At 40.4% G+C, this 57,671-nt stretch carries 43 protein-coding genes and 1 tRNA gene (2 of these 44 cut by a window edge); 21 read left to right on the top strand and 23 right to left on the bottom strand.

The window, feature by feature from the left end; translation table 11 throughout:
- Positions 1-1,069 carry the 3' portion of an RNA polymerase sigma factor SigC gene (gene sigC, locus CAL6303_RS17035; protein ID WP_015199056.1) on the top strand. 260 nt of this gene lie to the left of the window's left edge, so 1,069 of the gene's 1,329 nt are visible here — the last part of the coding sequence; its start codon lies beyond the left edge, outside the window; its stop codon occupies positions 1,067-1,069.
- A 212-nt stretch (positions 1,070-1,281) separates the two neighbouring features.
- Here sigC and CAL6303_RS17030 read toward each other — a convergent pair whose 3' ends face one another.
- Entirely contained in the window at positions 1,282-2,763 is a 1,482-nt protein-coding gene (locus CAL6303_RS17030) for a site-2 protease family protein (protein ID WP_015199055.1), read from the bottom strand.
- A 390-nt stretch (positions 2,764-3,153) separates the two neighbouring features.
- Here CAL6303_RS17030 and CAL6303_RS17025 point away from each other — a divergent pair, with 390 nt between their 5' ends.
- The 6 genes from CAL6303_RS17025 (at position 3,154) to CAL6303_RS17000 (ending at position 8,368) form a co-directional block, all read left to right on the top strand.
- Positions 3,154-3,933: a photosystem II S4 domain protein gene (locus CAL6303_RS17025; protein WP_015199054.1), complete on the top strand. Its 780-nt coding sequence runs from the start codon at positions 3,154-3,156 to the stop codon at positions 3,931-3,933.
- A gap of 148 nt (positions 3,934-4,081) precedes the next feature.
- On the top strand, positions 4,082-5,308 hold the full coding sequence (locus CAL6303_RS17020) for an LL-diaminopimelate aminotransferase (RefSeq protein WP_015199053.1): 1,227 nt from the start codon (positions 4,082-4,084) through the stop codon (positions 5,306-5,308).
- 206 nt (positions 5,309-5,514) lie between these two features.
- Entirely contained in the window at positions 5,515-6,240 is a 726-nt protein-coding gene (pgl, locus tag CAL6303_RS17015; protein ID WP_015199052.1) for a 6-phosphogluconolactonase, read from the top strand.
- A gap of 237 nt (positions 6,241-6,477) precedes the next feature.
- Complete coding sequence (locus CAL6303_RS17010) at positions 6,478-7,467, top strand: FHA domain-containing protein (RefSeq protein ID WP_015199051.1); 990 nt, start codon at positions 6,478-6,480, stop codon at positions 7,465-7,467.
- A gap of 95 nt (positions 7,468-7,562) precedes the next feature.
- Complete coding sequence (locus tag CAL6303_RS17005; protein ID WP_015199050.1) at positions 7,563-8,024, top strand: VOC family protein; 462 nt, start codon at positions 7,563-7,565, stop codon at positions 8,022-8,024.
- A 56-nt stretch (positions 8,025-8,080) separates the two neighbouring features.
- Positions 8,081-8,368, top strand: coding sequence for a hypothetical protein (locus CAL6303_RS17000; RefSeq protein ID WP_015199049.1), 288 nt, complete (start codon positions 8,081-8,083; stop codon positions 8,366-8,368).
- A 127-nt stretch (positions 8,369-8,495) separates the two neighbouring features.
- Here CAL6303_RS17000 and CAL6303_RS16995 read toward each other — a convergent pair whose 3' ends face one another.
- Positions 8,496-8,777 carry an antibiotic biosynthesis monooxygenase gene (locus CAL6303_RS16995; RefSeq protein WP_015199048.1) on the bottom strand — a complete coding sequence of 94 codons (282 nt, stop codon included), beginning with the start codon at positions 8,775-8,777 and terminating at the stop codon, positions 8,496-8,498.
- Between the two features lie 138 nt (positions 8,778-8,915).
- A complete protein-coding gene (locus CAL6303_RS16990; protein WP_015199047.1) occupies positions 8,916-9,668 on the bottom strand; it encodes a DUF1995 family protein in 753 nt (250 codons plus the stop codon).
- A gap of 99 nt (positions 9,669-9,767) precedes the next feature.
- Between CAL6303_RS16990 and CAL6303_RS16985 the strand changes: the two genes are divergently transcribed.
- Complete coding sequence (locus CAL6303_RS16985) at positions 9,768-10,268, top strand: molybdenum cofactor biosynthesis protein MoaE (protein WP_015199046.1); 501 nt, start codon at positions 9,768-9,770, stop codon at positions 10,266-10,268.
- A gap of 17 nt (positions 10,269-10,285) precedes the next feature.
- Here CAL6303_RS16985 and CAL6303_RS16980 read toward each other — a convergent pair whose 3' ends face one another.
- Complete coding sequence (locus CAL6303_RS16980; RefSeq protein ID WP_015199045.1) at positions 10,286-11,503, bottom strand: potassium/proton antiporter; 1,218 nt, start codon at positions 11,501-11,503, stop codon at positions 10,286-10,288.
- Between the two features lie 152 nt (positions 11,504-11,655).
- Positions 11,656-12,183 carry a DUF3124 domain-containing protein gene (locus tag CAL6303_RS16975; RefSeq protein WP_015199044.1) on the bottom strand — a complete coding sequence of 176 codons (528 nt, stop codon included), beginning with the start codon at positions 12,181-12,183 and terminating at the stop codon, positions 11,656-11,658.
- Positions 12,184-12,552: 369 nt separating this feature from the next.
- On the opposite strand from CAL6303_RS16975, the gene CAL6303_RS16970 reads away from it, so the two are divergent.
- The gene (locus CAL6303_RS16970; RefSeq protein WP_015199043.1) at positions 12,553-13,275 is read left to right on the top strand and encodes an energy-coupling factor ABC transporter ATP-binding protein; all 723 of its coding nucleotides are present in this window, start codon (positions 12,553-12,555) and stop codon (positions 13,273-13,275) included.
- A 275-nt stretch (positions 13,276-13,550) separates the two neighbouring features.
- Here the strand turns inward: CAL6303_RS16970 and CAL6303_RS30810 are convergent, their stop codons facing one another.
- From CAL6303_RS30810 to CAL6303_RS16950, 4 genes are all read right to left on the bottom strand, one after another.
- Positions 13,551-13,688 carry a hypothetical protein gene (locus CAL6303_RS30810; protein WP_041740722.1) on the bottom strand — a complete coding sequence of 46 codons (138 nt, stop codon included), beginning with the start codon at positions 13,686-13,688 and terminating at the stop codon, positions 13,551-13,553.
- 228 nt (positions 13,689-13,916) lie between these two features.
- Entirely contained in the window at positions 13,917-14,342 is a 426-nt protein-coding gene (locus CAL6303_RS16960; RefSeq protein WP_015199041.1) for a cobalamin biosynthesis protein, read from the bottom strand.
- Positions 14,343-14,353: 11 nt separating this feature from the next.
- Positions 14,354-15,325: an AEC family transporter gene (locus CAL6303_RS16955; protein WP_015199040.1), complete on the bottom strand. Its 972-nt coding sequence runs from the start codon at positions 15,323-15,325 to the stop codon at positions 14,354-14,356.
- Positions 15,326-15,539: 214 nt separating this feature from the next.
- Positions 15,540-17,753, bottom strand: a complete 2,214-nt coding sequence (locus tag CAL6303_RS16950; RefSeq protein ID WP_015199039.1) for an IMS domain-containing protein — start codon at positions 17,751-17,753, stop codon at positions 15,540-15,542.
- A 668-nt stretch (positions 17,754-18,421) separates the two neighbouring features.
- Here CAL6303_RS16950 and CAL6303_RS16945 point away from each other — a divergent pair.
- The gene (locus CAL6303_RS16945) at positions 18,422-19,264 is read left to right on the top strand and encodes a YaaW family protein (RefSeq protein ID WP_041740721.1); all 843 of its coding nucleotides are present in this window, start codon (positions 18,422-18,424) and stop codon (positions 19,262-19,264) included.
- Between the two features lie 330 nt (positions 19,265-19,594).
- Positions 19,595-20,926 (top strand): O-antigen ligase family protein, encoded by a 1,332-nt coding sequence (locus CAL6303_RS16940; RefSeq protein WP_015199037.1) that lies wholly within the window; start codon positions 19,595-19,597, stop codon positions 20,924-20,926.
- Between the two features lie 342 nt (positions 20,927-21,268).
- On the opposite strand, the gene CAL6303_RS16935 is transcribed toward CAL6303_RS16940, so the two are convergent.
- The gene (locus tag CAL6303_RS16935; protein ID WP_015199036.1) at positions 21,269-22,930 is read right to left on the bottom strand and encodes an alpha/beta hydrolase; all 1,662 of its coding nucleotides are present in this window, start codon (positions 22,928-22,930) and stop codon (positions 21,269-21,271) included.
- A 1,204-nt stretch (positions 22,931-24,134) separates the two neighbouring features.
- Between CAL6303_RS16935 and CAL6303_RS16930 the strand changes: the two genes are divergently transcribed.
- Positions 24,135-24,944 (top strand): SDR family NAD(P)-dependent oxidoreductase, encoded by an 810-nt coding sequence (locus tag CAL6303_RS16930; protein WP_015199035.1) that lies wholly within the window; start codon positions 24,135-24,137, stop codon positions 24,942-24,944.
- A gap of 93 nt (positions 24,945-25,037) precedes the next feature.
- On the opposite strand, the gene CAL6303_RS16925 is transcribed toward CAL6303_RS16930, so the two are convergent.
- The gene (locus CAL6303_RS16925; protein WP_015199034.1) at positions 25,038-25,832 is read right to left on the bottom strand and encodes a hypothetical protein; all 795 of its coding nucleotides are present in this window, start codon (positions 25,830-25,832) and stop codon (positions 25,038-25,040) included.
- A 378-nt stretch (positions 25,833-26,210) separates the two neighbouring features.
- Between CAL6303_RS16925 and CAL6303_RS16920 the strand changes: the two genes are divergently transcribed.
- Entirely contained in the window at positions 26,211-27,500 is a 1,290-nt protein-coding gene (locus tag CAL6303_RS16920) for a dicarboxylate/amino acid:cation symporter (protein ID WP_015199033.1), read from the top strand.
- 107 nt (positions 27,501-27,607) lie between these two features.
- Here CAL6303_RS16920 and CAL6303_RS28580 read toward each other — a convergent pair whose 3' ends face one another.
- The 3 genes from CAL6303_RS28580 to mnmG all read right to left on the bottom strand — a co-directional run bounded on the left by CAL6303_RS28580 (position 27,608) and on the right by mnmG (position 31,825).
- Positions 27,608-27,781, bottom strand: a complete 174-nt coding sequence (locus tag CAL6303_RS28580) for a hypothetical protein (protein ID WP_015199032.1) — start codon at positions 27,779-27,781, stop codon at positions 27,608-27,610.
- Positions 27,782-28,311: 530 nt separating this feature from the next.
- Complete coding sequence (locus CAL6303_RS16915) at positions 28,312-29,658, bottom strand: type II secretion system protein N (RefSeq protein WP_015199031.1); 1,347 nt, start codon at positions 29,656-29,658, stop codon at positions 28,312-28,314.
- A gap of 244 nt (positions 29,659-29,902) precedes the next feature.
- A complete protein-coding gene (gene mnmG / locus CAL6303_RS16910; RefSeq protein WP_015199030.1) occupies positions 29,903-31,825 on the bottom strand; it encodes a tRNA uridine-5-carboxymethylaminomethyl(34) synthesis enzyme MnmG in 1,923 nt (640 codons plus the stop codon).
- Between the two features lie 280 nt (positions 31,826-32,105).
- Between mnmG and CAL6303_RS16905 the strand changes: the two genes are divergently transcribed.
- Positions 32,106-32,990 (top strand): D-alanyl-D-alanine carboxypeptidase family protein, encoded by an 885-nt coding sequence (locus CAL6303_RS16905; RefSeq protein ID WP_015199029.1) that lies wholly within the window; start codon positions 32,106-32,108, stop codon positions 32,988-32,990.
- 73 nt (positions 32,991-33,063) lie between these two features.
- Here the strand turns inward: CAL6303_RS16905 and CAL6303_RS16900 are convergent, their stop codons facing one another.
- The gene (locus CAL6303_RS16900) at positions 33,064-33,813 is read right to left on the bottom strand and encodes a hypothetical protein (RefSeq protein ID WP_015199028.1); all 750 of its coding nucleotides are present in this window, start codon (positions 33,811-33,813) and stop codon (positions 33,064-33,066) included.
- A 230-nt stretch (positions 33,814-34,043) separates the two neighbouring features.
- Between CAL6303_RS16900 and CAL6303_RS16895 the strand changes: the two genes are divergently transcribed.
- Complete coding sequence (locus CAL6303_RS16895) at positions 34,044-34,664, top strand: cadmium resistance transporter (RefSeq protein WP_015199027.1); 621 nt, start codon at positions 34,044-34,046, stop codon at positions 34,662-34,664.
- Positions 34,665-34,904: 240 nt separating this feature from the next.
- Here the strand turns inward: CAL6303_RS16895 and CAL6303_RS16890 are convergent, their stop codons facing one another.
- A complete protein-coding gene (locus CAL6303_RS16890) occupies positions 34,905-36,581 on the bottom strand; it encodes a DUF3352 domain-containing protein (RefSeq protein ID WP_015199026.1) in 1,677 nt (558 codons plus the stop codon).
- Positions 36,582-36,889: 308 nt separating this feature from the next.
- On the opposite strand from CAL6303_RS16890, the gene CAL6303_RS16885 reads away from it, so the two are divergent.
- The gene (locus CAL6303_RS16885; RefSeq protein ID WP_015199025.1) at positions 36,890-39,445 is read left to right on the top strand and encodes a M1 family metallopeptidase; all 2,556 of its coding nucleotides are present in this window, start codon (positions 36,890-36,892) and stop codon (positions 39,443-39,445) included.
- 776 nt (positions 39,446-40,221) lie between these two features.
- Positions 40,222-41,256, top strand: a complete 1,035-nt coding sequence (gene pdhA / locus CAL6303_RS16880) for a pyruvate dehydrogenase (acetyl-transferring) E1 component subunit alpha (RefSeq protein ID WP_015199024.1) — start codon at positions 40,222-40,224, stop codon at positions 41,254-41,256.
- A 223-nt stretch (positions 41,257-41,479) separates the two neighbouring features.
- Here the strand turns inward: pdhA and CAL6303_RS16870 are convergent, their stop codons facing one another.
- On the bottom strand, positions 41,480-41,695 hold the full coding sequence (locus CAL6303_RS16870) for a hypothetical protein (protein WP_144051060.1): 216 nt from the start codon (positions 41,693-41,695) through the stop codon (positions 41,480-41,482).
- Between CAL6303_RS16870 and CAL6303_RS16865 the strand changes: the two genes are divergently transcribed.
- The 3 genes from CAL6303_RS16865 (at position 41,672) to fba (ending at position 44,045) form a co-directional block, all read left to right on the top strand.
- On the top strand, positions 41,672-42,541 hold the full coding sequence (locus CAL6303_RS16865) for an aldose 1-epimerase (protein WP_015199023.1): 870 nt from the start codon (positions 41,672-41,674) through the stop codon (positions 42,539-42,541). The genes CAL6303_RS16870 and CAL6303_RS16865 overlap by 24 nt on opposite strands.
- A gap of 68 nt (positions 42,542-42,609) precedes the next feature.
- Positions 42,610-42,681 (top strand) — tRNA-Lys (locus tag CAL6303_RS16860).
- A gap of 284 nt (positions 42,682-42,965) precedes the next feature.
- Positions 42,966-44,045, top strand: a complete 1,080-nt coding sequence (gene fba / locus CAL6303_RS16855; RefSeq protein ID WP_015199022.1) for a class II fructose-bisphosphate aldolase — start codon at positions 42,966-42,968, stop codon at positions 44,043-44,045.
- Between the two features lie 202 nt (positions 44,046-44,247).
- Here the strand turns inward: fba and CAL6303_RS16850 are convergent, their stop codons facing one another.
- The 5 genes from CAL6303_RS16850 to CAL6303_RS16830 form a co-directional block, all read right to left on the bottom strand.
- Positions 44,248-49,866, bottom strand: coding sequence for a response regulator (locus CAL6303_RS16850; RefSeq protein ID WP_015199021.1), 5,619 nt, complete (start codon positions 49,864-49,866; stop codon positions 44,248-44,250).
- Between the two features lie 92 nt (positions 49,867-49,958).
- On the bottom strand, positions 49,959-52,880 hold the full coding sequence (locus tag CAL6303_RS16845) for a methyl-accepting chemotaxis protein (protein ID WP_015199020.1): 2,922 nt from the start codon (positions 52,878-52,880) through the stop codon (positions 49,959-49,961).
- Positions 52,881-52,896: 16 nt separating this feature from the next.
- Positions 52,897-53,427 (bottom strand): chemotaxis protein CheW, encoded by a 531-nt coding sequence (locus CAL6303_RS16840; RefSeq protein ID WP_015199019.1) that lies wholly within the window; start codon positions 53,425-53,427, stop codon positions 52,897-52,899.
- An 8-nt stretch (positions 53,428-53,435) separates the two neighbouring features.
- Positions 53,436-53,801, bottom strand: coding sequence for a response regulator transcription factor (locus CAL6303_RS16835; protein WP_015199018.1), 366 nt, complete (start codon positions 53,799-53,801; stop codon positions 53,436-53,438).
- Between the two features lie 237 nt (positions 53,802-54,038).
- On the bottom strand, positions 54,039-55,265 hold the full coding sequence (locus tag CAL6303_RS16830) for a response regulator (RefSeq protein ID WP_015199017.1): 1,227 nt from the start codon (positions 55,263-55,265) through the stop codon (positions 54,039-54,041).
- Positions 55,266-55,844: 579 nt separating this feature from the next.
- Here CAL6303_RS16830 and hmpF point away from each other — a divergent pair.
- On the top strand, positions 55,845-57,578 hold the full coding sequence (gene hmpF, locus CAL6303_RS16825) for a pilus motility taxis protein HmpF (protein WP_015199016.1): 1,734 nt from the start codon (positions 55,845-55,847) through the stop codon (positions 57,576-57,578).
- On the opposite strand, the gene tilS is transcribed toward hmpF, so the two are convergent.
- Positions 57,575-57,671, bottom strand: partial view of a tRNA lysidine(34) synthetase TilS gene (gene tilS / locus CAL6303_RS16820; RefSeq protein ID WP_041740716.1) — the 3' portion only. Its footprint extends 935 nt past the window's final position; 97 of the gene's 1,032 nt are visible here — the last part of the coding sequence; its start codon lies beyond the right edge, outside the window — the gene reads right to left on this strand; it ends in the stop codon at positions 57,575-57,577. The genes hmpF and tilS overlap by 4 nt on opposite strands.

Genomic DNA, 57,671 nt, shown 5'->3' with positions numbered 1-57,671 from the left:
GGTACGTTTGTATCTTCAAGAAATTGGTCGAGTTCGATTATTAGGTCGAGATGAAGAGGTTTCTGAAGCTCAAAAAGTTCAGCGCTACCTACGGTTACGGGTTGTTTTAGCAAATGCAGCCAAGCAGGGTGATGAAATTATTGCTCCCTACCTGCGAATTATTGAGGCTCAAGAACGTTTGGCATCTGAGTTAGGGCACCGTCCTTCTATGGAGCGATGGGCAAGTACTGCTGGTGTAGATGTATTTGAACTCAAGCAAATCTTGGCTAAGGGTAAACGTCGCTGGGCAGAAGTTGCTAAGTTGACGGTGGAAGAATTGGAGCAAATGCAAAGTAGCGGACTCCAATCCAAGGAACATATGATCAAGGCAAACTTGCGCTTGGTTGTATCTGTTGCCAAGAAATATCAAAATCGTGGCTTAGAACTTTTGGACTTGGTTCAAGAGGGTACATTAGGTTTAGAGCGGGCTGTAGAGAAGTTTGACCCCACCAAAGGTTATCGCTTTAGTACCTATGCTTATTGGTGGATTCGCCAAGGGATCACTCGTGCGATCGCAACCAGCAGCCGTACCATTCGCCTCCCTGTCCACATTACCGAAAAACTGAACAAAATCAAAAAAGCACAGCGGAAAATCGCCCAAGAAAAGGGACGCACCCCAACTTTGGAAGATTTGGCAGTGGAATTGGAAATGACTCCCACTGCTGTGCGTGAGGTTTTGTTACGTGTACCTCGCTCAGTTTCATTAGAAACCAAGGTTGGTAAAGATAAAGATACCGAACTTGGGGAATTATTGGAAACTGATAGTGTCACCCCAGAAGAAATGTTGATGCGCGAATCACTCCAACGAGATTTACATCACCTATTGTCTGATTTGACTACCCGTGAACGGGATGTGATTTTGATGCGTTTTGGCTTGGCTGATGGACATCCCTATTCATTAGCAGAAATTGGACGCGCTTTAGACTTATCAAGAGAACGTGTCCGCCAAATTGAATCCAAGGCATTACAAAAATTACGTCAACCCAAACGCCGTAACTTGATTCGTGATTACCTAGAATCCCTCACCTAAAATATTTTGATTATTGCTGAAGTCTCAAAAATGAGGTAGTTGGAGTCTAGCCATAAATTAGATTCCAACTACATCAGCGTAATTTGAAGAATTTGAATCAGTGGCGTAGAATAATTTATCCTAATACAGCACCGCGTAAATAAGACCATTATTTAATCCTGAAAAGCCCAGTAATAATAGGCTTTTCCCCATTACCTTGAGCTACTAGTCCCCTACCCTATGCCTAATCTCCCAGCTAAAGCTGGAGTTAGAGGTAAAAGCGTCGCAATCATCAAAAATAAGACTAACAAGCCCAATGCAGCCCTAGCGTCATCAGGTTCAGTAATTTCATTCAAGCTAGGACGTTCCAAATCTCGCTGCAAAAACACAATCACAATTGCCCAATACATCGCTAATGGATTTCCCAAAGCAACTAAAACCAAGACAGCGATGGTTGCTAAAGTTGCCCGACTAGCAATTTTGCGCCCATATATTGCCTGGACAATTCGACCACCATCTAATTGACCCGCTGGCATCAAATTTAATGCCGTAATTACCAAACCTACCCAGCCGACAATTACCAATGGGTTGACATTGACAATTCCGGCTTGCAAAGTTGAACCCAGTATTACCTTAGCCAAGCTTCCCACCAAAATTGAACCTTGGAAAAATTCGCTGGGTAATTGAAACAAACTGGTTGGGTTTGATAGTAGTAAACCCAATACCAAAATCAATATAGATACAATTCCACCCGCCGCAGGACCTGCCAAAGCAATATCAAATAATACTTTCCGGCTAGGTAAGAGTGACTCAAAGCGAGTAATTGCCCCAAAGGAACCAATTTGGATTGCTGGCAGGAAAAATGGTAAACCCAACCGCACTTGATAACGGCGGGCAATGACCCAGTGACCAATTTCATGGATAATCAAAATCACAAAGATACCTAAGCCAATAGGTAACACTTCCAAATAACGCTGGGGTTGGGAAAAGAAATCAAAATTTAGCAGTAAACCCGCAGCCTCAAAGCTAGTAGCAATTGTTGCTATTAGTAGTATTCCAGCAAATACATTTTGGGCTATAGTTGCTGGCTGTGGGTCATTTAGGCTAGGTAAAATCACGACCACTGGCTTATTGTCAGTGTTTTCGACTAGGAAAAGCCGATATTTATTACCTAATTTATCCTGTAAGTTGCTGCTTAAACGGTTGTAAGTGATTTCTGCTTCACCTCGTAAATTTCCCTTGAATATTGCTCCATTTTGGTAGGGGATTGTTTCTGTGGCAAAAAAAGTATCGATTCCAAAAACACCTTTGATGCTGGTTAAATCTTCTTCGGGAATAGGTATAATTTCAGATGTACTAACAGCAGTAGCTAAGTTTTCCTCTTGGGGATCTGTTTGTGACTGTGATGCGAGTCTTTCCGCTGCCTTTTTCTGAATCAGTGCATCTTGTCCTGCCGCTCGTAATTGTTTGCCGATATAGACATACAAAGCAGTAAAAATCAGTAGCAAAAATAAGATACCAACAATATTGATATAGATTCCAGCGGCAAATAACCCAAAAAATATTAGCCAGGGAGTCATAAGTACGACAGACTGTAACCAGGCAAGGATTCCTAGCTTACCAAAAGGTCTGGCGCGATAAAAGCCCCAACCTAAAATACCAAAAGCGACAAGCACGATTGCCGCTACCAAAGGAGTCTCTGAAGCTATAGACATCTCCAAACCTTTTGTTCTTAACAACTAAACTGGAATTCTACTTTGATGTTAAAGGCAAAATTTATAATTTCATGCGAAAAACATGGATAAATCCCGAAAACCGAAGCCTGTGAGTGTTCTGAGAAAATTGGCGCAGGTATTGTCAGGATTATCAGCCTTGAATATTGTAGTCTTTATAGGGTTGAAATTTCCATATAGCCTCTTGCTGAAACACTGCAAGGTGATATATCTGCTACATCTCCAAGAACAAAGCTTTAAAATCTAAGATATACTTCGAGCGGTTAGCGATTAGCTAAAACCTGACTAATCAAAGGTAATAGCGATTTTAAAAGTCCACTTTATAACCGTTTTCAGTATATAAGAACTAAGATCTCCAAATACCAAAACAAAATGCTGCCAAGGGAAGAATTATTAAAGGGTGTTGAGAATCGGGATAGTGTTGCCCGTGTTATAGATCATGCAGAACAAGCCATCAAGACATGGGAAATTGTGTTTACAGATTTTTTGTCTCCGCCGGAGTTAGCAGAAGCGCAGAGGGCATTTAATCGGTTAACAGAGGTACATTTGGTAGCTTGGGGTGGATATCCCCAAGCCGAACGCCAACGGATTGCGATCGCACGTTCAGATTTACCCTTGGAACAGGCTCAAGTTGAGATTGCTGTTTTGGATGTTGCGGGGAATTTTTTGTTTGATACTGCTACCCATCGGGATTTTTTAGGTTCGATGTTGGGAACCGGTATTGTGCGGGAAAAAACTGGTGACATTATTGTATTGGGAGAACGGGGGGCACAGGTAATTGTTGTCCCAGAATTGGTAGAATTTTTGGAAATGAGCCTTCAACAGGTGCGTTCGGTACCAGTGAAAACTCGGCGGATAGACATTAGCGAACTGAAAATCCGTGAACCCAAGAAAAAAGAAATGACAACGGTAGAAGCGTCTTTGCGGTTGGATGCGATCGCGTCTGCTGGTTTTGGTATGTCCCGCAGTAAAATGGTAGACCTAATTGATGGTGGTGATGTGCGGGTTAACTGGAAAGATACCAGTCAAGCTAGTTTCCAACTCAAAACTGGCGACTTAGTTGCTGTGAGGGGAAAAGGACGTTTGGAAGTGGGAGAAATTGCCGTGACGAAAAAGGATCGCTATCGTGTGCAATTAACTAGATATATGTAGGCAGATATAAAACTTCTGGGTGATTATGAAATTAGCTTTATTTGAGGAAGCCTCACAAGTTCTCCAATTAGCAGTATTTGTCAGAATAAACCGGATTTACTGCAAAGCGCGGTAAACTTTATTTCTGAAGCATTTTAATAATCCCAACATGGCAACTATTAACGATAATTATCTCAAACTCAAAGCTGGATATCTGTTCCCAGAAATCGCCAGACGGGTAAATACATTTGCCGATGTAAACCCTGATGCAAAGGTGATTCGCTTGGGAATTGGGGATGTCACCGAACCTTTGCCGGAAGCTTGCCGTACTGCCATGATTAAAGCAGTGGAAGAAATGGGGACTAGGGACGGTTTTAAAGGATATGGTCCCGAACAGGGATATGCTTGGTTACGAGAAGCGATCGCTAAACACGACTTCCAAGCCCGTGGATGTGATGTGGATGCTAGCGAAATTTTTATTTCTGATGGTTCTAAGTGCGATAATGGGAATATTCTGGATATCTTCGGCAATAATAACAAAATTGCCGTGACTGACCCTGTTTACCCCGTGTATGTAGACACAAATGTGATGGCAGGGCATACAGGTGATGCCAATGAAGCTGGGGAATATGGGGGTTTAGTATATCTCCCCGTTACAGCGGAAAATAATTTTACTGCACAGATACCAACTGAAAAAGTAGATTTAATCTACCTATGCTTCCCCAATAACCCCACAGGTGCAACCGCAACCAAAGAACACCTCCAAGCTTGGGTTGATTATGCTAGAGCTAACGGTGCAATTATTTTCTTTGATGCAGCTTACGAAGCCTTTATTACCGATCCTAGTTTACCTCACTCAATTTACGAAATTCCTGGAGCCAGGGAATGTGCAATTGAGTTTCGTTCCTTCTCCAAAAATGCAGGGTTTACAGGGACTCGTTGCGCTTTGACAGTAGTCCCCAAAACCCTCACAGCAAAAGCTGCTGATGGTTCTGATGTGGAGTTATGGAAATTGTGGAATCGTCGTCAATCCACTAAATTTAACGGAGTTTCCTACGTAATTCAACGGGGTGCAGAAGCAGTTTACTCTGCTGAAGGAAAGGCACAAACACAAGCCTTGGTGAATTTTTATATGGAAAATGCCAAAATTATCCGCGAACGCCTCACAGCATCCGGTATTCAGGTATATGGTGGTGAAAATGCGCCCTATGTATGGGTTAAAACCCCCAATGGACTTTCTAGTTGGGAGTTTTTCGATAAATTACTACATTCGGTGAATGTAGTAGGGACACCAGGTTCTGGTTTTGGTGCTGCGGGTGAAGGTTATTTCCGCATTTCTGCATTTAACAGTCGGGAAAATGTAGAGGAAGCGATGAGAAGAATTGCAAACAGTTAAAAGTTAATAGGGAATGTGGTTGCAGCTTTGGGAGATTGGATGTCTCCGAATCCAGGCAGTGACGGTAAAGAAAAATACTGCTGCCTATTCCCCATTCCCTGTTCCCTTTTTTCTTTAAATTCATTAAATGTTTTACAAACTAACTAAAGACGGGTGAGAATTTCGTTATTGTATTGCTGGAAGCGAGTAATACGATCAAGAAGGCAATGACAAAAAAGCTAGAAGTTTTACCCAATCAGGCAGATTTGATCACGCGATCGCTTGAACTGATTCTTGCTAAATTAGATGAGGCGATTCAGCAACGGGGGCGGTTTACAATTGCCCTAGCTGGAGGCGGTACACCTAAACCGTTATATCAAGCGATCGCATCCCAAAATTTACCTTGGGACAAAATTCACGTTTTTTGGGGTGATGAGCGCTATGTTTCCCCACAACATGCCGATAGCAACGAAAAAATGGCACGGGAAGCCTGGTTAAACCAAGTACCTATTCCCCCCCAAAACATCCATGCGACACCCACCTTGGATGGTAATCCAGAGGTATCTGCTGCTAAATATCAACAAGATATACAACAGTTTTTTCAGTCCCAATCAGGGGATTTTCCGGCGCTAGATGTAATTTTACTAGGCATGGGTGATGATGCTCACACAGCCTCACTATTTCCCCACACCAAAGCTTTAAAAGTCACCGACAAACTAATTACAGTCGGGAATAAAGACGAAAATTCCCGCATTACCTTCACCTACCCATTTATTAACGCGGCACACTGCGTTATGTTTATAGTGGCGGGTGCAAACAAAAGACCAGCTTTAGCCCAAGTCTTTGCGCCGGAAGCCGATAACTTCGCTTATCCATCGCGGCTCATTCAACCTCAAGGAGAACTTTGGTGGCTCCTAGATGCAGCAGCAGGTGGCGAATTGCAACCGGGCTAAAATATCAAATTTTGTAAACATTCAAGTTTTGTCAAGCTTGAAAACAAACACAAATTGGGCGAGTATGTGCCACCAGAAAACACAGTCACTCCCCTAAAACATGACATCGACACTTAATCTACCCACCCACTCACCCCAAAAGGTGTGGCGGGAATTTCAATTGTTAAAATCGATAGCTAGAGTCTATCCTCTAATTTGTTCTATATTCCACGATGACCGAAAAAAAGGTTTAACTTCATGATCGTCTGCCCTAACTGCAATCACCCCAACCCAGACGGTGCCGTTCAGTGTGAAGCTTGCTATACCCCCTTACCAGCTACAGTTAATTGTCCAAGCTGTGGGGCAACTGTACAGGCAGATGCTTCGTTTTGTGGTCAGTGTGGTTTTAATTTACGAGCTGCGGCAGCCACCGCAGTTGTTGCCCCACCCCCAACTGAAATCCCTCTGGAAGTACCACCACTAGCTGGATTTGACCCGCTCATTCCACCTCAACCTGTGGTGGTGACAGCTCCAATTATCCCCCCTGAGTCTTCGACATTGCCGCCGACGGTTGTAACTCCACAAGTACAGCCAATAGGGTCGGAAACTGTTGCATCACTGCCTGTTGTAGAACCTCCTCCAACTGTTGCACCCGAACCAGTGGCAGCACCTGTTGCACCCGAACCAGTGGCAGCACCCGTTGCACCCGAACCAGTGGCGGCACCCGTTGCACCCGAACCAGTGGCGGCAGAACCTGAAATCACTATTGCACCTGACCCCGAACCAGTGGCGGCAATATCAGAACCTGAAATCACTATTGCACCCGATCCGGAACCAGTAGCTGAGGTGGAAGCACCTGCAATGCCTGCTGCCGAAGCGGAAATAACATCTTTACCTGTGACTCCGACACAGTTACAACAAATAACAGCACTGTTGATTCACATCCAAAGTGATCGGCAGATTGAATTACCACAGAATCTTTCAGTAATTCACATTGGCAAAACAAACGACCGCATTCCTCCTGATATAGATATCTCAGGTTTCCCCAATTCGGAAGTCGTCTCTAGAATTCATGCGGATATTCGGATCGAAGGTGATGCCTACTACATTGAAGATGCAGGTAGTTCTAATGGAACTTACGTGAATAATCTACCCCTATTACCTGGAAATAGGCACCGTTTGCGACCTGGCGATCGCGTTGGTTTAGGTAAGGGAGATTTGGTGACATTCTTGTTTCAACTCAGCTAACTGTTGTTGAATGTTGAAATAATTTATGTGGGGACATGGAATTAAATCCTCTTGGGTTCCTGTCCCCTCAATAGTTTCAAAATATTTTTGACATCATGCTATCTCAAACCGAATCAGTTAAGACTTTTTTAACAGCAGGTGAATTACGACGGGTGCATCACATCGCTTTGAATGTGAAAAACATGTCAGCATCGAAGTATTTCTATGGGAAAATTCTAGGTTTACAGGAACTAATTGGAGATGAAATTCCCGAAACCCTCTTAGAATTAGTTGCACAGGGAAAAGTTGCTAACTTCATCACTCCTGACGGGACGATTTTGGATTTATTTGGAGAACCAGAGCTATTACCACCAGATCCCAATCCGGAACATAAGTTTACCCGTGCTTACCATTTAGCTTTTGATATTGCACCTGAATTATTTAATAAAGCCTTACAGGTACTGGAAGATCATCAAATAGCGATCGCATATGGTCCAATCACCCGTCCCACTGGTAAAGGTGTATATTTTTACGATCCAGATGGCTTGATGATTGAGATTCGTTGCGATCCAGTGTAAAAATATTAAATTGATGAAGTTTGATTCATTTTTACACTTAACTATTCTCTGGAAAAATGTCCCAATTTAAAGAACTATATCCAGTCATTGAAGATGCATTCAACAGACCATTGATTCCCCACGAGCCAGCCAAGCAATCATTAAAACAGTGGTCTATGTTTGTGCTACGCGACAAAGGCTTTAAAGTTATATATGCTCAAAATGCTGACTTTGCCATCGAACGCGGTGGTGAAAAGTTATATTTTAAAGTGGCAAATATTGACCAAGAATTAGATGATAATTTCAGTTGGATTATCTGGGATAATAGCAGTAAAAATATCAGCATTGTTTTAGCAAAAAGCTAGTACGTCAAGGCAGTAGTGAGTAGGCAGTGGGGGAAAGCCCTTTATTACTATGCCTTTCATGGTCAAATAATGGTCTAGTTATTTACGCCATGCTGTACTAGTGGACAAAAATCCAATACTAAAACCATCATAAAACCCCTGACTCTAATTCCTCTAAATATATAAATTCCGGAGCCTTAACACCTGCTTCTTTCCTAATTTTTACCAATTCAGGTGACTCAAAAAATGCCTTTGCATCCGTGATAGATGTCCACACCGAGAAATGAACAATTTTATTCGGCTCATTCTCATACTTTAAAACTTGATAGGAAATTTCACCAGCTTTTTTTCTGATATCAGTAGCACGATCAAACACTTTTTTCCAGATTTGATAATCCTCAACTTCATGAATAATTAATACATGCTGCATAGTTGTTATTTTATCATTTATCAAAAGCTATAGCCTTTCCCATTCTGGTGAGGTCCAAAATGTCCCCTCCCCAACCCTCCCCGCTTTTGCTTGGGAAACGCTATAACGGAGTAAATCCCCAATTTATATCTGACAATACTACCGACTTAAGGCTTTAATAAAGCGCTGCAAGCCCCGAAAAACACTGGGCTTTTTCCCAGCTACAGTTGTAAGTGTTTTTCCATCCTCAGTAGTAGTAGTTTGTCCCTTTGCCAAAATCAAATCTAGCTCATCGCCTGAAGGTTTATTTGCTAACTCAGCAATTCTTTTATATTCTCCATCTTTGTCTACCCAAACTTCCCACATTCCTGGATAGCAGCGGAAAAGTGCTGTTTCATCATCAACTGGACGTAAGTAATAACATGATTCAATCGTGCTAATAAAGCGCATCCTGATATTACGTGCAGCATACCCAATACCCACCGTTCCCGAATCTTCTAACTTGGGATTTAACATTACGAATGGACGTTGTTCACCAATTTCCCCACACAACCTTTCCAACTCTGCAACTTCCACCGAAGTTGGGGCAATAAACAAAAACATCTCATCTTCTGCTTGAATTTTTGGCTGTGCAGCTGATGCTCTACCTGTCCCAACATCCCAGATTTTAAATGGTACATCTTTCCAGTCTCGACGAGCAAGGGCAGCAGCACCAGCATCGGCAAAAAATACCTTTAATTTGTCACCATAAGATGCAAAAGTGGGAATAAATTCTTCAGCAACTGGCATGGGCTTTAATTCAGGAAATAATAACTCAACCTGTAGCCTAGTACACCCATCAGCAATAGCAGCTAAAGTTGCCTCACGGGCTTGGAAAATTGCATCTTCTAAGGAATTAGGGAGTTGAGGCATGGGGAAAAATTGTGAATTTTATATTGAAGATATTTTTGACACTTGTTTGCTTAAATCATCTGAAAGCTAAAATTAGTTGTAAATAATATCAGCAATCAAATGAATTCAGGTATTGTATCTAACCTCACCACTCCAGCCAAACCTTACTCAAAAGATAGTTTTGCAATTCATTTTGCACCACTATCCATGAATGAAATTTACAACAAAGCTGATGATGCGGCAAATGGAGCAGTGGTAGTGATGAGTGGAACAGTTCGTAATCAAACTGATGGTAAACCAGTTGTGACTTTAGAGTATCAAGCTTACGAACCCATGGCACTCCAAGTATTTTATCAAATAGCTGCCAATATTCGACAACAGTGGGCAGATGTGAATCGTGTAGTTATTTACCACCGCGTTGGTAGGTTACAAATTGGCGAAATTAGCGTTTTGGTTGCTATTGGATGTCCCCATCGTTCAGAGGCATTTGAAGCTTGCCGCTATGCTATTGATACACTTAAGCATAATGCCCCAATTTGGAAAAAGGAGCATTTTCATGATGGTTCTAGTAATTGGGTAAGCATTGGTGCTTGTGAGCAATTAGAGGGAAATGCTTGTTAATGTTGGAAAAATTAGTTTCATGGATTATTAATTAGTCCTAACCAACGGGCAACGGGAGTCAGGGATAAGCCTTGAGATAATACTGAAATTAGGACAACGAAAAAAACTACATTAAATAATTGAGAAGCATCAGAAATTCTCGCTGCCAAGGGGAAAGTAGCCAAGACAATTGGTACAGCCCCTCGTAATCCTCCCCAAGAAAGAAAAATCTTCTCGCGTACATTGAGCCGAAACGGTAAAAGGCACAAAAACACACTGATGGGGCGGGCAACAAAAATCAAAAATAGGGCTATTGTTAACCCAATCCAAGCAATAGGTAACAACTGTGATGGAAAAACCAGTAGCCCTAAAACCAGAAACATGATAATTTGCATTAACCAACTCAAGCCATCATGAAAACTGATAATTGTTTCTTGACAGGTAAATTTGTAATTACCCATTACAATCCCAGCAATATACACGGCTAGAAATCCATTGCCACCCACCACAGTTGTGACTCCAGATGTTAATAGCACCAAAGCAAGGGTTGCTACAGGGTATAAACCTTGACTACTGAGGCGAAGATTATTTAAAACCCAAACTATTCCTCGACCTGCACCATACCCTAAAATCATTCCTACAACTAGCTGTTGCATCAAGGATAATCCAAAGGTGATGGGTGAGGTATTGGATGTAATGATAATTTTAACTAACTCCACTGTTAGTAATACTGCCATTGGGTCATTACTACAGGATTCCAGTTCCAATAAGGGTTGTAAATTTCCCTTGAGGTTTAAATTGCTAGCGCGGAGAATAGAAAACACAGCTGCCGCATCAGTAGATGAAACAATTGCACCCAATAGAAGCCCCTGTTGCCAAGTAATCCCTTGTAGTCCAACATTGAAGGATGAAAAAGAACCTAGTATAAACCAGGCAAATAGCCCAACTATTATTGCTGTGATGATGACTCCAACAGTAGCTAAAATTAGACCTTTAGCAAAAACGGGGCGAATTCGCTGCCATTCTGTATCTAAGCCAGCTGCAAATAAAATTAGTGTTAGTGCTAGAGTACCAATTAATTGGGTTAACCGAGGATCATCAAAATAAATACCACCAATTCCTTCTGATCCTGCCAACATTCCGATTCCCAAAAACAAAAGGAGTGCCGGAATTCCAAATTTAATTGCCGCTTTACTGGCAAAAATGCTTGCTAGTAGAAGAACTCCAGCGATGATAAATAGCTGTTCTGACAACATCAAGTTTGTTCTATTCCGCTCGACTTATATCCAAAAGATAGCACTCATAACATTTTCACGTTGACTGTGATCTTTCGAGACTGTGAAAAATCCGAGAGGGAATGGAAAATCGAAAAGAAGAAAAACTCCTTCTTTGAAAAATGATTTTGCTACTATGGTTTGATATTTTGAATCACATGACCAAGAGTAACAAATGAGATTCCTTGCTGTAATCTGGTACTAATCATAACTGCTTCAATTATTGGCTCGGTGACAGTCTTTTTCTCTGAGACCCACTCTACAATGAAATTTGCTCCCGAACCTCCACTAGAGTCCTGTTGCGGAATAAAAAATTCTGTAGTTGCTAAGGCAGGGAGTTGCAAATTTCCCTCGGTATGCTCTTTGACTAATTTTCCTCCGGAGTTATAGTAACGTACAGAACGAATCACAATTGTCTCAGTTAAGCTAGTATTACGAATACTCAAAGTTACAGTTAGGGGAAATTGTTCTTGTTTGTCTCCATGATAAATATGGGAGTATACGGGAACATAAACAATTTGTCCCTTACTGATTACAATTTGCTCAGGTTTAACTGAAATAGCTGTCCCAGGTTGAGTAATTCGCGTTAAAGGTTCAACCTGAGGAGAGGAAGTTGGAGATGGAATATTATTTTTTGGAGCATCACATGCAGTTAATAACATGATGCATATCACGCTTATGATCGCAACTTGGTGTATCATTACAGCTTTAATTTTCTTTAAAATCAATTAAAATTCCCCCATATTAACTACTTTAATAACGGCGTTGCTGATTTGATGTATGAAAACGATTTTGCGTAATGAAAGAAATCTTTGGAAGACGCAATGTATTGCGTCTCTACATTTTAAATTCATACCGTAATTCAGCAACGCCTGAATAACAATCTCCCCACTGAATTCTTAGCTAGAGACTTGCCAGCCGCTCTTAACACGGGTTTACTGCCCACATCTGGGGTGATATGGCTAGGTTAGCCGTAGTCAAAACTCAATATTTATCTACACGTCCCTTATTTTGTTGTTTTTTCCTAAACAATGTCAAAAACAAGCATATTGATTGAAAATTTAGTATTTGCGTACAACAACCAAGAACCAGTATTGCGAGGAATTTCCCTATCAATTAGTGCAGGCGATCGCGTAGCATTAATAGGTACTACTGGTTCGGGAAAAAGTACTCTCTTAGAAAATTTAATTGGCTTGAAGCAGCCAAAATCTGGAACAATTACTATCAATAATATTACCGTTGAAGCCAAGAATCTACCCGAAATACGTCGCTATGTCGGATTTGGTTTCCAAGATCCTAATGACCAGCTATTTATGCCTACTATCCTCGAAGATATAACCTTCGGACCTCTAAATTATGGTATCCCATCTGCAATAGCTACAGAAAAAGCCCTACAATTACTAAGGGATTTCGGTTTACAAGACTATGCAAAGCGTTCTGCACATGAACTTTCAGGTGGGCAACGTCGTCTTGCAGCACTTGCGGCAATTTTGGCACTCGAACCAGAAATTTTGGTTTTAGATGAACCGACTAACGGACTTGATCCATCATGGCGACGACAATTAGCTCAAATTTTGCAAAAAATACCAGTGCAAATTACATTAATAGCTTCCCATGATTTGCGCTGGTTGGGTAGAGTCGCACAACGTGCGCTCGTATTATCTGAAGGTCAAATTACTATTGATGGTAGGATTTCTACTCTGCTAGAAGATACGCAGACTATGGAAAAGCTTGATTTACCAGTTGATTGGTAGAAAATTATTCATGAGGATGCAGAGATATTTATGCCAGTTTTTGGCAACTTTTCGGTATTGTAGCGCTTGAAATTGGGAAAATAGACTTATCACGCTCCGAAGAGGAGCAGTTAAAAAACCATGCCTCTGTTATTGACAGTTACGCTTTTGTGAGTTTCGGCGTGAACTTTACCAAACGTTACAGCCTCACTTGCTGAATATATAGTTATGTTTCTTGCTCGGTTTATGGAGATGGGAAACGAAAACAGGATTTGCAGATCCTTAGTGGATCGATTTTAGCGATCGCTTGTTTTCTCAATCGATTCAATTACTGCCAAACCAATTCCTGAAGCTGCCATCAATACTGCAACAGAACCTAAGAAGGCATTCACTAACATGTGCAGGGCATCGTCAAAGAAAATGTAGTTGTCCATGATTAACTCTCCAAGGGATATAACACTAGTCATGTATATTGCTCCACACCCTGATTGTCAAATTTCGTTAAAAACGTTCAATAAATTTATCTTAACAAAACTTTAGAAAAATGTGGCAATATTTCAAATATCTATTCCTTATGGTTAGATGACAGATTGAATTATATTTGTTAGTCAATATACCTAAGAGATAATTAGGGCAACAATTTCGATGTTATGCTTCAATTCTCAAGTCTGGTGAATTTGCACAACTGCGATTGTAACTGTTGAATAAATTTGTTTGGGCACTAAAATACTGTGGTTGGCTATTCCGGTTAATGAATAAGCTGCAAGAATAGCGGCAGCTTCGGCAACGCTATGACTTCCTACTGTTTTTTTGGTGGTTTGGGAGGGGTTGGGTACATAAACGCTGTTGAGAAGTTCGGCTGTAAAGGTTTTTAGCGGTAACTTGTACTTGTGACAAAATTCTGTTAAAGCGACTTCATCAGCTTTTTTGTCTATGGAAGCAACACATACAATTAGTTGATTAATTGCTTTTAGGGGTTCAGTGACACTACTATCTAATAGATGGAAATCTTGAAATACTTGCTCAATAGCTGCTTCTATAGTTGTTTGTGTGGTTCCTTTTCTGAAGCCAATTCCAACTGTAAACATTTAGTTACAAATTAGTTAAAAATTACAACCCACAGCGGTAAAACAAGTAATAAAATAATGATGGATAGTAGAATACTACTAGCGATTAAATCCCGGTCGAGGTTGTATTCTTCTGCTAAAATGAGTCCAGCAAAAGCTGAAGGCATCCCAGACATTAATACTATTGGCAAGCAATAGTAGCTAGGTATGGTTAATGTTTTTAAGGTCAACGTCAAAATTACACCGACCACAAAGGGTGTAATACAAACTCTTGATATTGCTGGTAAAAAAGCGGCTTTGAGACTTTTCCAACTGGAAAGTTGAGCTAGTCTAATGCCTGTGAGTAGAAACGCACAGGCAATTACAACCCCAACTGATTGTTGTAAGCTAGATTCTACTATTTCTGGTAATTTGAAATTTTGGATTAAATTGCCGATGATGAATCCCCATAATGGGGGAGCGGTGATGATGTCACGTAATTGAATCCACCAGCGGTTAGATTGATCGGAATGACTAAAGTAACTGGCAATTAATACTCCTAAACCGTAGGGTCCGACAACATTGTGAGTGACACTAAATAATACAGCCCAGTTCAGTGATTCAGGGTTAACCAGGGATGGTGCGATCGCTAATCCGATGAAACCCGTATTTCCCAACACCGCAGATAAGAAAAATCCGGCTTTGCTACCGGGATTGCGAAAAAATTCTTGGGAATCTGGAGATATTTTCTGCCATCCCCACAATGCTAAGGATGCGATCGCTAAACTCAATAATATAGCTAAAACTGTAATTATTGGTACTAGAAATGGTGAATTAACAATATTTTCAGGGTTGCTATTGGTAGATTGCCTAGCCAATGCGATTAGTTCTAAGGGAACTCCAACCCAGTATAAAGCGCGACCTAAAAATCGTGGAAACCATTGAGGCAAAATTCTGACTATCAAAAACCCCATTCCCGTCCACAGAATTAGGGGTAAATAAGCTTGAAATAAATTTTCGGTCATGAATTAAACTACAGATATCTGCCTCCTGTATTTTGCCCACTGTATTCTAACTCCTGTCCCGGATTCTACTTCTGTTGTGTCGGGGCGGCACGTTTGCGGAGTCGGATGACCCCGCAAAGCTGCCTTGTCAAATCCACGTTACAAAACATACTCAGTTACTCATTACTCATTACTCATTACTCATTACTCATTACTCATTACTCATTACTTATTTTTAACCTCTCCCCAAATTAACTGTATTCAAAACACTCATATTGCGAATTCGCCATGCATTATCAACACGGGTAAAAACGTAGCGAACTCGAACTTTTTCCCGACTAGTATTTTTCACCTGTTCATTTTCGTAGTAGGTTGTGGTTTCATTTACCACAGCTTCAACTGAGACATTATTTTGATCAGGTGAGTTATCTTCTACAGATACGGTGGAAATACTGTGATCGTATTGGCGATAATTAAAAGTTGATTTGACTTGTAATGCGATCGCTCGCCACTGGGAAAGTGCAGGTTCCGTTAAAATTGTATTTAAACTCTCGATTTCATGATTTGTTCCTAAAGCCGCACCTTTAGTGGATAACCAATTTTGAATTATTTCTTTTGCCGCATCCTTGGTTAGTGAACCTTCCGCAGATTTGGGTGGACTGTTGGGATCAGGTATTGGAATTACTGGTTCATTTAGGGAAATTGTTAACTGTTCACCTGACAGTTTTGCTTCGGGTGAAAACAGGTTTTTGAGGAATCCAAATGTTGTACTCAGTACTAACCAAAATATGAATAATCCTGCCGCTGATGCCAAGATAGCGAAGAGTAGGCGGATATTTTTGTTACTGCGACTGCGGGGTGCTTGTCGTCTTCTTGGTACTCTGCGAGATACCGTATTAGTTGGATTTGGACTATTAGTTGAGGGGGAAGTGCGTCTTGTTTTTCCTGGTGTTGGGGTGGTATCTAGATTTATTCTTTGGGGATTTCTAACGGGATTAGGTTCGTTTACTGGAGTATAATTATTAACTGCCTCTTGGGACGAGCTATAGCTAGTTGGGCGGGAATTTATTTGAGAGTTACTGTAACGAGAACTTCCAGGTTGGTTGGTTGTGAAAGGTTGACGGGTTCTCGGTTCTGGTATTGCTTGCGCGTCAGTAGGTAAACCTTCCAAATAACTTTGGACTTGCTCATCAGCAAAGTAGTTTTTCAGTAAAGCTGTTTGATTTACCAAATCTCGGTAGTGCGGAAATACCTCATTTTGTAACCACCGTTCACCGTATAAACACAGTCCCGGCAATAAATCCGGTGAGTCTTGGGAGTGTTCGCGGATGAATGCGATCGCTTCATACTCTTGGCTCAATTCTAAAGCGCGGGTTGCTTCTTCAGTTTGTCCTAATAGTAAGGCACAGAGGGATTGCTCTAAATGCACATCTTGGCGCTTGCCTAAACGTGTCAACATTTGCTTTGCCTGACGAATCAAGGCTGGTTGACGTTGGGTAAAACCCCTAGCAATTAAAGCATAAACAGCTAAATAGGTGGCAACCGCAGAGGGGCGTTTACTTTCAGCTTCAAATAGTTTGTGTTGCTCGGCTACAGTCAGATTATGCCGTAGTTGTTGGATAAAGCGTAAAAAATCATCAACACTTAGTCCAGAACTGTCATTTCCGGAACCATCTATTCCACCTCGTTCATCAAGGATTTCCTGTAATAATTCTAAACCTTGTTGATGTTCAGCTTGATTTGCTTCTGGCAATGCCAGTAATTCTAGAATACGATATGGTCGCAATCGATACAAATCAGCCTGAATTTCTGCCTGGACACTTTCAAATAAGCCTTCACGTACCAGGAATTCTGCACCAGTCTCTAAAGATACAGCCGCATTTTCGTAAAATCCTTGCTGCCATTGCTCTCTACCCAATTCCAAACAAGCTAGGGCAATTGTGAGAACAACATCGGGACGTTCTGAAGGTGCTGTTTCAAGTTCGCGTTCAAATCCGGTTTGTGTGGAGTTATTGCCACCCGAACCACTCTTATTCACCAGATAAGGACGACCTAACTTTAATACTTGCTCGTATTCTCCCAATTCTTGTAATAACAATAAAGCCCCAACTAATTCATCCTGATTGATATCAATACTGAGAACTTGATTATCGGGAATTTTACCATTACTTTCATTTAAGCGTTCTTCAACAGCAATAGCCACATCTTGATCGCCATCAGGGGCATAAGCATGTGACAAATATAATTGATCGTAAATTTTCCGTTCTTGCGGATCTGATAAAATCACGTAAGCTTCTTCAATAAGTTGTTTCCGAGATGTAATTGCTGCATGAGAATATTCGCGTCGCGGTAATTGCTGTCGGCGATCGCCATATGCCTGTCGCAGTTGTTCTTCACTAGCTGCCAACGGCAATCCTAAAATTCGATAGTAATCTAGCGGGATTCGCACAGCCTACTTCCCCTGTAAGCGATGAAGATTTCTGATGTGAAACCCTCTGGGCATGTGTCTTAAACCGTGCCATAATGTTAAGTTACTAATTTTATGCTCTAGGCAGTTAGAACAATAACATAAAAAGTCGTACAAGTATTTATACAGGTATTTATACATCACTGGTTTTAAAACAGACATTTGTCTTATTCCTGTTCTCAACAAATTAGTAATCAAACAGGTGATCAACCAGCTTGCGGTAAAAATTAAAATATTTACCGATGCCAGATTCAGTAAATTACAGTAAGCTGATTCACAGAGCGCAGGTGAGATAGGAGCTTGGGGAGTATTACTTAAGCATTCCTGCTGTGTTTAAGAGAAACTTTCCCAGTTGGCGATTGATTATACACCGTAACATCTGTTGAATGTTACTTGGTGCGAGTCGAATTATATCACGATGCTCATATCGTTACAATTACCTAAAAATGTATAGGGCTTTTTGCTGCATGGGCTTGGGATTGTAGCTGTAATTGCCTAACTTATACCGATTCCAAAAATGTTTAAAGGCAGATTACCTGACCTCCCCCTGCACCTCTTCAACCCCTTTTGTCTCCTTTGTTCCCGTGTTAATCAAAAGCTAATAGTACAATAAGGTACAGGAAAGTGTTGCGGTAGTGGAGGAAGGTAAATTGGATGAACTAAGGACAGCGCTGGAGTTGGCAACGGAAGAAGAATTGCAGGATTTAACGGCAATTTTGTTTAGTCGTAAGTTCAATCCCCTCGATTATGTTCAGACACCTGAACCCATCGAAGTGCAAAGCCAAAGCCGTGAAGCTTGGTTAGATAATCTTGAACAACGTTTTCGTTTTTTAGCTGCTGATGGTGTAACTGTGTTGCGAGGACGCACCAGTCAAGTGACATACCGTCAAGCTTTAATTCAGGTTTGCCAGTACCTAAAAATACCTTATTCAGCTGAGTTAGCAACTGTTGATTTAGAAGCAGAGGTATTTTTACATTTACTTGGAAGAGTGTGGAAAAAGCTTCCAGCTTCTGAAAAACAAAAGTTAACTGAACGTGTACAAGCACATTTGGCGAAAAATAGCAATTCTCAACCTTTACCCCTGGCATTACAAAAAGATCCCTTGGGTTTAATACTTAAAGGTAGCAGTGCTTTGGCTGTCACCTCAGTTCTCAAACCACTGGTACTTAAACAAATTACCCGTCAGTTTGCGACTCACCTGGCAACATATCAAATTGCCCGACAAACTGCTGTCCAAGGTGGCAAAGCTGTAGCTGGGCAGTTCCAAGGGTATGTGACAATGCAGGTGGCAAAGCAAGGGATGGCAACAAGTGCAGCCCGTTATGGCGCTGTTCGTAGCGTTTTTGCGGTTTTAGGTCCTGTGATGTGGGCTTGGTTTTTTGCTGATTTGGGCTGGCGTGCGATCGCTACTAACTATGGTCGCATTATTCCCACTGTTTTCACCCTCGCCCAAATTCGTCTCACCCGCACCGAATGTTGGGAAATGGCTTAATTCAGTTATCAGGAAACAATTATCATTTGGATTTTCACACAATCCCTTAGAGACGTGGCGATGCTGCGTCTCTCTACGTTTTATGTTCATATTCATGATAAGTAGGTCGGTATTGAAAATTGTAATTAGGGCAAGGCAGTAGGGGGAAGCGCAAACATTTGGGGTGCCTACTGTTGGGGTTTGTAAGAAGGGTTTAAAGCCAATTTATATTCTGTAACATAGTTCTGTTTATTTCTGCCGACTTACTTATTCAATTCATATTTACTAAAAAAAGGTTATAGTTCTGCTGGCAAAGCTTAATAAATATTCGCTAATTCTCCACCTGAATTGATGAGCAAAGTAACAATTCCTGGTTTTTATCATCCAGAGTCAAAATTACAGTTTCCTTGGGTTTTAGCCCAATTTGGAACCCTGATTTTACCTTTTTTCCCGGCGGTGGGAGCAGTTATTTTGGGTTTATCTTTGTTAGTGACATGGGCTTTTAAGTATCAAACAATTATTCAACGTCGCTTTAACTGGGGATTTGCTATTCTCAGTATTTTATTAATCATTAGCACCGTCTTTGCATACGATAAAAATGCGGCTGTGCTGGGAATATGTAATTTTTTACCTTTTTTCCTTCTTTTAACGGCTTTTGGAGTTTTGATTCAAACACCTGTACAACTACGTCTCCTATCTTGGATCATAGTAGTTGCCTCAGTTCCAGTGGTAATTATTGGCATTGGACAATTATTTTTCGGCTGGACTACTGGGGAATTTTGGTTCAATATCTCTGGTTGGAAAGTTGCCCCAGGTGGAAACCCGGTTGGACGTATGGCTTCTGTGTTCATGTATGCCAATGTTCTAGCAGGTTATTTAATTACAACCTTTATTCTATCTGTAGGGTTGTTGCTGGAAGCAGGGAATGGGGGAGGGAGGGAGAGAGGAAGAGAGGGAGAGAGGGGGGGGAGAATTTATACTTTGATTTTTCTCAGCTTGACGGTAATTGGGAACTTTGCGTCATTAATTCTAACTAACTCACGGAATGCTTGGGCGATCGCTATTTTTGCCTGTGTGGCTTATGCTATGTATCAAGGCTGGCGAATTGTGATTTTAGCACTAGGTACTATAGCTACCAGTGTGATTTTAGCGGCTTTTGCGCCGAATGCGATCGCGTTCTGGTTTCGTAAGGTGGTACCCTCTTTTTTCTGGGCTAGATTGAATGATCAGATGTATCCCGATAGACCCGTTGCTTTGATACGAAAAACTCAATGGGATTTTGCCTGGTCTTTAGCTCAACAGCGACCCCTAACTGGTTGGGGTTTACGTAATTTTACCCCACTTTACCAAGAACAGATGCATATTTGGTTAGGTCATCCCCACAACTTCTTTTTAATGTTATCGGCTGAAACTGGCTTTCCAGCTACACTACTATTCTGTTCCCTCATCATTTGGATTGTACTTACTAGTCTGCAAGTAATTAGAAAACCAAGATTATTAAATCAAAATGATAAATTGATATTTTTTAGCTACTTCCTGGTTTTACTTGCTTGGATATTCTTTAACACAGCAGATGTCAGTTTATTTGATTTTCGACTCAATGTCTTCTCATGGTTTTTATTAGGCGCTATTTCTGGTGTGACATATCAATGTTTATCCACTCCCAAATCCCTTGTCAAATAGTGATAAATAACCGCATCACCAGCATTACGTAAATTAATTTTAGCAACTTCCAAAAGCTGTGATTTTTTCAGTGTATATACTGCGGTTGCTTAATGGCAAAGTTAATAAAATTACAGGTATTCACGTCTATGACTGTGAGTGTGACTAATGAATAATTGGTCACTGTTGCTGATTGTTGGGAAGGTGTAGGTACTCCTTATAATAGGAATCCTGCATGACGGGCATCTCACAAGGATGCCCTTTTTAATACATTTCGTTCCTGATATATCAGGAACAAACGGAACAAATTTGTCTCTATTGCAAAATATAATCGCGCCACAAAACAGACTTATTACTTATTTTTTAACTACCTTCATATATATTTTTGAACCTCTCTGCTGTAAATGATGGTAATAAATATAAATTCAAAGGTTCTTGACTGATAAACTTGCCATAACCTGGACTTAAATACATTTTGTATTCAGACTGATTTGCTAAGTGAGTTTGGAAAAAAGCAACGCTTAAAGCTTTAACATAGGTTTGAGCGATCGCTGGATTTGGTCCGATGAGTGTAGATGGTACTGGTACTACCTGTTCGGAAGAATTGACTTTTTCGGATACTGAAAAATGGGTTCCATTTTCAATCATAGTCAGATATTTACTGGTTGTTTCTAACCAAGTGTAAGGACGAATTTGTTCTGCGACGGCAGGAGTAATAATATCTTGAGAACCACCCAAAATCATGACTGGGACTTTAATTTGAGCTAAACCCTTTTGACCTAAAATAACACTACTGAGGGGATTCAGGACAATGATAGCCTTGATGCGAGGATCTTGAATATTGGGGAGATTATTTTTACTTTGAAGTTCATCAGCACGACATTGTAAAAATGCGGAGGGATTGAGTAATTTATTGGGATTACAAACTTTGCGAACCTGTTCAAAATCAATTGTTGCCCCTGCTAATGTGAGTGTGGTGTAACCTCCATAGGAATGTCCAGCTGCACCTATTTGCTGAAAGTTGATTTTTCTTGCCAAAGTGGGATCTGACTCTAAATTATCGAGCAAAAATTTGACATCAAGGGGACGATTGATTAATTCTTCAGCTTTGGGAGATTCTCCTAAACCGGAAATATATTCTTGGATTTTCTTTGCATCACTACCTGGATGTTCAAGAATTGCTGTCGCAATTCCATAAGAAGCGAGGTGCTGTGCTAAGTATGCAAAAGTTTCTTTATCTTCTGCAACTCCATGGGAAATTACAACTAACGGAAAGGGTGCTGTCGGGTTACTACTTCCATTAGATTCGGGAAAATATAAATCATAATCGAAAGAGCGTTGACGTTTTTCATCGATGAGGGGACGTGTTTTTTCTTTGGTAACGGAAAATTTTCCCAACTTGCGTAAATCTGTTTGCTGAGAAAAATCAGTGTTTTCTTGACTTGCTTCTGTATTTGCTTGTTGTTTAATTTCGCTAATTAAAAGATCTCGCGTCTTTAAAAGTTCTGCTAAATTACCGATAAGGTTTTGAGTTTCCTCAATGTTGATGCGGATGGTGTCAGACGGGTAGCGACGAATGATATTGATGACATTCACACCTTCGGAGTCGGTGGCAGATAAAATTAATGATGAACGCAAGGCATAAAACCCATTATTACCACTTTGTGTCAGCAGCAGATCCCCTAAGCGTCTGACAATTTTTTCACCGATTACAGAATAAGTAAATTGTGACACTAAAACCGGGCTAAGTTTGAAACGCGATCGCAGTAATTCCCGAAGCTGTGCAAGTCGTTCCTTAGGAACCCGATTTGCATAGAATGCAAAATTGTTAGTAATACGTCCTTCACGGGCGAAAATGTCTAAATCCTCCACAGAGATATCAAATTCCCCAAATGGTGGATAATCAAACTCAATCTTCTGTGCAGCTTTAGCGCAGCTTGTAGTCCCCATCACCGCCATCATGCCACAGATGACAGCAGCAAGGGTCGTTAAGAGCGAATTATGGCGTTTTTTTGGTTTCGGCATAGCACCAGATCTAGATCCTTTTAGCGTTCTACAAAGTAGTAATTCCAAACCATTTTAATACTCTACGTACTTTCCGGTTTGCCTAGTTTTTTTCTCAATTTAAAATCGGTATATACTCTGAAGCTTTATAAAAGCAATATAAATTATAAATTTAAATATATCGAGCTAATTATAAAGACAAAGTTCTATACGGAAAAACAATCGGGTAATCTTGTGTAAGCAAGGCTACCCGATTTATGGTTTATTGCTAAAATAAAGCCTAATTTTACCGAAAAATTGGGTTTATAACTGCGTCCTTCACTTCGACAATAAATGTAATCACCTAGGACGGCTTTTCAAGAGCGTGATTTAGGCAAACAATTTTCAGACAACATAGTACCTAAAGGCAATAGTGAGTAGGCACTGGGGGAAAACCGTTTATTACTGGGCTTTTCAGGGCTAAATAATAGTCTGGTTATTTGCGCCTGTAATAGTCTGTAATGGCTATAAGATATCATTTCCCGTCACATCTATAGATATTACAATTTATCTTGGATCTGATATTTGTTGCTTCCTATGATATTCAATATTCCAAATTACTTTAATATGTCCGTTGCAAGTAATTGATCACCATAACTGTTACTATTGTTACCATTAGAATAATAAGCGAGCGTATTAATCAAATTCGGCTTTTCTCATAAATTCATCACTTAAAAAAGCATAATTTGACAGTCATATTCCCAGTCACAATCTGATTTTATCAACACTTGGCAACTCATATTCTCATTCTCAAATTATGAGAAAACTATATTGCAATGTAACAAATTAGATTTTACATTAATTTTTGTTGCAAACAATTGATCCCGTTGCTAGCGTATGCGTGTGAGATGCTTATTTGTTATTTCCTTTACAAAGGAGGCACATTTACATGAGAAGCAACTATTTGATTTGACATCTGTAAAATAGCATCTGTAATGCTCAGTATGTGCAGTTAATGGTCTGTTGATACAGAATTTACATCTGTTCTGCATTGGATTTTACCTAGTTTCAAGACTTTTACAACAAGTTTGATTTATTTGACTCAACTCTCACTCAAGTTGCTGCAAAAACTTGACTCACCATACATTGTTATTGCCTTTATCTGTATCAATATCTACAAAACTACTCCCAACATTGCTCGGCAGTACAAAAAGTGTGGTGATATAACAACTCTAGAGGTATAGCTATGGATATTCAAGGAAAAACAGCCCTGGTGACAGGAGCATCTCGCGGAATTGGACGTGCAATCGCTATTTCACTAGCAAAGCAAAAAGCTAAACGATTGTTATTAGTTGCCAGAAATCGCCAAAGTTTGGCTGAAGTAGCTGCGGAGATAGAAGAACTCGGCACGGAAGCGGTGATTCTACCACTGGATTTGACTCAGATAGTCGAAGTGAACATTGCCATTGCTCAAGCATGGAGAGACTACGGAGCTATCCACTTACTAATCAATTGCGCTGGAGTTGCACACCAAACAGCATTCCTAGAATCCAAACTCTCCGATGTCCAGGAAGAATTAGAAACCAATCTAATCGGTATGTACTCCATCACTCGTTTGATTGCCCGACGGATGGTGACACAACACCAAGGGGTCATTGTTAATGTTTCCAGCTTGATGGGAAAAGTCGCTGCTCCAACAATGGCAACCTACTCAGCTACCAAGTTTGCCATCGTCGGATTTACTCAAGCGTTGCGGGGTGAACTGGCATCTCACAATATTCGTGTCTTAGGATTGCTCCCATCCCTGACTGATACCGACATGGTGCGCGATTTAAAGTGGTTTCGATGGATACAACCTATGACTACTGAACAGGTTGCCAATGCCCTCATTACAGGATTGCAGCAAGAGTCACCAGAAATCTTAGTGGGATGGCAAAGCCATTTAGCAGTTTGGTGTAATCGGATTGCCCCTTGGTTATTGGAGAAAATTTTACTGATATCTGCACCATTACCACCTGTTCGGCGCAAATATTACCAACAATTGAGAAAAGCCTGAGTATAGGTGCTAACTGCTGCAAGTCGTGAGACAAAATAATGGGCTTGTCTCAAGCGAAAGCCTATCCTACATAGGCTTTCTTCCTAATGTTTACTACTTTTCAGTGATGTCAACTCTGCATGTAACACCTCTAATGTCATGACTAATATAAGTAGTAAGAGCATAGTAAAATGTAGCAATGCCTAGCATTTCGCAAAATTCTTCCAACGCTATTTCTAATATCCACAGAATATGTCCTTCCCCGTAGATATCGGCAATATATCCACCAAGCATTTCTAAAGCAACAGCACCAAATATATATATAGAGCCTGCAATCAAAAATAAATTTCTAGTTTTTTTGGGTAAATGTGTTAGAAAGTTCCAAAATATGACCAAGCAAACTAGGGCGAAGATAAAGCCAGGTATTACCCAAGTATAATAGAGAAAACCTTCTCTTTTGACTAAAAAAGAGACTGGATAGGTTAGTGTCTCGTGGATAACTATCAATTCGTCCATTCCTAAAAAAAAGAAAATGCACGATAAACCTAACCATTGGAACCTATAGCGATCGCGTTGCATTATTTTGATGCTACCCACAATTGTTAGTAGTCCAGAGCACAATAGTAGTAGAAATGTAGAATACAAAGATGGAATGTTTAATTCACGATTCACATCAAATAAATTTCCTAATGAATCCTTGAGAGGAAAATCAGGTAGATATAAACGGGCTAAGTTAGAAATTAAACTGGCAACAGCCAGAAAGATGATGATTGATAGTAAAAATCGTAGAGTTTTAATTGGACTTAGCTTAATGTTAAGGATATAAGCACATTTGTCTACGGAATATTCGAGATAATTGTCATTATTTTTCTTTATTAGATAGAAAACTTTATCACTGTTTATATCCATACTCTTTCTGCTCAATCGTCTAGCAAATAATTTTACTCTTATATTAACGTTAAATTAAGAACAAGGATCTGAAATATTACTAAGTATTTTCCGATGTTAACAATTATGCCCATCAGTAATTTTGACATATTTCTCAACAAAAATTAACTGAGTGATGAATACGAGGAAATCTTAGTAGTGCTATCAGCTAGGAACAACTCCTGCTAATAGGCTTTGCGAAAGTCATCAATGCGGAAAATTAGCGGTGAAACTTGTATCTATGGGGGGAATTAGTAGATATAAGATGACAAACTCAGTTAATTTCGGGTTTTGAGTTGGTTTGTATTATTGTTTAATCTGAACTGTTACGCAAAATCACACCCCTAAACACTTTTAGCAATGAATGAACCAGAACACACAAAGCGTCCGATATGGATGAGAATTCCTTTAACTTTGCAAATACTGATTGCTTTAATTTTAGCGATCGCATTTGGGATTTTCTTGGGTGGGGGCAACCCTACTGAATCGAATAAGGTATTAATTGATAACTTAGCCATACCTGCTGACTTGATTTTAAAGGCATTACGTGCGCTAGCACCACCACTAATCTTGGTAGCGGTGCTGCATACTTTTATGACAGCAGAAATTCCCGGTCGTGCTGGGCGGAAACTAGGTATATTACTAATTACCAATACCACAGTTGCTATTTTTATTGGGCTATTGGTAGCAAATATCCTCCGTCCTGGGAGATGGGGACGTTTGACACCCCCAACTGTTATAGATGCGGCTGCCGAGACATCAAAACTTGATCCGTGGGGATTAATTCAAGATGCCATTCCCAAAGCAATTTTGGAGCCTTTGGTTAGCAATAATGTCATCCAATTAATTGTGATTGCTCTTTCCTTTGGTATCGTTTTAAGGGCAATTAAATCTGAAATGATTAGTCAGGGGAAAGATGGCTACAAACCTATTGAAGATGTGGTGGGAATTCTCTTTGAAGCAGTAATTAGAATCCTAGGCTGGGTAATTGCTTTAGTTCCTTTAGCTGTATTTGGTATTGTTTCTAAAACTGTTGCCAAAGAAGGTTTTCAACCCTTTATTTCTTTAGGTGCTTTTATTCTAGCGGTATTAGTTGCCTTATTCTTACAAGGTTGTTACTACCTAACAAGGGTAAAATTAGAGTCTTGGGTCAAACCAATTGACTTTTTACGTGGTGGTACTGATGCTTTTTTAACGGCATTCTCCACTTCTTCATCAGGTGCCACAATGCCTATCACGTTTGAAGTATTACAAGAAAAAATTGGTTTACGGGAATCTTCCGCAGCTTTAGGTTCTTTGGTGGGGGCAAATTTTAATAATGATGGGACAGCTTTGTATGAGGCAATGTCGGCATTATTTATTTCCCAAGTATTAGGTCAGCATTTAAATTTAGGACAACAATTTTTAGTAGTTTTAACTTCAATTTTTGCATCAGTTGGTGCCGCAAATATACCTAATGCAGGATTAGTAACAATGACACTTGTCTTTCAATCAGTTGGTTTGCCGACACAGTATATTGCAGTGTTAGTTACGGTTGACTGGTTTTTAGATCGATGTCGCACTGCTATTAATGTTATGGGTGATATGACAGTGAGTACGTTAATCGATGGTAAAAAGCCTAAAACTCAGGATAATCAGCTTTTGGGCTAAAAAGAAGACAAAGTAAAGACGTGGCATCTTTTACACGTCTTCACTTCAGCATATATTTCATGTTTAAGTTGTATTAATATAATTTCTAGCCATTGAACTCCAGACTATTAATATTGTCTTTTTGCATCACATTCCCGTTCAAAGCAGCGTTTGAGTAATCCAATTCGATAAATTAAAGCGAATTGACGAGGATTAAATTCGGGAGGTTGATCCCCACTAAATAATGGCTGATTCAGATATTGCCACAGGGGGAATTTAATGTTGTTTTTTTCTGAACTCATAAGATTCGTAAGTATATATACTAGAGAAGACAAAGCATAGTAATTTACACCCTGCCAGTTAGGAGACTAGCTGTTAGTTGTATAATTTAAAGATTACACAGGATAAATATGTATGTCCTGGTGGCAATTGCGGAATCTTATAAAATAGAAAGTGGATGCGATCAGTATAGTGTTAACACATAGATATAAAGTATAATTTATTGCGTTACTTGAATTTCATTGCTTTAGTTGTTAATACTCTAGATGACGGCTTTGCCTATTACTGTTTCTGATAAATATAAATTTATTAACTATGAGACACCTCCACAAAAGTTGTAGAGACGTAGCAATGCTACGTCTCTACAAAGGTTTTGCACAACCCCTAATTAATTTTCGGAGATGTCTATTGTATTCAAGTGCTTGGAAAAATTAAATATATATTTGTCATGTGTAACTTGCTTCTCCCTAAGAGTGTGAAGCAAAGCGAAACGATGCAATTGCAAGGTTTACAGTAAAATATAATCGACTCGCAAGAGTATAATTATTTTTGGTTACAAATTTTGTCCGGCATAAATTGAACGAACTTCACCATTGCGACGAATTACCGCTTCACCGTTCGCAATTTCTACAAGTGTCCAACCGCTGGCACCAATACTTTCACCAATCTCAACTCTTCGAGAAACACCAGAGATTTTAAACAAAGCCGCTGACTTTTGTTTATTAGTTGATTCTATTACTCCTTCCAAGGTATGATTTGGTGCTGTTGGTGCTGATGCAATCTCTGGCGCTGATTGTGTTTTGACTGCTTGTCTTGCCGGGGCAGCTGCTACAGGTAAGCTTGGTGGTACCACCCGAAATGGTACAATTGGCATTGTGGGCGCTTTCGGCTGACGCAATGTAATGGGTTTAGTTTGGATATCTATAGATTTGAGTCCCGGACGGACAGCAGCGAAAACATTGAGAGGTTTAGCTACTTTAGTTGCGCTGTTTAAAGCTGTCTTTATCGATGGCGCTCGCAAATTATTGGAAGCTGTTTGGGAGTCACCAGGAATAGGTGGTAAAGGAGAGCGAACACCGGGAATTGACGGAGGTGCATAACGCATTGGCAGTGGTGCATTATACACAGGAATCGGAACATAAACACGTTCTACGCCCGCTGTTCTGTTTGTGTATGGTGAAGAATTATTAGCTGTTAATGGGGGTGGAAGCTTGGAAGCGATCGCATTATTAAATGAACTAGGACTAGAAGCTGGAATTACATTATTACCATTCGGTACCGTCTTACCTGAACGAAAATTCCCCTTAGCTTGTTGTCTATCAATCGCAGCCAATGAATTTAGCATGTAATTAACCATATCAGCCTGAATATCAACTTGATTTGTCAACTCTGGCTGAGATTGCCCCGAAGAACCTGCTGTTAATACTGCTTCCTGGACAGATTTGTAATTGAAATTATTAAATAATCCAGAATTCTTCACAAATAGAACTCCGGTAATTGCAACACCAATAGTCAGACTTAGTGTCAACAACCTACCAAACCATTGATGTGATTTTGGGCTTTGTTTTGGTCTAGATTGGCTATTCTTTTTATATGCAGTTGCATTATTCAGTGGTACTTTTTTGCTCTGTTGTTTTCCAACTGAAGTTGAACCTGATACCGGAAAAACTTCCGTCTTTGGTAAAACAATGGGCGACATTTTAACCGTCTGTAGACGAACAAACTCTGGTTCAATTGTTGGTATGGATAAACCACCCTTTGGATCCAGAATGTAATCAATATCGGCAAACAGTTCATCCATTAAACCATCGGCATAATTTTCTATCGACCAAGGTTCACTGACGATGAAATCTTCGGATGGTTGTTGAATAGCAATGTGTGTATTGGCTTCGGTAGACATAACGACTTTCTATACTTAGCTTCAAAGGCGATTTATATTTACTACCTTCTCCGTCAGAATGTAGGTGTTGGATTTTTTACATAATTACCGATCTCAAAACAGAAGGGTAACTAAGATATTGTATTTTATTTAACTTTTATACTGACGATCCTGACAGTGATACGAATGATATTCAATGTCATCTATCATACTCGTCTTTTTGGTGTTTACCCTACTACTATAATCGAGCTTCATGAAGTTTTTTCTATGAAAATGCTGAAAACTCTTTCTGAATATGGGCTTTACGAATTTCTAAATATATCAGTAAGGCATTAACATCAGCAGGATTAACACCGCCAATACGTGATGCTTGACCAATTGTCAGTGGTTTTACCTGATTTAACTTCTCCCGTGCTTCTTGAGATAGGGTGTTAATTGCTGCATAGTCTAAATCTGGTGGCAAATGACGATTTGCCTGACGAGTAATTTGCTCAATTTGAGTTTGTTGTCTTGCCAAATAACCTGAATATTTGATATCAATTTCCGCACCCTCTGTTTCTACTCGATTCAGCTTGCTATCTCCCAGCCCAAATTTGGTTAAATCAGCATAGTGAAATCCGGAACGACGTAGTAAATCAGCTAGAGTAATCGAGCCTCTAATTGCTTGCTGAGTGGCTGCAAAAATTGACTTTCCAGCCTCATCATTTTCCTTCACTCTCGTTTCATGTAGCCGCTGTTTCTCTGCATTAATATTGTCTTGCTTGTGGGTATATAAATCCCAGCGACGATCGTCTATTAAGCCAATTTCTCGTCCCAATGGCGTTAAACGTTGATCAGCATTATCAGAACGCAAAATCAAGCGATACTCAGATCTACTTGTCAGCATTCGGTAAGGTTCGCGTAAATCTTTAGTACACAAGTCATCCACCAAGGTTCCGATGTAGCTTTGCTCTCGTGGAAATATAATCATTTCCTGACCTCGTGCAAACCTTGCTGCATTAATCCCCGCAACAATTCCTTGGGCTGCGGCTTCCTCATAGCCAGTTGTACCATTAATTTGCCCAGCACAAAATAACCCAGCAATTTTCTTTGTCATCAAAGTGGGAAAACATTGTGTCGCAGGTAAGTAATCATATTCCACCGCATAAGCTGGACGTAACATCAAACAGCTTTCTAAACCTGGGAGGGTACGCAGTAGTTGAAGTTGTAAATTTTCTGGTAAACCTGTGGAAAATCCCTGAATATAAAGTTCAGGAATATCCCTTCCTTCCGGTTCAATAAAAATCTGATGGCTTTCTTTATCGGCGAAGCGGACAATTTTATCTTCGATGCTGGGACAATAACGTGGACCTTTGGCTTCTACCCAACCACCATACACTGGAGATAAGTGTAAATTTTCCCGAATTAGGCGATGGGTTTCCGCAGTTGTCCTAGTTAAGTGACACGGTATTTGTTCCCGTTCTACCCATGCATCTGGGTCAAAGCTAAACCAACGAACATCTGTATCACCTGGCTGTAAATCCATCCGGCTGTAGTCAACTGAGCGTTTATCAACTCGTGCAGGTGTACCTGTTTTGAGTCTACCAGTTTCAAAACCTAGTCTTTGTAGAGTTTGGGTTAATCCTTCAGCAGCAAATTCTCCTGCACGTCCGGCAGCCATAGATTTGTTGCCTACCCAAATCTTCCCACCTAAAAAGGTTCCAGTTGTCAGAATTACAGCTTTACAACCGAAAGCTACGCCGAAATACGTCTCTACACCAATAACTTCACCATTGTTATTTAGGACTAGATCTGTAACCATTGCTTCCCGAACCATCAAGTTTTCTTGATTCTCGATAATTCCCTTCATAATTGCCGCGTATTCCCGCTTATCCGTTTGGGCGCGTAAAGCCCAAACAGCAGGTCCGCGTGAAGAATTGAGGATACGCTTTTGGAGGTAGGTGCGGTCTGCCATTTTCCCAATTTCCCCACCTAAAGCATCAACTTCGTGGGTTAACTGGGATTTAGCTGGACCCCCCACAGCGGGGTTACAGGGTTGCCAAGCGATTTTATCTAAGTTTAAGGTTAATAAGAGGGTGCGACATCCCAGACGCGCTGTTGCTAGGGCTGCCTCGCAGCCGGAGTGACCCGCACCGACGATAATGACATCGAAAACGTCTTGAAATTCTACAGAATTGTGCATGGTCATACTTAACTAACAGCAAGCTGGGAAGATATTGTCAACATTAGCTAATATATTAGCGGAAAAAGTAGCTAAAGAGGAGTTCCGGAAAGCAAACAGTAGCCAAAAAGATTCAGAGGGAGGCAGTACATGTTAGGTCTGCAAATGACCCACATCACGAAAAACATCTGCTATGTGTCTATCTAAGACTTAAATTTGTGAGATTGAGAGTTAATTCAATGTTAAGGTTACTATCCCATTGAAAAATATTATTGAAATATAATATATTATTTTAGTTCATTCATAAATGATAGTGAAATTAAGTCAAAAGCTCTGGAAAAGAATTCTATTTTTCTGCTTTGTTACGATTTTTAGCTTGATTATTTTTTCTGTGGCGACAGTAAATAATGCTGCTAATCTTTCAATAACTGAAAGCGTCGAAGTTTCGGATAACTGTGACACTTCCGATTCTATTAATCAAACATATACCAAAAATCATAATTGCCTGCCTTCCATTTCCAGTTCTCCAGTCATAACTCAAAACCGGATTTTACCTCCTCAAGAACGTTTTTTATCTGCTGTAACACCAAGGTTATCTCCAGTACCTATTCCTCAGACATTTGAATATATTCTATTACGTCAATATGGCTCACCATTTATAAATAGTAATAATCAAGTTAATTTGCCTGGAAAAGTTATTTTTTCTAATGCTCAAGAAACTCAAGCATTCCAAAGTACTTTAATTAAAGGGAAGGTAAATAGTGGAAATGCTTGTGTCCTCCAAAAAAGTGCAGCAGATGCATTTAATGCTGCAAATCAACAAGTGCGAATCCCTCTCAAATCGGGAAATGGCGGAGGTGATTGTACTCGCACTTACCAAACAACTTTAAGATTTTGGCGTAAATATGCGAATGATAGAACTTTAGAATTGGTAAGACAGGGTAAAGAAACTCGCATTTTAGCGGTAGTTGCACCACCTGGTTCTTCACAGCATCTTTGGGGATTAGCAATTGATTTAAGGGTATCAAAGCAGTCGCAAAGACGGGCTTTAAATGAACATGGTTGGTTTCAAACTGTGGAGAATGACACACCGCATTGGACTTATGTCGGAGTTGCGGAAGCAAAATTACCGGAATTTGGTTTGAGAAAGAAACTAGTTAGAGGTGTTACTTATTGGTTGACTCCAATTTAGTGCATTTTCTTGAAATATCATGGAATGTGGAAAGACGTTCCACCGGAACGTCTCTACAAGCAATTTATTGAATTTAACGACACCTACTATCAGCACTTACACTAGTCACAAAATTTAGTAAGGACGTAAAAGTTATGGTGTAACGAAATGGAGATGATCCTGAACAAGTCATCCTAGATTTGTCTGCACGACGTGGAGAAGACCAAGATTTACTTTCAACAGTTAAGGCACCTCCCGTCAATTTGAGATTCTCAACGGTGAGAGAATTACTCTTACCAGTGGAAAGTAAAGCTGTGACAAAAGTAGCATGGCTGACATTACCATTGGCAGGATCGATTTTGGCAATAATCGAAACTTTAGGACCTCCACCGCTGCCGTAGGTAGGCAACCAACCAAAAGTGGCAAAGCGCCGAAAATCTTGACTTGGTGTTCCCTGAGTTCCTGTGGCACTAAATACACCATAGAGGTTGTTAGCACCATCCCAAATTAAACCGTAACCTGTGCCATCATCGCCAGTTACTTCATAGTCTTCTCTGCACCACTGACGAACTGAATTTTGAAAGCTAATAAGGATTGGATTTTTGTTCTTGGAAGTTACTTGTCGATAACCAATGTAGATGCTTTTTGTCCCAAAGGTGATTCCCTTGGCGCGTTTATTTTTAATTGTTGCTTCTGTATCATTACAAGAAAAGGCAACTGCATTACCTACTGCCGACTGTGCAGAACTTTGTGCTTGAACTTGGGTTGAAGCCAGATAAGGAATTTCAATCCCTACAAAACCGAGAAACACCAGACTTGCTAGAAATTTTCGACTTGTAATCATTTTCTGATGTCTCCATTGCGACTGTACGAGTTTTGATGACCCCTTATTTTTCAAGGCAATGGAATAACATCTTAGGATAGTGTGGTATCTATGAAATAGCTAAGTATTCCGTACTATAAAGTGTCACACTTAAAGAAGGGAAAGAGACAACTTAAGCACTAGGGAATATCTATGGGAATGGTGTTGAATTAGAAGTGGTATGATTTTTTGTCTTTAACTTGACGTTTTATATGGATGCATTAGCCAGTGCCATCACCGCATTTATCGGGACGAATCTCGATGATATTATGGTCTTGATATTGTTTTTTGCTCGGGAGGATTCCCGCACTCGGAAGCAGCACATTGTTATTGGTCAATATTTAGGGTTCACAATATTAGTTATTGCTAGTTTACCGGGTTTTTTTGGTGGCTTAGTAATTAAACGCCCGATTATTGGTTTATTAGGATTTTTACCAATTATTATGGGAATTTATAAGTTATTTAAGGAAGATAATGAAGAGGAAGAAATTCAATTAGTTAATGAAAATGTTAATAGTAAAATAAACTTTTTTGGCAATTTAATTAATCCTCAAGTTTATACAGTTGCTGCTGTGACGGTGGCGAATGGGGCTGATAATATTAGTATCTATTTGTCTTTGTTTGCCAGCAGTAATTGGCAAAAACTTGTGATCACACTTGCTGTTTTTTATGTGATGGTGGGTATTTGGTGTGGTTTGGGATATTATTTAACTCGTTATCGATTTGTGGGTAGTGTTTTTAGCCGCTATGGGCAGATATTAACGCCACTAGTTTTAATTGGTTTGGGAATTTATATTTTGTTTGATAGTGGAACATTTGGGTTGATGCAGTAACTAAGTTACCTGATTAGCTAATTAGGGCTTGCTGTAAAAGTCTTCTAGTGAGGGCAGGGAACAGGGAATAGGCAACAGGGAACAGTTTTACCCTTATTTCCTTGCACTTTAGCCAGAGAAAAAATCCCGAAAGTGTTGATAAATAAACGTTTTATAGTTATTCAGCAAGCCCTAATTACAAAAGCATAAAAACACAAAAAGACGCGATACATCGCGTCTCTACGGGGGTTTGTGTAATATCTATTTTGCTGATTTGGGTTTCAGGGACAGTAAAACTTCCATTTGGCTAGTGGATTTATCGGAACTATTTGCTGTCATGCCGATTCCACGAATTGAATTGATGACAGCGGCAGTTTCGGGAGGCATGGATTTACTTACTCCTCCTAGACGGTTAGCTATTGTCATGGTTTGATCCATATCTAAGTAAAAATAGCCACCGTTGGGTTTTTGTAGTGATCCGGTAATGCTTTTGAAGGAATCACTACTATCTAGGGTTTTACCTTTGTTTGCAACAATAGTATCTGTAATTGGACCGCCTAAAGCAACAAATAAGGTATCTTTATCTAACCAACCGTGTCCAGCTATAGCACCTTGTTGGGGAACTTGCCATTCGGTAATATCTTTATCACCTACTTTACGCTTGGCAACTTGAATATTTTGTGCTTTGAGCAGGCTGTCGAGTTTTCCTAGGGTACTTTCGGCAGTTTTGCGATCGCTTGTGTGAAATACTAACGCACCACCAAAGCCAGTGCTTGCTAGTAAGCCTTGATTTGAGGGGATTGCACCTAGTGCAAATTCTCCATCCATCCAACCAAAGACTTCTTTATCTAGGTCTAGTTTAGCTTGTTGTTGTAATTGTGTCCGCGCTTGTTGGATTCCTTGGTTAAGTTCAGGGTAATTTTTTGCCTGTTCGGTAAATGCTGTCCAAGCTTTACTAATTCCTTGCCCACTGACAAAAGCAAAGGTTTCTGCGGGAAACTGATTAACTACTTTTGACTGACTATTTTCATACTGATATTTAATTAAGCTGGGATCTGTATTGGCTACAGCCTTCATCCGGATACCAGCATCATCGATTCCCACACCTGCAACCATGGATTTAACTGCTTTAATTTGCTCTAATGCTTGCGGGGGTAGTGTGCTAGCCTGGGGATTACCTTTAATTGTATTTTCTACCAAACCTGCGTAATCAGGGAGATAAACTTGCGCTAGGGTGTTTTTGAGTTCGGTTCCCTTTGATAAAAGTTCAGTTGCACCTTTTTTACTAGCGAAGGAGGGTTCTCCTTTAACTGTATCAATGGATTGCTCAACTGCACGTTTGTCTTGGGAAAGGGCAATATAAGTATTATTACTCAGAACTGCCATATACATCGGCTTCCCACTTGCGGCAAATTCGGTGATTTTTTCGCCTTTGTAGTCAGTTTCTTTAGCTTGAACGTCTTTTTGTGACTTTAACTTTTTACTGAATTCTAAAGCTGCTAATTTGTCTTTGATTCCTAGCACAACTAAAGGATTAGGTTCAGAAGTCGCTTTAGGAGGGTTTTGGACAGATTTAACATTACCTGGTGGTAAAAATCCCACCATCACACCCCCAATCCAGGGTTTGATGTCTTTATCGTAGGAAATTGTACCTTCCTTGGCTATACTCTTATTCATTTCATCCAAACTCTTAGCCAACAGCTTTTGAGCTTCGGGAGTGCCAAATTCCTGGAATTTTGCCCAAGCTTGGGGATCGGTGGTAATATATGCTGCCGCGATGGCATCATCGGGAATTACTTTAGCACTGCCGATGGCACCAGAAACATCACCAGAGGGTCCACGTAGCAGTAAATTGTATGCTGCGAAACCCCCTACTACCAAAACTGCCCCACCAACAGCAGGTATTAAAAATTTTAAGTTATTCTTATTTTCAGCCATGTGAATCACTCCTCACTTTGTTTAAATTGTCGTCTGCATTACTGAAACCGTCATTGTAGACTTCGCGGATCTATATTTTTAGTAGATTATTTCATGAAAAATTACTGATAACATGAGTAATATTACACACTAGTTATTGAAAAAAGTAGTTCCTAGGACTACTTCAACATCTTTAGGAATAAATCCGTAAATGTATATGATTTTTGTGAAAAAATTAGTTTAGGCGGTTTTTAGTCCTAATAACTTGGATGTCCACTGTTGACTGATTTAATATAGAGTTTCAGGATAATTAAGGTTATTGAGTGTCAATGTTGCAATCCTATTTCGATTCCGAAAATAAGCGTCATAAGTCATTTGAGTTACCAGGATCTAAGCCCCACTATAACCCTGATCGTCCTGGACAGGTTGAGCATATATTTCTTGATATTAGTTTAGATATAGGCAATCAAAGTTACCAGGGTACTTGTACTGTTACATTGAAGCCGATACGCGATCGCATCAGTAGTTTAACCCTAGATGCGGTGAACTTGAATATTACATCTGTGGATGTTGATGGTGTTGCCCAAAGCTTTGATTATGATGGAGAACAGCTACAGATTAAGCTGACTGTACCCACGGAAATTAACCAACAGATAAAAATAGCGATCGCTTATTCTTGCCAAAGTCCACAACGCGGTATTTATTTTATTCAACCAGAAAAACATTACCCCAACAAACCTACTCAAGTTTGGACACAGGGAGAAGACGAAGATTCCCGTTTTTGGTTCCCATGTTTCGATTATCCGGGACAATTATCCACCAGTGAAATCCGTGTCAAAGTTCCCAAGGGTTTCATGGCAATTTCTAATGGTGAGTTGATTGCCACGGAAACACAAGGGAAAGAACAAATTTACCACTGGTTCCAAAAAGAGATTCACCCCACCTACTTGATGACATTAACTGTAGGTGACTTTGCCGAAATTCGGGATGAATGGAATGGCAAAGCTGTCACCTACTACGTAGAAAAGGGACGGGAGGAAAACGCGAAACGCAGTATGGGCAAAACTCCCCAGATGATGGAGTTTCTCAGCCAAAAATACGGCTATATTTACCCTTTTCCTAAATATGCTCAAGTCTGCGTGGATGATTTTATCTTTGGGGGGATGGAAAACACTTCCACCACGGTGCTAACAGATAGGTGTTTGCTAGATGAAAAAGCCGCAATTGACAACCGCAACACAGAAAGCTTAGTAGTTCACGAACTTGCACATCAATGGTTTGGTGATTTAGTTGTTATAAAACATTGGTCTCATGCTTGGATCAAGGAAGGGATGGCAACATATTCGGAAACCATGTGGACGGAAAAGGAATATGGTAGTGAAGAAGCAGCCTATTACCGTCTCCAAGATGCCCGAAGTTACTTAGCTGAAGATGCCGAACGTTACCGTCGCCCCATGGTGACACATGTTTACCGTCAAGCAATCGAACTTTATGATCGTCACATCTACGAAAAAGGTGCCTGTGTCTATCATATGCTGCGGGTGGAATTGGGAGAAGATTTATTTTGGCAAGCAATTCAAACCTTTGTTCAGGAAAATGCCCACAAAACCGTTGAAACTATAGACTTATTAAGGGCAATAGAAAAAACCACCGGACGCAATCTGACATTTTTATTTGATCAATATGTGTACCGTGGTGGACATCCCGAATTTAATGTTGCCTACTCCTGGGATGGGGAGGCAAACTTAGCCAAAGTCACAGTTAAACAAACCCAAGAAGATTTATTCGACTTACGGATGCCCATCGGTTTTGGCAATGAAAAAGTCTTTACGGTGCGGATTCACGAAAAAGAACAAACCTTCTACTTTCCCCTTGAGGAAAAACCCCCATTTATCAGCTTTGACGTAGGAAACAACTTCCTAAAAACCGTAAAACTCGAATATCCGGTACCAGAACTCAAAGCCCAATTAGAGTTAGATCCTGACCCCATCTCCCGAATTCATGCCGCCTCTGCTTTAGCGAAAAAAGGTGGTTTAGAGGCACTCAAGGCATTATCATGGGCATTACAGAAAGATTTATTTTGGGGTGTCAGGGTAGAGGTAGCCAAGCAAATAGCCAAAGTAAAATTAGATCAAAGCTTTGATGCCTTGATAATTGGTTTAACAGATGAAAGTCCATACGTGCGACGTTCTGTAGTGGAATCCTTAGCAAAAATCAAAACCATCGACAGTTACAAAGCACTAAAACAAATCATTCAAACAGGCGACGCTAGCTATTATGTAGAAGCAGCAGCATGTCGGGCAATTGGTGCAGTCACAGCAGCAATTAACGAAGAAAAATCCAAAGAAGAAAAAGCCATCAAACTGTTAAAATCAGTCTTAGAAGAAAAAGCTGGTTGGAATGAGGTTTTCCGCAGTGGTGCGATCGCTGGATTAGCAGAACTCAAGACTTCGGAAGCAGCATTAGATCTCATCCTGGAATACACGAAGTCAGGAACCCCCCAACCACTACGTTTAACCGCGATTCGTTCCCTCGGTAAAATTTCCACAGGTCAAAATAATACCAGTATCGAACGCATTTTAGAAAAGTTAGCAGAACTTGCCAAAGAAAGCTTCTTCCTCACTCAAATTTCTGTAGTAATTGCCCTCGGACAAATGGAAACCTCCAAAGCCATCGGCATCTTACAAAGCCTATCACAACAAACCAGCCACGAACGAGTTAGGCGGATTGCGGAAGAAGAAATCAACAACATTCAGAAAAACATTGGTTCTGATAGTGCATTAAAGCAGTTACGGGAAGAATTTGATCAACTCAAAAAACAAAACCAAGAATTACGCAGTCGGTTAGAAAACCTAGAAGCCAAAAACAGCAAAGTCGATTCTTAAACCTTATCCATCGTGAAAAGTGGAGTTTTGTCATTGCGTAACTTGCGTCTTCCTAAGAGGTTGTTTGAAAAGTATTTAGGAGTGATTTTAGGCACTTAGAGATCTCCCCTAGCCTAGGCTCTTGACTCTGTACTTTTTTTGAGCTAAAAGTTCATACAATATCTGTGAAATAACTTGTTCCTTGTTTCCGGCAAGGAATACAGAGTTGGAGGCTCTGCCTCCACTCTGGGCAAGAGGCAGAGCCTCTGGCTTGGGTTCCCAGGCAGAGCCTAGGAACCAGTCGATGACACAAAAGTTGTATGAATCAAAAGCGTGAAAATCATATCAAAGTTTACAGCCTGCCCCTAGCCTCCCTTGAAAAGCCTACGGTGTAGACACAACTCCCATTAGCACGAGGCTTCAGCCTGAGGGCTTTGAACCAAGAAAGCTCCCATTAAAAGCGCGATCGCTACATCAATAGACATAGTGATTTTTCATGAATAGGGTTAAAGTACATTATCGCCGTTGCCGTGGGCATTTGGGACATTTTTTTGATCAAGATTCCTGCAAGCGGTGAATTGGTGAACACAATCCGCTAAATTGTTAATGGGTATGCAGAAAGCAAGCTATCCTAATTGATAGTCTATTGCCACAGGTGGAATCATCCCTTGTAGTAGATATGCTATTAAAGCAAGTTAATAACCTGCTAGGTTGACCATATCGGTGCCTACTAAGCCAAAGAAAAATCAAGGAAAGCAAGTAACTTTGAGTGTTACTACGGGGATACTAAAAAAATAATGGTTCAAGAACGCACCTTACCTCAATTCGATCCAGCGATCGCGCAAATCACCAAACAAGAAGGTTTGCTCCTGTACAGCGATATGGTACTAGGACGCATGTTTGAAGACAAATGCGCTGAAATGTACTATCGCGGTAAAATGTTCGGCTTTGTCCACCTCTACAATGGTCAAGAAGCCGTCTCCAGTGGCGTAATTAAGGCAATGCGACCCGGAGAAGATTACGTTTCCAGCACCTATCGTGACCACGTTCATGCCCTCAGCGCTGGAGTTCCAGCCAACGAAGTCATGGCAGAACTATTTGGCAAAGCCACAGGTTGCAGTAAGGGGCGCGGTGGTTCGATGCACATGTTCTCTGCCGAACATCGAATGCTCGGTGGATATGCGTTCATTGCCGAAGGTATTCCCGTAGCAGCAGGTGCTGCATTTCAAAGTAAGTATCGCAAAGAAGTAATGGGTGATACCAGCGCGGATCAAGTCACTGCTTGCTTTTTCGGTGATGGTGCCTGTAACAATGGTCAATTTTTTGAAACATTGAATATGGCAGCATTATGGAATTTGCCCATCCTCTTCGTTGTAGAAAACAACAAATGGGCAATTGGAATGGCACATGAACGCGCCACATCTGACCCCAAAATCTACAAAAAAGCCAGTGTATTTAATATGCCTGGAGTAGAAGTTGATGGGATGGATGTTTTGGCAGTCTATACCACCGCCAAAGAAGCCGTCCGTCGTGCCCGTGCCGGGGAAGGTCCCACCCTCATCGAAGCATTAACTTACCGCTTCCGAGGACATTCCTTAGCTGACCCCGACGAGTTACGCAGCAAGGAAGAGAAAGAATTTTGGCTTGCCCGTGACCCCATCAAAAAATTGGCAGGTCAATTAGTAGACATGAACTTGGCAACAGCCGAAGAACTCAAAGCAATCGATAAAAAGATTCAGCTAGAGGTGGAAGAATCGGTAACATTTGCCGAAAGCAGTCCCGAACCCGACCCCAGGGAGTTGTATCGCTATATCTTTGCCGAAGACAAGTAATTTAACTTCCCCAGAATCCCTGAAAATCAACCAGGGGTTTTTTTTGAGCATCCTTTACCGAGAAAGCAGAGGGAAGGGGGCTTTCTAGTAGGGAGAGTAAGCCCTTCTCCTCGGCGACAAGCGTTACGGAGTATAGGTAAGAAGCCACAGCCTCTTTGCCGTCTATTTTGACCCCAACAAACGTAATTCCGCAAAATCGCCGATACAAATAATCGCTTTCTAATTATTTTCCCCCTACTTCCCCTGCTTCCCCTGCTTCCCCTGCCTCCCTTACCTCCCCTGCCTCCCTTACCTCCCCTACTTCCCCTGCCTCCCTTACCTCCCCTACTTCCCCTGCCTCCCCTACTTCCCCTGCCTCCCTTACCTCCCCTACCTCCCCTGCCTCCCCTACCTCCCCTACTTCCCCATCAAAACTATGTACTCCATCTCTCTCCAACAAAACCAATACAAAACCTACATTCTCACAGATGACAGCACCAACTCCCAACTAGAAGTTGTGCCAGAACGCGGTGGTATTATCACCAAATGGCGCGTCAACGGGGAAGAAATCTTTTATTTGGACGAAGAAAGATTTACCAATCCCGAACTCAGCGTGCGCGGTGGCAACCCCATTTTGTTTCCCATCTGTGGAAATCTTCCTGAAAACACTTATACAGTTGCTGCCAAGCAGTACAACCTCAAACAACATGGTTTTGCCCGCGATTTGCCTTGGATTCCCCTAGGAAGCCTCCAGGAACAAGGCGTTTCTCTGCAAGTAACCCTGAACTCAACTGAAACCACCAAGGCTGTTTACCCTTTTGATTTCCAAGTGACATTTACCTATCGCCTTGAGGGCAATAGCCTGACAGTTTCTCAGCATTATCTCAATAAGTCAGCCAAATCAATGCCTTTTTCTTTTGGGTTTCACCCCTACTTCAACGTCAAAGATAAAACCAAATTGAAATTTGAGATTCCCGCGCAGGAATACTTCGACCACAAAACCCAGGAAATTAAACCATTTAGCGGCAACTTTGACTACAACCAAGAAGAAATCGACGTAGCCTTTAAAAAAATCAGCGGGAAATCAGCCACCGTTACAGATAGTCAACGGCAACTGCAACTAACCCTAGACTACGATGACGTATTCTCCACCCTTGTCTTCTGGACACTCAAAGGCAAAGATTTTTACTGTTTAGAACCTTGGAGTGCCCCTCGCAACTCCATCAACACAGCAGAAAAGCTAACAATATTGGAACCAGGGGCTAGTTATGCCACCTCAATTAAACTCACCGCAAAATTTATTTAGAAACCCCTTTACAAAAATCCAGATCTGTATGCTAAAGTGATAAAGCTTGGAAAGAAAGTTTCGGGCGAGGGTCGCTAGCTCAGTGGTAGAGCATTCGGCTTTTAACCGACTGGTCCTGGGTTCGAATCCCAGGCGACCCATTTTTTAGATATAGACTAAAAATTCAAACTGGAAAATTGAAGATACTGAATCCTGAGCTACAGATATTAAACGATCTGTAGCTCATAATTTTTTGTTGTTAACTCTTGTTAACTTATTCTGATTCAGGGCTTAATTTCTGATTTCCAACTTAAACTTTTTCAACATAAGCACCCATCACTAGTTATAATTTCCTATAAGAACTTGAAAAAAATCTTAAGATTAGCGTAATAATCTACGCTTGTCTCGAATAAACTAGCTTATAACCACACTAGGAGGACTATCTATGGCGCTCGTACCAATGCGTTTAATGTTGGATCATGCTGCTGAGAACGGTTACGGCATCCCAGCTTTTAACGTTAATAACTTGGAGCAGATTCAGGCAATCATGCAGGCTGCCCATGAAACAGATAGCCCCGTAATTTTACAAGCTTCTCGTGGCGCTCGTAAGTATGCTGGCGAGAACTTCCTCCGTCACTTGATTTTGGCTGCGGTGGAAACCTACCCCCATATCCCCATCGTGATGCACCAAGACCATGGTAACGAGCCTGCAACTTGCTACTCAGCAATGAAGCACGGTTTCACCAGCGTTATGATGGACGGCTCACTACAAGCTGATGCTAAGTCTCCTGCTAGCTTTGAGTACAACGTCAGCGTTACTCATGAAGTGGTCAAAGTTGCTCACTCTCTAGGTGTGAGCGTTGAAGGTGAACTCGGTTGCTTGGGTTCCTTGGAAACTGGTATGGGTGAAGCTGAAGACGGACACGGTTTTGAAGGCAAACTCGACCATTCCCAACTACTAACCGACCCAGACGAAGCAGTACAATTTGTTGAGCAAACCCAAGTTGACGCGTTAGCAGTAGCTATCGGTACCAGCCACGGTGCTTACAAATTTACCCGCAAACCAACAGGCGAAATTTTGGCAATTAGCCGAATTGAAGAAATTCACCGTCGCTTACCTAATACCCACTTGGTAATGCATGGTTCTTCTTCAGTTCCTGAAGATTTGATTGCTTTGATTAACCAGTATGGTGGACAAATTCCTGAAACCTACGGTGTACCTGTTGAAGAAATTCAAAAAGGTATTAAGTGCGGTGTTCGTAAAGTCAATATCGACACCGATAACCGTTTAGCAATCACCGCTGCTGTTCGTGAAGCATTGGCAAAAGATCCCAAGGAATTCGACCCCCGTCACTTCCTCAAACCCTCTATTAAATACATGCAGAAGGTTTGTGCTGAACGTTATCAACAATTTGAAACTGCTGGTAATGCAAGCAAAATCAAGCAAGTAAGTCTTGATGATTTTGCTGCTAAGTATGCTAAGGGTGAATTGGCTGCATTCACTAAAGCTGCTGCAAAAGTTTAGTTTTTGATCAGTAATAGTAGTTTTTCAAAATAGAAACGATTGTTGTAGAGACGTAGCATTGCTACGTCTCTTTGTTTTTGTTTTATAGTCTGTTGAGTTTATCCCCGCTGATTTGCTGATTTGAAGCATTAAATAGGGCTTGCTGAATAACTAGAAAACATTTATTTATCAATACTTTCGGGATTTTTTCTCCGGGGAAATGTTATCCAGCGTTGGCACTTCCAACCAGCTTTTCACCCTTAAGCATTCTGCTAGCAGCTTCTAACAAAGCTTCTTCTAAGTAAGGTTTGGTGAAGTAACCACTCGCACCAAGGTTAATTGCCATTTGTTTGTGCTTATCTGCCCCGCGTGATGTCAGCATGGCAATGGGTAGATGGCTGAGACTACTTTCTTTTTGAATGCGTGATAGTAGTTCTAATCCGTCGCAACGGGGCATTTCAATATCACAGAAAACGATATCGCAGGGGAGTCCAGAGCGTAGTTTTTCCCAGGCTTCCTGACCATCACGAGCTTGTTCAACGCGATATCCAGCTTTGTTAAAGGTGAGTGAAAGTAGCTCACGGACAGTAATTGAGTCATCCACAATGAGAACTGTGGGATCTACTTTGGCAACTACAGTTTCCGTGCTGACTGGTTCCCAGCTAATAATGCTTTGTTTGGATGTGCGTCCCTGGAATAAATCAATGATTTCTAGAACATCCGCGATCGCCATAATTCTTCCGTCCCCAAGTACCGTTGCTCCGGCTACACCGACGGGTTTAGGTGCTGGTCCCTCGAATTGTTTAATTACGATTTCCTGTTCACTGAGTACTAAGTCTACCTGAAGACCGATTAAGGTGTTTGCCGAGCGGATTACTACAACTGAAATCATGTCATCATCTCGGTTGCCACCATAGACATTTCCCCGACTCAGTTGACGATTTAGGGTCAAAAGATCTTTAAGTGGTTTGAATGGTAATTGGATATCACGCCACATAATATATGAATCACCTTCGGCGTTTTGTTGAACACTTTTGGGTGAGATATCGAGGGTGTCTTCAACACCATCCATCGGGAAGGCGATTTTGGAACGATCGGAGACGCAGCATAGTGCCTTACAAATACTGAGAGTCAGAGGTAAACGAATAGTAAATGTGGTACCTTTACCAATGTGGGAATCGGTATTAATTACACCTCTAATTTCAGTGATGCTTGTGCGGACAACATCCATCCCCACACCACGTCCAGCCAGATCATCAGCTTGGTCTTTGGTGCTGAAGTTGGGTTCAAACAGGAGATCGTATACCTCTGTACGGGACATGAAGAGGGCATCTTCCGGTGTAATTAAACCGACTCTGATGGCTTTTTCTTTAACCATTTCCGGGTCAATTCCGGCACCATCATCACCGACAGCGAGTACAGTTTGGTTCCCTTGGTGAAAAGCTCGAACAGTAATTACACCAACATCTTGTTTCCCTTTCGATTGTCGTTCCTCTGGGGTTTCGATTCCATGCGCGATCGCATTATTCAACATATGCACTAGTGGGTCGGTCAGATGCTCTAAAATTACTTTATCAATTAGGGTATCTTGACCTTCGATAATTAAATCAACTTGTTTGCCGCACTTAATCGCATTATCGCGCACACCACGACGCACGCGGTCGGCAACCTGGGAAAACGGAACCATTCTGGTTCTGGTGAGTCCTTCTTGGATTTGGGTTGTAACCTGACGGAATTGTCGCGCAACCCGTTCAGTTTCTTCAGTTACAAAGTCAATATCGCTAGCTGATTCCCTGACTCGGACAATTAATTCGATCATTTCCTGGGAAAGGGTGTGGAAGGGTGTGAACCTGTCCATCTCCAGTTCATTGAAACCGCGATCGCTTTCAACCAGCGCGCTAGTATTATTATTGTTATTATTACTGCCCCCGAAGGTGATACCATTTTTCCTTGTGGCTAGCAGGGAAGATTCCAGAAGCGATCGCTCATATAATTCCTGCATTCTCGCACCGACATCACTCAACTGATGTACTTGATGTAGTAAATTATCGAGTGATTGACGCATCCGTTCATGATCTTGTTCTAGGGTGTTCCGGTTAACTACTAATTCACCCACCAAGTTACTTAAGTCGTCTAAGTGCTTTACGGGTACCTTCATCAACTGCTCAAATCGTGCAGTTCGACGCGGAATTTGGCGTTGAATTTTGCTTACATTAATTCCATTTCCGGTTGCTGAAATACTACTATCAGCATCACCTAGTAGTTTTTCCAAATCACTAAATTCATCGACTATCTCTATCCCAGCAGATGCACTAGCTTTCTGTATATTTTGATTAGCTGGTGTTATGGCTGTCAGGGGTGATTTTTCTGTCTCTGTTAGTAATAAGGCTTCTAATTCTGCAAAATCATCAACAGCAATGGATTCTGTTGTTCCCTCTCCGTTTAGTAATGCTTCTAATTCGTCAAATTCATCAAGTACATGAATATTATTGACGTTTTCTTCGGTTGTCTGGCTCGAATTTATTTCATCTTTATTCTGGATAATTTTAGATAATTCTATGCTTGCATTTTCCGAGGTAGTTTCATCACTGATCTCATCCAAATTGAACGAAAATAAATCTACTAAGTCATCATCGAATGTCAGAGATATTTCTTCAGAAAATGTCTCTATATTTTGATTTGTTGCAGGGAGTGTTTCTACTTTTTTTGTTTGCTCTTTCTCATCGAAAAGTAGTGTTTGGTGGTTTATTTCTTGGTCATTTTCATCCGATTTATAATTTAATTCATCTAATAAATTATCTGATGCTTCCAACGAATCTAAACTGAAATCTAATGAATTATCTGATGTTTCTAGTGAATCTAAAGTTAAATTTGCTGACTCATCTAATGAATTATCTGATGTTTCCAACGAATCTAAACTTGAACTTACTGACTCATCTAATGAATTATCTGATGTTTCTAGAGAATCTAAAGTTAAATTTGCTAACTCGTCTAATGAATTATCTGATGTTTCTAGTGAATCTAAAGTTAAATTTGCTAACTCATCTAATGAATTATCTGATGTTTCTAGTGAATCTAAAGTTAAATTTGCTAACTCATCTAATGAATTATCTGATGTTTCTAGTGAGTCTAAAGTTAAATTTGCTAACTCATCTAATGAATTATCTGATGTTTCCAACGAATCTAAACTTGAACTTACTGACTCATCTAATGAATAATCAGTAATCCCTAAAGATTCATTTAATAAATTAGTAGATGTCGAGTCAAAAACATTAACTTCATCAATATCGGATTTTTCAATACCAAATAAATCATCATTAAAATTATGTACTGCTTCCACAGCAAACGGATTTTGATTGCTACCGACTACAGGATTATCTGAAAGACCAATAGCAAAAGGATCTTCAATATTGCCGACAGTATAATTATCTGGAGGATGCAAAGCAAAAGGATTATTGTCTGTTACATCTAAAGGAGCTACTAAATTTTCGACACTAAATGGATCTACATCATCTATCGATTTGGCTCCTTGATTGGAACCTGATAATTCCATTGTATCGTCAACAGCCACTGCTGATGTAGTTGATGATTCATCTACCGCAGATAATAAACTATTAGTTTCCTGTGGATTTTCGACTTCTGCCAACTGTTCAAATAAATCATCTTCAGCATCTTCTACAAACAACAAATCGAATTGATGTTGTTGTAAATCAAGATCTAAACTATTCAAATCATTTGGTTCAGATATTCCTGCAAAGAAACTATCATCTAAACCTGTAGTTACATCTTGTTGAGGATTTGATGTGAGATTTGAACGTTCATCTTGTTGATCTGGTGTCCAAAAAGAGCTAAAATCATCATCAACTGGAGATAATTCCGAGAATGCTGGCTGCGTAGTTTCAAATAAATCACTAAAATCGTCTTCCGGTATAGATAGTGAAGATGTTGCTTCTAAAACAGCTGCCCCGTTCAAATTTTCGTAGGCTAAAGTAACCGTTTCAACAGGTTCTTGTTTGGTATCTGAAAAATCGAACAAATTAACTTCTTCGCCAAAATTATTTTCAGAAGCGTCTAAGAACAACCGATCTAAATCACTTTCTTCATCCGTTGCTATTTTATGATCATTATCGGTGGTAATATTAATATTATCAACGCTGATAAAATCATTTGCTTTGCTGTCTATTTCTGATGTTTCATCTAGAAAACCACCAAATAGTTGAACAATTGTTAATTCCTCTTTTGGAGTTGCAGCAAGTTGACGTTCTTGAATATTAGTGCTGTCTTCAAAAAGTAATAACTCTTCAACGTCAGTGTTAATGACAAATAATTCTTCAGATTGAAAGTTTTCCGTATCTATATGATTTGTTGTGGTAGATTCGGAAATTTCTTGTTCTTGCCAATTGACTTCAAGTTCAGGACTATTATCACCAAATAATTGATCTAATTCTGTTAATTCCGCAAGTCCTACCTCTGGTCCATTCGCGTCAAAAATATTACTTGTGGTTAGATCATTTGCTTCTTCATCAAAACCAAGATCATCGATATTTTCCAGTTGACTAGTTAGTTCCAGGAGGTTTTCTATTTGCTCACTAGCTTTGGTATTAGGTGATTGAGGGGTTTCAGATAAACCATCTAGTTGTTCTGAAAGTTCAAATAAACTATCGATATTATCACTTGATGAAGTAGAGCTAGTTGTTGCAAGTTGCTCATTAGTTTGAAGTTGTTCAGTTAGATCCAACAAATCGTTAATCTGATTGTCATCTTCAGTGTCTAAAGTGGTGGATAAATCTGATAATTGTGGGATTTCTTCAGACAAATAAAACAAATCGTCGATGCGATCGCTGTCTTCGATCAAAGACTCGTCAGCTGATTCAAATAAATTACTAATTGCATCAGCGTCTGCATCTGATGGAGCATTATTAAAAGTATCTCTAGGATCAATTTCTGAACGATTAATATCGGTAGGTTCTGGGAATAAATTGTCATCAATTTCCAATAACTTGATGTCAGGGATACTCATTAATCCCTCTAATTGGGAACTAATGGTAATTTCCCCATCCCTATTAGCAAGTGCTAATTCCAGAGCTTGCTTAATCTCAGTAATGACAACCTTTGCTAAAGTTAGGTAGGTATTCTCCTCATTAGCGATCGCACTTTCGGTTGCCATGCATAAACTGCACCAATTCATTAAAGATAATTCTTCCCCAACTGTCACTAAACGCTGACAATTAGCAATCAATTTTTGGCGAGATTCGGGTGTTGCTGTTTGTTTAAATTGCTGCAACATTTCCCGTAATTGCTGCAAAACTTGTGTTTGGAAATTTTGCCAAGAAGCTTGAGAAATTGGCACATTTTCCTTAGAACCTGTTGGTTGAGAGGTTTCAAGGGTACTAATTTTAATATTATTAGCACCAGTTTGCTGTCCCAACAACAATTCCAAATGCTCATTTAACCAGCCAAATACGGGTTCTGCTTCCGACATCAAGTTCTTTGCAGCTTCCTCTGACAAACCAAATGGTCCACTCAAATGCTCCAACAACACCTTCAAGGTATCAGATACACCCAGAAACAGTGATTCTAACTTTTGGTCAACCTGAATTGGGTTTTCCTTCAAAACTTTAAAACAATCCTCTAATCGGTGAGCAGTACGTTGGATACTGCTCAAACCCAACATCGCTGATCCACCTTTAATCGAGTGTGCAGCACGAAAAACCTCATTAATCATCTCTGAGTCGTTCAGAGTTGCTTGGAGATTTAATAAACCCTGCTCAATTGTATTGAGATGGTCTCGCGCTTCTTCGATAAAGTAACCTAAAATCCGCTGCTGTTGTTCGGAAAGCATAATTTTAAAAGTTGGAAGTTAAAAGTTAGAAGTTTTTGACAGTTAACAGTCAGCAGTTAACTGTTAACAACTAGGAAAAATTGTTGAGCGTGCTATCTCGATTCAGCAGTTTCAACACGGAAACGTTCCACAGAAGCAATCAAGTCACGGGATACACCAACTAAATGTTGCAGCGCACCTGACACACGTTGAGCTTCTTGAGAAGTTTCCTGTGCAGTTAACTCTACCGACTGCATAACTTGAGCGACTGCTCGTGAAGTATCGGTTTGATCTACAGTGTCAGCAGTAATGGAACAAACTAAGGTATCAATGCGGTTTGCAACCTGGATGATGTTATCAAGCGATCGCTTGGCTTCTTCAGCTAGCTTGGTTCCTTGAATTACCTGCTGTGTCCCCTCCTCCATCGCTGTCATTACCGAACTCGTTTCGCTCTGAATTTGCATCACGATTTGTTCGATTTCCTTCAGGGATTTAGCTGACTTATCTGCTAACTGCCGTACTTCGTCGGCAACGATTGCAAATCCTCGTCCCGCTTCACCTGCACGCGCTGCTTCAATGGAAGCATTCAAAGCCAATAAGTTAGTACGGGAAGCAATTTGCGAAATCAATGCCACAATCTTGGAAATTTCTTGAGATGATTCTGCTAATCTCTTGACTTTTCTAGTAGTTTCTGCAACTGTTTCTCGAATTTCCAAAATACCAGCCACGGTGTTTTCCACTGCTTCGCCACCTTTAATAGCGATCGCGCTGGCATCTCGTGCCACAGTTTCGGCTTCCCGTGCCGCTTCTGCCACACGTTGAATCGAATCAGTCATTACCTGAACAGAATTTAATGTCACCGCCAATTCTTCTGCTTGCCGCAAAGCATCAGTAGATAATGCTCTAGCAAATGTCTCTGAATTGGTAGCTCCTTTGGTAACTTCCCGCGCTGCCACCTTTACCTGTTGAACGATATCCCGGAGGTTTTGAATTGTCAGGTTAAAGGCATCCGCAACTGCTCCCAAAACGTCAGCAGTAACTTCTGCTTGCACAGTCAAATCACCCCTAGCCGCCCCTTCCACGTCATCCAGGAGACGAATCACCTGACGTTGCAAGTTTTCTTTAGCTTCTTCCTGTTCTTGAGCTTTGCGTGTAGCTTCATTGGTAGTAGTAAAAATTACCCTGGTCATCTCATTGAAACCAGCAGCTAAATGTCCGAATTCATCCTCGGAATACACAGTTGCTTGAACATTCAAATTTCCCTGACGCACCAAATCAAACTGGGTTTGCAAATCTTGAGTCGAACGACGGATCGGACGCAGGCTCAAACTTCCCATCACTCCAGCGGTTGCTCCACCTGTAACCCCAGCTACTAGTGCCATCAAAAACCCAGTATTTTGGACTGCTTGACGTTGTTCAGGGTTAGCAAAGAAATTGCTTACAGTATAACTAACAATTGCCGCCGCGATGGTGGAAGCAATCCCTACAGCACCGGCAATAAACCATTGTTTTTTAGGTAAAGGAGCATTTTCTAAAGGTGCAAGAAAACCCTGCTCAAAATTTACATGTGGCTCAATTTTACTAACATCGGAATTAGTAAAAATAGGCATAGCTTCTTGGGATGCAGTGATACTAAATAACTCATCATCACGGTTCCCGTTACCGGGCGATTTTACACCGCTTTGCTGTTGTCCCACAGATTTAGCTTCAGAAGCTTTCGTTGAAGACTGTTTACTACTTGTAAATGAATTTGAGCGTAATTGTGAATCTCCAAAAGAGGATTCATTTGTTAAATCAAATCCGGGAATATTACCCAAATCATCAAAATCATCAAAATCATCCAAGAATTCAATATTATTTTGCTTGACTTGATTATTAGAAGTTGTATTGTTACCTGAAGTTACAGCTCCAGTTTTTTCTACATCAATTAGACTATCAGCGCCAAAGGCAGACTCGAATGCTTCAAAGTCAAAGTTATGATTATCTTCCAAATCATTTACTTCTGTGGTTGCTTTTGCTTCTGGAGTCAAATCAAAAGTTGAAAATGTATTTGTTCCAGATGTTGATTTTGTTTCTCCCTGGGTAGAACTTTCTTGACTATTAGATGCTAAATTATCATTTTTTATAGAATCATTTTGTGCTTTTACAGCTTCATCAATACTTGTTACATTTAATTTTTTCTCAGTGGTAGTTTCTGGAGAAAAAGCACTGTTTAGAAAGAAATTAGAAGAATCTCCCAACTCACCAGATGGTAAATCGAATTGCGAAAAGGAAAAATCTTCGTCAACTTTGCCCGAATCTGCTTGACCAAAAGTTGTATTTTCTTTAACTGCTGCGGATACTCCACCAGTCAAACTTATATCTTCTTGCCAAAATCCCGGTAGTTCAGTCTTTCCATTAGATTCAGGTTCTAAATCATTGGGATTAGTTGCGAATGGGTTTTGAGTACTAGATTTTTGGGATAAATCACCTGATTTTCCAAAAATGGCACTATCCGCAGGTAAATCAAAGGGATTAGTTACTGATGAATTATGACCTACACTATCCAAGCCAGAATCACTAAAAACGCTCAAATCAAAGTCGGCATTTAAGTTCCCAAAGGAAGACAAATCCTCACTAGTATTATTCCCCTTAGTATCATTATTCAAATCAAAAGATGGTTCGAGAAAATCTTGGGTTGAATTTCCCACTACCGAAGCTTCTGTATTGAAAGAAAGTTCTGAAAATGCAACACTAGCGTTAGTTTCTGTTGGTTGTTGATACTGAACAATACTTTCTAAACCATTTTTAGCAAAGCTAGTAATTTCTGGATCTTTTGTTAAATCCAACACCTGCTTATACTCGGCTTTTGCCACATCAAAATCCTGCAAAACGAAATATATATGACCTCGCAGCAAATGAGTGTTGGGGTCACTAGGTATATTTTGCACCACTTGATCAATTAAAGCGGCTGCCTCTTCGTAACTTTGTTTTGCATAGGCTGTGAGAGCCTGTTGATATATCTGCGCGTAATCGTCGTCTATACTCGCTGCCATTTGTTGCCTCCGAATGTCATCCTGCCCATCTTGCGCTTCGCAAAATTGCTGTTTGATCCAGCAATCGCAAACACTGATGTTGACCAGTATTTAATTTCCACTCTCCTCGTAAAAAAGGAGCCATTGTGTCTGGAATGTTCATGGGTGCCACTAAATTTTGCACATCCAGCCAATCCATACCACCAATTTCTTCCACTGCTAGACCGACGATTGTGTCTTGTTCTTCAATGGCAATGACAGATATCTCTGCCCGATCAGTATTTAGGACTGTTGTATCGCCTAAGAATTGACCTAAGTCAGCCACCCAAATTACTCGACCTCGTAAATTTAGGGTACCCAAAAGCAAAGGGGAAGCATTCGGAATCGGAGTAATTCGATCGGGACTAAGTTCGATTACTTCGCGGATACCTGTTGCCAGAAGTGCAAACTCCTGGTGTGAGGGAATGAAAAATCTTAGATGTAACTCACCTTCAGGACTTTCTACTTGTAATTCAGGACGGAACTGATCTTCACCAGTCCCTGCGAAAAAGTCCGGTTTACTCACCATAATTTTGTTCATCCTCGCAGCAGTTGTTTAACTGTTCCTACCAACTCGGTTGGTTGAAAGGGTTTTGCTATATAAGCATCTGCTCCCTGCTTCATTCCCCAATAACGATCAAATTCTTCTCCTTTTGATGAACACATCACCACGGGTACGTTTTGGGTTTTGGGGTCAGATTTCAGCCTGCGACAAACTTCATAACCATTCATTCGAGGCATCACAATATCCAATACTACTAAGTCAGGAGGTGCGCTCAAAATTACTTCTAACGCTTCGAGTCCGTCACTGGCATGGGTAACTGTCAAGCCGCTCGCTTTCAGTAGGTCTGTGATCATTTCCCTTTGGGCGATACTGTCTTCCACAATCAGAACTGTGCTCATAAATGCCTATCTACCTCTTAAATGTAGATGTTCCTTAAGGTGGAACATTCCCTGACTTCCCCGCATAATTTTATGTATAAATTAATTTTATTACTAGGTTAGCTTGTAAGATTATTGCTTCTTACTATGTTCAACTTATTGTATGATGTGATATCGTTTTTACTCCATGTTTAACCCAATCTACAAGTGGTGAGTGTTGTTTAGGCGGATTTGTCTGAACTAAGTGTTAAAGATTTATTAACTAAAAGTTAAATATTTATTAACTAAAATTAATAACTCAGTATCCTGAAAGGGTGTGATCAGATAATCTGTGGCTCCTGCTATTGTGGACTTAATGTTATAAATCATACTATCTTTATTTAGTAGCATAAGTATAGGTAAGTACCTGAATGCCTCTGAATGTCGCAGCATAGCACAAATTTCGTAACCATTTAATTCTGGCATCATGATATCGCAAAGTATTAAATGTGGCTGGATTTGAAATAAATGAGCCAGTGCTTCAAAGGGATTTGTAAAGGTATGAATCTGGAGTGATTGCTGTAAGTGTAACTGATGATTATGCGATCGCAAGATCGATTCAATTGACTTACTGGTGCTGGCATTATCATTTATACATACAATTCTCAATTCTTGTCGATGTTGTTGATTACATTGTTTTTTTAACTCAGCCTCCGGATTATATGAATTTTTATATACCATTTTTAACCAGCCTTGGTGTACGTATGGGTAAATTGCCCTTGCGACAGTCAGGATGTCACGGTTGAGATAGCGAGACAACTGCCGTAAAGATGTTTTACCATCTGCCCAACGCTGTAATTTATCGACTGTTTTTACTGGTAACGAGGCTTTCAACCGTAACATATCCACAATATGTGGTAGTTGTTCGGGGGAATCGATATAAGGATATAGTTGTTTCCACTCTTGGACTTGGGGCATAATTTGAGCCACTAAGGCAGTTGTCTCCCAAGTAGCTAATTGCGGGGTGAGTGGGGAACTAGATTTAAAACTAAAGGTTCCTTGATACAAGCTCAAAAGATCAAAAATTGCTTCCTGAATAAAGCTGTGAATAATACTGTGAGCTTGGCTAAGACTAATTGTATTTTCGGAAATCAGCAACCATAGACAGGCATATTCCGGCAGTGAAGAAGATAAAGAGGCTGCTAGTTTTGCTTTACTGAGTCGTACTTGGAGGCGATAGTGCCGTAAGTAAGCTTGGAGACGCGATAAGTTGTGATTGCCATCAATAGCGTAGACAATTTTACCGTGTTCAAAGAAAACTAACCAACATTTTTGTTGATTGCGATACCAGTAAGATTTACTAATTAAAGTTTGCTGAGAAGTTTGTTTACCCCCTTGATAATGATTTTCTGTGTCAGTCTCAACAAACAGTATCCCAGTTCTCTGTCCAAGTTCAATCAGTTGCAGGATACTGCGAATGTCTATTTCATTTAGATTTCCCTGCATTTAAGTCAAAGGCACTCCTTTTTATCTCTTTTCCTATTGTTCCCATTTATCGGGAACATTTTAAGGTATGGGAAAATAAACAGAGATTAAAAGCACTCAGATCGTGGCAGGTACTATTTAATCAGGATTTCTACTGGTGTTGGCTAAGGAGGAAAATTACTTTTCAGTACAAATAACTTCTCAAAATTAATCATTTTAAGAAGTTAGTGATCACACGGTGGTCATGACTATGGGTGTCAGTCCAGAATGTAATGACACAAATAGTCGATGTATTCATATCTCAACGCAATTAAAGCGTAAATATATAGTTAATCCGGTTTCGTTAACTGTTCACAGAATAATGTAGCCTAACTATTAATTAATATCTGGTCGGCTTTAACATAGACATCTTGTAAAAGTGTTTTTGACACTATTTGGGGAAAGGTACGTCATTTTTACTAAAGTAAAGTGATGCTGAAAGAAAAAATAGCTAAGGCTATCTTTTTGTTTCACCTTTTACCACTTCTGCAAGAAGTTTAATATCTAAAACTATAAACCTAAAAAAGTCACTAACTAAGTGCATCAAAAGGAATTAACGGTGTGCTGTATTTAGCAGAAGTACAAAAACAAAAAGGTGGATTGCTCGGCGGTGGAAACAAAGCCGAATTGAAACTACTAGCTTGCCAACGAAATGACCAAAGTTGGAGTGGTGTTTCAGATGAATCTGTTATTCCAGATGATGCTAGCAAACTCAATGATGGTGCGCTGATCATGGTGGAATTAACTCCCCAGCGTCAAGTTCAGCGGATCCAAGAAGCTGGTCGTCCTCTTGTAACTATTTTGCAGAATTTTTCCCGGCAGTTGGAAAAATTTAAGGTGAAAGAAGAGGAAATAAATCAGTGGAAGGATTCCCTAACTTACCAAGCGCAGGAACTGAGTCGTCGTGAGTTGGAAATGGAAGATCGCATTGCCCAACTTGAGCAGATGGAAGAGGAGTTAAAAGGATTTGAGACTGATAGGCAGGAAGTTGATAAAATCAGTAACGAAACTGCAAGCCTTAAGGAAGAAATTGAGCGCAGTCGTCAAGAACTTGAAGGTGCTTGGGAGCATTTGCGTGGTGAACAACGTCGTCTGGAGGAGCGTCAATCTGAAGGTTGTGTCCTAGATCCTGAACAGGGTAAAGTGCTAAATGAGTTGCTCTTACAGCTTGCTAACCATGTTCCTGTAAATGAATCTGTAGAGGATAACTCAAATTCTGCTGTAGCAGCGGTTGAATCTCAGCAAACGTTGTTGAATCCATTTTGGGAGCAATTTCAACAGCAGCAGCAAGAGGTTGAAGAAAAAGAACAAGAACTAGAGCGATTGAGTCAGGAGTTTGCTGTCACTCAGGAGGAGTGGCAACAAATACAGATAACCTTGGAACAGCAATCAGCGGAGTTGAAAGCAAATGCGATCGCGTTGGATGCAAAACTGGATTGTGTAGGTATTCTCAATCAACAGCTACAATCTCAAGAACAACTTTATCAACAGGTTTATTCCTTAGCTGCAACCACAGGAGAAGGATTAGACAATGATAATGACGCGGCAAGCTTGGAGTCGATGTCTCTTGAGGAATTGGAACAAATTGTTCGAGATTTAAAAGAAAAGTTAGAAATAGATTCTAGTTTTGTTAATGATCAAGAGCAAGAACTTAATCATAAACAGGCAGCAATTGAAGAACTACAACAGAAAATTAGTCAAACTATAGAATCCGAACGGATTTTTCTGGAAGAAGAACTAATTGATGAAAAAGATCTTTATCAGATGTTGAATGAAACGCTAGTGGGACAACGCCGCAGCTTATCACAGCGTCAACAAAAGTTGCAACAGCATCAAAATGTTTTGTTACGACGACAAGGAAAACCATTCAATAGCACACAAGCTGAAAGTTCTGTTGATTTGAAGCCGATTTTGGTTCAAATTGAAAGTTTCAAGCAACATTATTCGCAGCAATTGGCGACTTTAGAGCGAGAAATTGATCAAATGCGCTCAAGTTTGGATTTGGCTCAGGAAATACTTAAACAGCAAGTTCAAGAACAAGAGACAAAGCAAGAAACTATTAAAGCCTTGGATGAAAATATCTCCTTGTTGCGTGTGACTGCTGCTGAATCTAGGGCAAAGTTGAGTTTGTATCAAGAGATTTTACAGCCAGTTCAAGATGCTTTGGATGAATTGCGGCTAAAAGTTCAAGGGATTGTTGAGGGTTTGGGACAAATGCGAGAAACTGGTGGACAACAGTTACAAATAGTTTCCCAAATTCAAGAAGCGTTTAATCAGTTAACAGTTAACAGTTAGCAGTTATCAGGGTTTGACTTTTTACCACCCAATGGAAGATTTTGGAGATAAATCCAGTCTCGTTGGACGAATGCGAGGGCATTCCCGCTGAAA

Source organism: Calothrix sp. PCC 6303 (genome assembly GCF_000317435.1).
In the GTDB taxonomy this organism is placed as follows: Bacteria; Cyanobacteriota; Cyanobacteriia; order Cyanobacteriales; family Nostocaceae; genus PCC-6303.
Note: the sequence above shows the minus strand (reverse complement) of the source record. Positions and strands in the feature narration are given on the sequence as shown.

Coding starts and splice junctions, on each gene's coding strand:
- CAL6303_RS17030 (WP_015199055.1), bottom strand. CDS start 2,763: ATGTCTATAGCTTCAGAGACTCCTTTGGTAGCGGCAATCGTGCTTGTC.
- CAL6303_RS17025 (WP_015199054.1), top strand. CDS start 3,154: ATGCTGCCAAGGGAAGAATTATTAAAGGGTGTTGAGAATCGGGATAGT.
- CAL6303_RS17020 (WP_015199053.1), top strand. CDS start 4,082: ATGGCAACTATTAACGATAATTATCTCAAACTCAAAGCTGGATATCTG.
- pgl (WP_015199052.1), top strand. CDS start 5,515: ATGACAAAAAAGCTAGAAGTTTTACCCAATCAGGCAGATTTGATCACG.
- CAL6303_RS17010 (WP_015199051.1), top strand. CDS start 6,478: ATGATCGTCTGCCCTAACTGCAATCACCCCAACCCAGACGGTGCCGTT.
- CAL6303_RS17005 (WP_015199050.1), top strand. CDS start 7,563: ATGCTATCTCAAACCGAATCAGTTAAGACTTTTTTAACAGCAGGTGAA.
- CAL6303_RS17000 (WP_015199049.1), top strand. CDS start 8,081: ATGTCCCAATTTAAAGAACTATATCCAGTCATTGAAGATGCATTCAAC.
- CAL6303_RS16995 (WP_015199048.1), bottom strand. CDS start 8,777: ATGCAGCATGTATTAATTATTCATGAAGTTGAGGATTATCAAATCTGG.
- CAL6303_RS16990 (WP_015199047.1), bottom strand. CDS start 9,668: ATGCCTCAACTCCCTAATTCCTTAGAAGATGCAATTTTCCAAGCCCGT.
- CAL6303_RS16985 (WP_015199046.1), top strand. CDS start 9,768: ATGAATTCAGGTATTGTATCTAACCTCACCACTCCAGCCAAACCTTAC.
- CAL6303_RS16980 (WP_015199045.1), bottom strand. CDS start 11,503: ATGTTGTCAGAACAGCTATTTATCATCGCTGGAGTTCTTCTACTAGCA.
- CAL6303_RS16975 (WP_015199044.1), bottom strand. CDS start 12,183: ATGTTATTAACTGCATGTGATGCTCCAAAAAATAATATTCCATCTCCA.
- CAL6303_RS16970 (WP_015199043.1), top strand. CDS start 12,553: ATGTCAAAAACAAGCATATTGATTGAAAATTTAGTATTTGCGTACAAC.
- CAL6303_RS30810 (WP_041740722.1), bottom strand. CDS start 13,688: ATGGACAACTACATTTTCTTTGACGATGCCCTGCACATGTTAGTGAAT.
- CAL6303_RS16960 (WP_015199041.1), bottom strand. CDS start 14,342: ATGTTTACAGTTGGAATTGGCTTCAGAAAAGGAACCACACAAACAACT.
- CAL6303_RS16955 (WP_015199040.1), bottom strand. CDS start 15,325: ATGACCGAAAATTTATTTCAAGCTTATTTACCCCTAATTCTGTGGACG.
- CAL6303_RS16940 (WP_015199037.1), top strand. CDS start 19,595: ATGAGCAAAGTAACAATTCCTGGTTTTTATCATCCAGAGTCAAAATTA.
- CAL6303_RS16935 (WP_015199036.1), bottom strand. CDS start 22,930: ATGCCGAAACCAAAAAAACGCCATAATTCGCTCTTAACGACCCTTGCT.
- CAL6303_RS16930 (WP_015199035.1), top strand. CDS start 24,135: ATGGATATTCAAGGAAAAACAGCCCTGGTGACAGGAGCATCTCGCGGA.
- CAL6303_RS16925 (WP_015199034.1), bottom strand. CDS start 25,832: ATGGATATAAACAGTGATAAAGTTTTCTATCTAATAAAGAAAAATAAT.
- CAL6303_RS16920 (WP_015199033.1), top strand. CDS start 26,211: ATGAATGAACCAGAACACACAAAGCGTCCGATATGGATGAGAATTCCT.
- CAL6303_RS28580 (WP_015199032.1), bottom strand. CDS start 27,781: ATGAGTTCAGAAAAAAACAACATTAAATTCCCCCTGTGGCAATATCTG.
- CAL6303_RS16915 (WP_015199031.1), bottom strand. CDS start 29,658: ATGTCTACCGAAGCCAATACACACATTGCTATTCAACAACCATCCGAA.
- mnmG (WP_015199030.1), bottom strand. CDS start 31,825: ATGACCATGCACAATTCTGTAGAATTTCAAGACGTTTTCGATGTCATT.
- CAL6303_RS16905 (WP_015199029.1), top strand. CDS start 32,106: ATGATAGTGAAATTAAGTCAAAAGCTCTGGAAAAGAATTCTATTTTTC.
- CAL6303_RS16900 (WP_015199028.1), bottom strand. CDS start 33,813: ATGATTACAAGTCGAAAATTTCTAGCAAGTCTGGTGTTTCTCGGTTTT.
- CAL6303_RS16895 (WP_015199027.1), top strand. CDS start 34,044: ATGGATGCATTAGCCAGTGCCATCACCGCATTTATCGGGACGAATCTC.
- CAL6303_RS16890 (WP_015199026.1), bottom strand. CDS start 36,581: ATGGCTGAAAATAAGAATAACTTAAAATTTTTAATACCTGCTGTTGGT.
- CAL6303_RS16885 (WP_015199025.1), top strand. CDS start 36,890: ATGTTGCAATCCTATTTCGATTCCGAAAATAAGCGTCATAAGTCATTT.
- pdhA (WP_015199024.1), top strand. CDS start 40,222: ATGGTTCAAGAACGCACCTTACCTCAATTCGATCCAGCGATCGCGCAA.
- CAL6303_RS16865 (WP_015199023.1), top strand. CDS start 41,672: ATGTACTCCATCTCTCTCCAACAAAACCAATACAAAACCTACATTCTC.
- fba (WP_015199022.1), top strand. CDS start 42,966: ATGGCGCTCGTACCAATGCGTTTAATGTTGGATCATGCTGCTGAGAAC.
- CAL6303_RS16850 (WP_015199021.1), bottom strand. CDS start 49,866: ATGCTTTCCGAACAACAGCAGCGGATTTTAGGTTACTTTATCGAAGAA.
- CAL6303_RS16845 (WP_015199020.1), bottom strand. CDS start 52,880: ATGGCAGCGAGTATAGACGACGATTACGCGCAGATATATCAACAGGCT.
- CAL6303_RS16840 (WP_015199019.1), bottom strand. CDS start 53,427: ATGGTGAGTAAACCGGACTTTTTCGCAGGGACTGGTGAAGATCAGTTC.
- CAL6303_RS16835 (WP_015199018.1), bottom strand. CDS start 53,801: ATGAGCACAGTTCTGATTGTGGAAGACAGTATCGCCCAAAGGGAAATG.
- CAL6303_RS16830 (WP_015199017.1), bottom strand. CDS start 55,265: ATGCAGGGAAATCTAAATGAAATAGACATTCGCAGTATCCTGCAACTG.